At 63.3% G+C, this 54,597-nt stretch carries 58 protein-coding genes (1 of these 58 only partly in view); 23 read left to right on the top strand and 35 right to left on the bottom strand.

The window, feature by feature from the left end; all coding sequences use genetic code 11:
* The 7 genes from J4E58_RS23650 to J4E58_RS23620 form a co-directional block, all read right to left on the bottom strand.
* On the bottom strand, window positions 1-1,225 hold the 5' portion of the coding sequence (locus J4E58_RS23650) for an EAL domain-containing protein (RefSeq protein ID WP_172963050.1). It extends 398 nt beyond the left edge of the window; 1,225 of the gene's 1,623 nt are visible here — the first part of the coding sequence; it begins with the start codon at window positions 1,223-1,225; the stop codon falls past the left edge of the window.
* A 72-nt stretch (window positions 1,226-1,297) separates the two neighbouring features.
* Entirely contained in the window at window positions 1,298-2,077 is a 780-nt protein-coding gene (locus tag J4E58_RS23645) for an N-acetylmuramoyl-L-alanine amidase (protein WP_087092810.1), read from the bottom strand.
* 105 nt (window positions 2,078-2,182) lie between these two features.
* A complete protein-coding gene (locus J4E58_RS23640) occupies window positions 2,183-4,327 on the bottom strand; it encodes a GGDEF domain-containing protein (RefSeq protein WP_087092811.1) in 2,145 nt (714 codons plus the stop codon).
* On the bottom strand, window positions 4,324-5,202 hold the full coding sequence (locus J4E58_RS23635; RefSeq protein ID WP_007924290.1) for an endonuclease/exonuclease/phosphatase family protein: 879 nt from the start codon (window positions 5,200-5,202) through the stop codon (window positions 4,324-4,326). The genes J4E58_RS23640 and J4E58_RS23635 overlap by 4 nt, the downstream gene beginning before the upstream one ends.
* A 13-nt stretch (window positions 5,203-5,215) precedes the next feature.
* Entirely contained in the window at window positions 5,216-5,845 is a 630-nt protein-coding gene (locus J4E58_RS23630) for a thiol:disulfide interchange protein DsbA/DsbL (RefSeq protein ID WP_007924291.1), read from the bottom strand.
* A 195-nt stretch (window positions 5,846-6,040) separates the two neighbouring features.
* Window positions 6,041-6,646, bottom strand: a complete 606-nt coding sequence (locus tag J4E58_RS23625) for a cytochrome c (protein ID WP_087092812.1) — start codon at window positions 6,644-6,646, stop codon at window positions 6,041-6,043.
* A 45-nt stretch (window positions 6,647-6,691) separates the two neighbouring features.
* The gene (locus J4E58_RS23620) at window positions 6,692-6,982 is read right to left on the bottom strand and encodes a cytochrome c5 family protein (protein WP_009041528.1); all 291 of its coding nucleotides are present in this window, start codon (window positions 6,980-6,982) and stop codon (window positions 6,692-6,694) included.
* Between the two features lie 191 nt (window positions 6,983-7,173).
* Here J4E58_RS23620 and yihA point away from each other — a divergent pair, with 191 nt between their 5' ends.
* Window positions 7,174-7,815, top strand: a complete 642-nt coding sequence (gene yihA, locus J4E58_RS23615; RefSeq protein WP_007924293.1) for a ribosome biogenesis GTP-binding protein YihA/YsxC — start codon at window positions 7,174-7,176, stop codon at window positions 7,813-7,815.
* A 413-nt stretch (window positions 7,816-8,228) separates the two neighbouring features.
* Here yihA and polA read toward each other — a convergent pair whose 3' ends face one another.
* The gene (gene polA / locus J4E58_RS23610) at window positions 8,229-11,027 is read right to left on the bottom strand and encodes a DNA polymerase I (RefSeq protein ID WP_087092813.1); all 2,799 of its coding nucleotides are present in this window, start codon (window positions 11,025-11,027) and stop codon (window positions 8,229-8,231) included.
* A 74-nt stretch (window positions 11,028-11,101) separates the two neighbouring features.
* Here polA and J4E58_RS23605 point away from each other — a divergent pair, with 74 nt between their 5' ends.
* A complete protein-coding gene (locus J4E58_RS23605; protein WP_007924295.1) occupies window positions 11,102-11,389 on the top strand; it encodes a DUF2782 domain-containing protein in 288 nt (95 codons plus the stop codon).
* Between the two features lie 62 nt (window positions 11,390-11,451).
* Window positions 11,452-12,402 (top strand): homoserine kinase, encoded by a 951-nt coding sequence (locus J4E58_RS23600; protein WP_087092814.1) that lies wholly within the window; start codon window positions 11,452-11,454, stop codon window positions 12,400-12,402.
* Between the two features lie 73 nt (window positions 12,403-12,475).
* Here the strand turns inward: J4E58_RS23600 and J4E58_RS23595 are convergent, their stop codons facing one another.
* Complete coding sequence (locus tag J4E58_RS23595; RefSeq protein ID WP_087092815.1) at window positions 12,476-13,405, bottom strand: zinc ABC transporter substrate-binding protein; 930 nt, start codon at window positions 13,403-13,405, stop codon at window positions 12,476-12,478.
* A 57-nt stretch (window positions 13,406-13,462) separates the two neighbouring features.
* Between J4E58_RS23595 and zur the strand changes: the two genes are divergently transcribed.
* Genes zur through J4E58_RS23575 form a run of 4 tightly spaced genes read left to right on the top strand, consistent with a single transcriptional unit; the run spans window position 13,463 to window position 16,262 of the window.
* Window positions 13,463-13,945, top strand: a complete 483-nt coding sequence (gene zur / locus J4E58_RS23590) for a zinc uptake transcriptional repressor Zur (RefSeq protein ID WP_007924301.1) — start codon at window positions 13,463-13,465, stop codon at window positions 13,943-13,945.
* On the top strand, window positions 13,945-14,730 hold the full coding sequence (gene znuC / locus J4E58_RS23585; protein ID WP_007924302.1) for a zinc ABC transporter ATP-binding protein ZnuC: 786 nt from the start codon (window positions 13,945-13,947) through the stop codon (window positions 14,728-14,730). Before zur ends, znuC begins: the two co-directional genes overlap by 1 nt.
* Entirely contained in the window at window positions 14,723-15,511 is a 789-nt protein-coding gene (znuB, locus tag J4E58_RS23580) for a zinc ABC transporter permease subunit ZnuB (RefSeq protein WP_007924303.1), read from the top strand. Before znuC ends, znuB begins: the two co-directional genes overlap by 8 nt.
* A 37-nt stretch (window positions 15,512-15,548) precedes the next feature.
* Complete coding sequence (locus J4E58_RS23575) at window positions 15,549-16,262, top strand: PA5502 family lipoprotein (protein WP_087092816.1); 714 nt, start codon at window positions 15,549-15,551, stop codon at window positions 16,260-16,262.
* Between the two features lie 108 nt (window positions 16,263-16,370).
* Here J4E58_RS23575 and katE read toward each other — a convergent pair whose 3' ends face one another.
* The gene (katE, locus tag J4E58_RS23570; RefSeq protein ID WP_256583204.1) at window positions 16,371-18,563 is read right to left on the bottom strand and encodes a catalase HPII; all 2,193 of its coding nucleotides are present in this window, start codon (window positions 18,561-18,563) and stop codon (window positions 16,371-16,373) included.
* A gap of 213 nt (window positions 18,564-18,776) precedes the next feature.
* Between katE and J4E58_RS23565 the strand changes: the two genes are divergently transcribed.
* Genes J4E58_RS23565 through J4E58_RS23555 form a run of 3 tightly spaced genes read left to right on the top strand, consistent with a single transcriptional unit; the run spans window position 18,777 to window position 21,287 of the window.
* The gene (locus J4E58_RS23565) at window positions 18,777-19,784 is read left to right on the top strand and encodes a methionine ABC transporter ATP-binding protein (RefSeq protein ID WP_007924306.1); all 1,008 of its coding nucleotides are present in this window, start codon (window positions 18,777-18,779) and stop codon (window positions 19,782-19,784) included.
* Window positions 19,784-20,458: a methionine ABC transporter permease gene (locus J4E58_RS23560; RefSeq protein WP_007924307.1), complete on the top strand. Its 675-nt coding sequence runs from the start codon at window positions 19,784-19,786 to the stop codon at window positions 20,456-20,458. Before J4E58_RS23565 ends, J4E58_RS23560 begins: the two co-directional genes overlap by 1 nt.
* Before the next feature lie 55 nt (window positions 20,459-20,513).
* Entirely contained in the window at window positions 20,514-21,287 is a 774-nt protein-coding gene (locus tag J4E58_RS23555; protein WP_007924308.1) for a MetQ/NlpA family ABC transporter substrate-binding protein, read from the top strand.
* A 189-nt stretch (window positions 21,288-21,476) separates the two neighbouring features.
* Here J4E58_RS23555 and J4E58_RS23550 read toward each other — a convergent pair whose 3' ends face one another.
* The 5 genes from J4E58_RS23550 to J4E58_RS23530 are packed head-to-tail and all read right to left on the bottom strand — an operon-like array spanning window position 21,477 to window position 25,385.
* The gene (locus J4E58_RS23550) at window positions 21,477-22,112 is read right to left on the bottom strand and encodes an SCO family protein (protein WP_009041520.1); all 636 of its coding nucleotides are present in this window, start codon (window positions 22,110-22,112) and stop codon (window positions 21,477-21,479) included.
* Entirely contained in the window at window positions 22,109-23,008 is a 900-nt protein-coding gene (gene cyoE / locus J4E58_RS23545) for a heme o synthase (protein ID WP_053263249.1), read from the bottom strand. The genes J4E58_RS23550 and cyoE overlap by 4 nt, the downstream gene beginning before the upstream one ends.
* A complete protein-coding gene (locus J4E58_RS23540; RefSeq protein WP_007924313.1) occupies window positions 22,996-24,075 on the bottom strand; it encodes a heme A synthase in 1,080 nt (359 codons plus the stop codon). The genes cyoE and J4E58_RS23540 overlap by 13 nt, the downstream gene beginning before the upstream one ends.
* A gap of 10 nt (window positions 24,076-24,085) precedes the next feature.
* Window positions 24,086-24,679 (bottom strand): hypothetical protein, encoded by a 594-nt coding sequence (locus J4E58_RS23535; RefSeq protein WP_007924315.1) that lies wholly within the window; start codon window positions 24,677-24,679, stop codon window positions 24,086-24,088.
* Window positions 24,645-25,385 (bottom strand): SURF1 family protein, encoded by a 741-nt coding sequence (locus tag J4E58_RS23530; RefSeq protein WP_087092817.1) that lies wholly within the window; start codon window positions 25,383-25,385, stop codon window positions 24,645-24,647. Before J4E58_RS23530 ends, J4E58_RS23535 begins: the two co-directional genes overlap by 35 nt.
* Before the next feature lie 69 nt (window positions 25,386-25,454).
* Between J4E58_RS23530 and J4E58_RS23525 the strand changes: the two genes are divergently transcribed.
* Window positions 25,455-25,658, top strand: a complete 204-nt coding sequence (locus J4E58_RS23525; protein ID WP_016703917.1) for a twin transmembrane helix small protein — start codon at window positions 25,455-25,457, stop codon at window positions 25,656-25,658.
* An 8-nt stretch (window positions 25,659-25,666) separates the two neighbouring features.
* Here J4E58_RS23525 and J4E58_RS23520 read toward each other — a convergent pair whose 3' ends face one another.
* The 4 genes from J4E58_RS23520 to coxB all read right to left on the bottom strand — a co-directional run bounded on the left by J4E58_RS23520 (window position 25,667) and on the right by coxB (window position 29,997).
* Complete coding sequence (locus tag J4E58_RS23520) at window positions 25,667-26,554, bottom strand: cytochrome c oxidase subunit 3 (RefSeq protein ID WP_087092818.1); 888 nt, start codon at window positions 26,552-26,554, stop codon at window positions 25,667-25,669.
* A 27-nt stretch (window positions 26,555-26,581) separates the two neighbouring features.
* Window positions 26,582-27,136 (bottom strand): cytochrome c oxidase assembly protein, encoded by a 555-nt coding sequence (locus J4E58_RS23515; protein WP_007924321.1) that lies wholly within the window; start codon window positions 27,134-27,136, stop codon window positions 26,582-26,584.
* 49 nt (window positions 27,137-27,185) lie between these two features.
* Entirely contained in the window at window positions 27,186-28,787 is a 1,602-nt protein-coding gene (ctaD, locus tag J4E58_RS23510) for a cytochrome c oxidase subunit I (protein WP_009041514.1), read from the bottom strand.
* Window positions 28,788-28,869: 82 nt separating this feature from the next.
* Entirely contained in the window at window positions 28,870-29,997 is a 1,128-nt protein-coding gene (gene coxB, locus J4E58_RS23505) for a cytochrome c oxidase subunit II (RefSeq protein ID WP_053263243.1), read from the bottom strand.
* Window positions 29,998-30,369: 372 nt separating this feature from the next.
* Here coxB and J4E58_RS23500 point away from each other — a divergent pair, with 372 nt between their 5' ends.
* Complete coding sequence (locus J4E58_RS23500; RefSeq protein ID WP_053263242.1) at window positions 30,370-31,020, top strand: hypothetical protein; 651 nt, start codon at window positions 30,370-30,372, stop codon at window positions 31,018-31,020.
* A 132-nt stretch (window positions 31,021-31,152) separates the two neighbouring features.
* On the opposite strand, the gene J4E58_RS23495 is transcribed toward J4E58_RS23500, so the two are convergent.
* The 6 genes from J4E58_RS23495 to J4E58_RS23470 all read right to left on the bottom strand — a co-directional run bounded on the left by J4E58_RS23495 (window position 31,153) and on the right by J4E58_RS23470 (window position 38,961).
* On the bottom strand, window positions 31,153-32,721 hold the full coding sequence (locus J4E58_RS23495) for a SulP family inorganic anion transporter (RefSeq protein WP_087092819.1): 1,569 nt from the start codon (window positions 32,719-32,721) through the stop codon (window positions 31,153-31,155).
* 90 nt (window positions 32,722-32,811) lie between these two features.
* Window positions 32,812-33,546, bottom strand: coding sequence for a carbonic anhydrase (locus tag J4E58_RS23490; RefSeq protein ID WP_053263240.1), 735 nt, complete (start codon window positions 33,544-33,546; stop codon window positions 32,812-32,814).
* Window positions 33,547-33,932: 386 nt separating this feature from the next.
* Window positions 33,933-34,991 carry a PA0069 family radical SAM protein gene (locus tag J4E58_RS23485; RefSeq protein ID WP_053263239.1) on the bottom strand — a complete coding sequence of 353 codons (1,059 nt, stop codon included), beginning with the start codon at window positions 34,989-34,991 and terminating at the stop codon, window positions 33,933-33,935.
* Window positions 34,992-35,092: 101 nt separating this feature from the next.
* A complete protein-coding gene (locus J4E58_RS23480; protein ID WP_087092820.1) occupies window positions 35,093-36,418 on the bottom strand; it encodes a cytochrome c in 1,326 nt (441 codons plus the stop codon).
* 12 nt (window positions 36,419-36,430) lie between these two features.
* Complete coding sequence (locus J4E58_RS23475) at window positions 36,431-38,215, bottom strand: GMC family oxidoreductase (RefSeq protein WP_085532588.1); 1,785 nt, start codon at window positions 38,213-38,215, stop codon at window positions 36,431-36,433.
* Window positions 38,216-38,217: 2 nt separating this feature from the next.
* Window positions 38,218-38,961 (bottom strand): gluconate 2-dehydrogenase subunit 3 family protein, encoded by a 744-nt coding sequence (locus J4E58_RS23470; RefSeq protein ID WP_009041509.1) that lies wholly within the window; start codon window positions 38,959-38,961, stop codon window positions 38,218-38,220.
* 297 nt (window positions 38,962-39,258) lie between these two features.
* Between J4E58_RS23470 and J4E58_RS23465 the strand changes: the two genes are divergently transcribed.
* Window positions 39,259-39,915, top strand: coding sequence for a tyrosine-protein phosphatase (locus J4E58_RS23465; protein WP_087092821.1), 657 nt, complete (start codon window positions 39,259-39,261; stop codon window positions 39,913-39,915).
* A 119-nt stretch (window positions 39,916-40,034) separates the two neighbouring features.
* Here J4E58_RS23465 and J4E58_RS23460 read toward each other — a convergent pair whose 3' ends face one another.
* Both J4E58_RS23460 and prlC read right to left on the bottom strand, forming a co-directional pair.
* Complete coding sequence (locus J4E58_RS23460) at window positions 40,035-40,322, bottom strand: YheV family putative zinc ribbon protein (RefSeq protein ID WP_087092822.1); 288 nt, start codon at window positions 40,320-40,322, stop codon at window positions 40,035-40,037.
* Entirely contained in the window at window positions 40,319-42,397 is a 2,079-nt protein-coding gene (gene prlC, locus J4E58_RS23455) for an oligopeptidase A (protein WP_172963048.1), read from the bottom strand. Before prlC ends, J4E58_RS23460 begins: the two co-directional genes overlap by 4 nt.
* A 75-nt stretch (window positions 42,398-42,472) precedes the next feature.
* Between prlC and J4E58_RS23450 the strand changes: the two genes are divergently transcribed.
* A complete protein-coding gene (locus J4E58_RS23450) occupies window positions 42,473-43,018 on the top strand; it encodes a gamma carbonic anhydrase family protein (protein ID WP_037034753.1) in 546 nt (181 codons plus the stop codon).
* 28 nt (window positions 43,019-43,046) lie between these two features.
* A complete protein-coding gene (locus tag J4E58_RS23445; RefSeq protein ID WP_009041505.1) occupies window positions 43,047-43,697 on the top strand; it encodes an HAD family hydrolase in 651 nt (216 codons plus the stop codon).
* Between the two features lie 65 nt (window positions 43,698-43,762).
* Here J4E58_RS23445 and J4E58_RS23440 read toward each other — a convergent pair whose 3' ends face one another.
* Window positions 43,763-44,221: an REP-associated tyrosine transposase gene (locus J4E58_RS23440; protein WP_087092823.1), complete on the bottom strand. Its 459-nt coding sequence runs from the start codon at window positions 44,219-44,221 to the stop codon at window positions 43,763-43,765.
* Window positions 44,222-44,390: 169 nt separating this feature from the next.
* Window positions 44,391-45,470 carry an aminopeptidase gene (locus J4E58_RS23435; protein WP_087092824.1) on the bottom strand — a complete coding sequence of 360 codons (1,080 nt, stop codon included), beginning with the start codon at window positions 45,468-45,470 and terminating at the stop codon, window positions 44,391-44,393.
* A 59-nt stretch (window positions 45,471-45,529) separates the two neighbouring features.
* Here J4E58_RS23435 and J4E58_RS23430 point away from each other — a divergent pair, with 59 nt between their 5' ends.
* The gene (locus J4E58_RS23430; protein ID WP_007926170.1) at window positions 45,530-45,943 is read left to right on the top strand and encodes a hypothetical protein; all 414 of its coding nucleotides are present in this window, start codon (window positions 45,530-45,532) and stop codon (window positions 45,941-45,943) included.
* Between the two features lie 42 nt (window positions 45,944-45,985).
* Window positions 45,986-46,405 carry a hypothetical protein gene (locus J4E58_RS23425; RefSeq protein ID WP_007926173.1) on the top strand — a complete coding sequence of 140 codons (420 nt, stop codon included), beginning with the start codon at window positions 45,986-45,988 and terminating at the stop codon, window positions 46,403-46,405.
* 4 nt (window positions 46,406-46,409) lie between these two features.
* Here the strand turns inward: J4E58_RS23425 and J4E58_RS23420 are convergent, their stop codons facing one another.
* Together J4E58_RS23420 and J4E58_RS23415 are read right to left on the bottom strand one after the other, a co-directional pair.
* A complete protein-coding gene (locus J4E58_RS23420) occupies window positions 46,410-46,649 on the bottom strand; it encodes a DUF1161 domain-containing protein (protein WP_009041501.1) in 240 nt (79 codons plus the stop codon).
* A 210-nt stretch (window positions 46,650-46,859) separates the two neighbouring features.
* Complete coding sequence (locus tag J4E58_RS23415) at window positions 46,860-47,291, bottom strand: OsmC family protein (protein ID WP_007926175.1); 432 nt, start codon at window positions 47,289-47,291, stop codon at window positions 46,860-46,862.
* A gap of 242 nt (window positions 47,292-47,533) precedes the next feature.
* Here J4E58_RS23415 and J4E58_RS23410 point away from each other — a divergent pair, with 242 nt between their 5' ends.
* A complete protein-coding gene (locus J4E58_RS23410; protein ID WP_009041499.1) occupies window positions 47,534-48,535 on the top strand; it encodes an LLM class flavin-dependent oxidoreductase in 1,002 nt (333 codons plus the stop codon).
* Between the two features lie 164 nt (window positions 48,536-48,699).
* Here J4E58_RS23410 and J4E58_RS23405 read toward each other — a convergent pair whose 3' ends face one another.
* Complete coding sequence (locus tag J4E58_RS23405; protein WP_053263232.1) at window positions 48,700-48,924, bottom strand: DUF1161 domain-containing protein; 225 nt, start codon at window positions 48,922-48,924, stop codon at window positions 48,700-48,702.
* A 128-nt stretch (window positions 48,925-49,052) separates the two neighbouring features.
* Complete coding sequence (locus J4E58_RS23400) at window positions 49,053-49,268, bottom strand: dodecin (protein WP_009041497.1); 216 nt, start codon at window positions 49,266-49,268, stop codon at window positions 49,053-49,055.
* Between the two features lie 156 nt (window positions 49,269-49,424).
* On the opposite strand from J4E58_RS23400, the gene J4E58_RS23395 reads away from it, so the two are divergent.
* On the top strand, window positions 49,425-49,751 hold the full coding sequence (locus J4E58_RS23395) for a YqjD family protein (RefSeq protein WP_007926179.1): 327 nt from the start codon (window positions 49,425-49,427) through the stop codon (window positions 49,749-49,751).
* Here the strand turns inward: J4E58_RS23395 and J4E58_RS23390 are convergent.
* Window positions 49,748-50,641: a LysR family transcriptional regulator gene (locus J4E58_RS23390; RefSeq protein WP_087092825.1), complete on the bottom strand. Its 894-nt coding sequence runs from the start codon at window positions 50,639-50,641 to the stop codon at window positions 49,748-49,750. The two genes, J4E58_RS23395 and J4E58_RS23390, sit on opposite strands and share 4 nt — an antisense overlap.
* A gap of 128 nt (window positions 50,642-50,769) precedes the next feature.
* On the opposite strand from J4E58_RS23390, the gene trpB reads away from it, so the two are divergent.
* The 3 genes from trpB (at window position 50,770) to J4E58_RS23375 (ending at window position 53,393) form a co-directional block, all read left to right on the top strand.
* Window positions 50,770-52,005, top strand: a complete 1,236-nt coding sequence (trpB, locus tag J4E58_RS23385; RefSeq protein ID WP_087092826.1) for a tryptophan synthase subunit beta — start codon at window positions 50,770-50,772, stop codon at window positions 52,003-52,005.
* Window positions 52,005-52,823, top strand: coding sequence for a tryptophan synthase subunit alpha (gene trpA, locus J4E58_RS23380; RefSeq protein WP_087092827.1), 819 nt, complete (start codon window positions 52,005-52,007; stop codon window positions 52,821-52,823). Before trpB ends, trpA begins: the two co-directional genes overlap by 1 nt.
* A gap of 114 nt (window positions 52,824-52,937) precedes the next feature.
* The gene (locus J4E58_RS23375; RefSeq protein WP_087092828.1) at window positions 52,938-53,393 is read left to right on the top strand and encodes an anti-virulence regulator CigR family protein; all 456 of its coding nucleotides are present in this window, start codon (window positions 52,938-52,940) and stop codon (window positions 53,391-53,393) included.
* A gap of 98 nt (window positions 53,394-53,491) precedes the next feature.
* Here J4E58_RS23375 and J4E58_RS23370 read toward each other — a convergent pair whose 3' ends face one another.
* Window positions 53,492-53,818, bottom strand: coding sequence for a DOPA 4,5-dioxygenase family protein (locus J4E58_RS23370; protein WP_009046239.1), 327 nt, complete (start codon window positions 53,816-53,818; stop codon window positions 53,492-53,494).
* Between the two features lie 80 nt (window positions 53,819-53,898).
* Between J4E58_RS23370 and J4E58_RS23365 the strand changes: the two genes are divergently transcribed.
* Window positions 53,899-54,549, top strand: a complete 651-nt coding sequence (locus J4E58_RS23365; protein WP_087092829.1) for an NAD(P)-dependent oxidoreductase — start codon at window positions 53,899-53,901, stop codon at window positions 54,547-54,549.
* Window positions 54,550-54,597 lie beyond the last annotated feature (48 nt).

The raw sequence follows: 54,597 nt of genomic DNA, 5'->3' as shown, positions 1-54,597 counted from the left end.
TCAGCCCGCGCTCGGTGACTTCGAAAGCGATCTGCCGCGCCGCCACCCGATGCAGCGCCAACAGGCGCGCCATCACTTTGCCGATCCGCGGCACCATGACATCGCAGGCCGCCAGGTTGACCGAGATGTACAGCTGCGGGTTGGCCCGCAACAGATGCCCCAACTGTTCGAGCAGGCGTTGCAGGACAAAATCGGTGATCGGGCGGATCTGCCCGGTGTTCTCCGCCATGGGAATGAACAGCTCCGGGCTGGTCAGGGTGCCGTCCGGACGACGCCAGCGCAGCAGGGCCTCGGCGCCGACACACTGGCGCGTTCGCAGATCGAAGATGGGTTGATACAGCACCTGCAGCTCACCGCGGCGCAGCGCCCCCTGCAATTCGGCGCCCAGGGATTGGCGCTGCCCGGCCAGTTGAAAGGCCAGGCCGCCGATGAAGACCGCCAGCACCAGGCTGCTGGGCAGCAGCCACCACCACCCCTCGAAGATTTCTCGGCGCATGTTGGTGCGGGGGGTGACGAGCACCATCTGATACTCCGGATTGCTGGTGGGCATCCGGTAGATCAATTGGTCCTGGGTCACCAGCAACGGGCTGCGTCCCATGGGCGGCCACGGTTCGGTTGGCGGCCAGTCCAGCGCCGGCCCCAGCACCGGAATGGCCCGCGAGCCATGGTCGAGAACCACCATCAGGCTGCTGTTGGCGGGCAGGTCGACCATGTCGGTCAGGTGCCCGCGAGACGTCGCCACGCGAAAGTTACCGCGCCCGAGCATCAGCGCCGCGCGGTTTTCATTGGGTTCGGTAGAAGTGTTCAGCCAGTAGCTGTAGGTCGGGCCGCGGATATCCGGCGGTCGCATCACGGCCAGGTTGTCCTGGAGCGGCCAGTTGGTGCAGGCCTGGGCGGCATCGATATAGGCCGCTTCATAAATGAAGCGGTAACTGAAGCTGATCTGCTGCAGGGTCACGACCATCTCGGGGCTGCATTCGCGCAGGGGCTGCGCCTCGAGTACATCCAGGCCTTCACGCAACTGACCGAACAATTGCTCCAGGCGTTCGAGAAAACGCTGGCCCTGGGCATTCATCTGCTCGCTTTCGCGCAGTTGCGCCTCGTGCATCGCAATGCCCAGGCTCGCCGCCAGCAGCAGGGCCGCACTCAACACAGCCGCACACATCGCCAACAGCCAGGGGCGATAGAACCAACTGCGTAGGGGTTCGCGAGCGGCCGGCATCATTGGATATCCGAGGGTTACCAATGAGTTATAGCTACTGATTGAGAAAAAACCCTGACCGTCGGGCGGGCGTCATTATTTTGTCTGGTTGAGCACCTGCAGGATCGCAGCGCTTTCTGCATCCGGCTGGCCGTCGAAACGCGACGGCCGGTAATGCATCTGGAACGCGGCCAGCACATGACGGGTCGCCACATCCAGTTCGCCGGTCTTCGGCGTCTCATAACCCAGGCGCGCCAGGCCTTGCTGGAACCAGGCGATGCTCGGCAACTGCGCGGCAAAGAACGCCTGCTGGCGCGCCACCGCCTGGGCGTTCGGCCACCGGCCCAACCCGGCTTCGGCCAGACGCTTCCAGGGGAACAACGGACCCGGGTCGAGCTTGCGCAGGGGAGCGATATCACTGTGGCCGATGATGTGCTGTGGCGCGATGTTGTTGCGCTTGCTGATGTCCTTGAGCAGCACGATCAGGCTCTGGACCTGCGCTTCGCTGTAGGGATACCAGACACGCCCGGTGGGCAGGTCGCGAAAGCCCGGGTTGACGATCTCGATCCCGATGGAACTGGAGTTCAGCCAGGTACGGCCTTGCCACTGGCTCTCGCCGGCGTGCCAGGCGCGGTATTGCTCGTCCACCAGTTTGTAGATGGTCGCCGCCTTGTCGTCGCCGATCAGGTAGTGGCTGCTGACCTGGCCATGGGTCAGCAGTTGCAGGGAGCGCTCCATCGAGGCCGAGGTGTAATGCACCACCACGAACTGCACCCGCTCATCGAAGTTGACCGAAGGGTGGCTGGTATCGAAACGCGGACCGCTGGCGCAACCGGCCAGCAACAGAAGGGACAAAGCGAGGACAAGAACTTTCATGGCGGAAGGCAGTACGCTGGAGAAAATAATGCAACAGTGTAACGTACTGCCTTTGCGGAAAACCGGCGAAAACACCGGTTTATACAAAATGGAACAAATTATGCGTCAGCCCAGTTCCACCCGGTTGCGCCCCGCCTCCTTGGCCCGATAGAGCGCCTGATCGGCTCTCTTGAGCACCAGGTCGCTGCGTTCTCCCGGTTTGAAAGCACTCATGCCGATGGACATGGTGATGGTCACCCGCTCGCCCTTGAAGTGAAACGGACAGGCTTCGATGGCTGCCCGCAAGGTTTCCGCCAGGCGCGCCCCGACCAGCCAGGTGGTATCGGGTATCAGCAGGACGAACTCTTCACCGCCGAAACGGGCGATGAAATCGTTGCCGCGCAGGCGCTTGCGCAGCACGCCGGCGATAATCTTCAGCACCTTGTCGCCGGCCAGGTGACCGTAGTTGTCGTTGATCCGCTTGAAGTGGTCGAGGTCGAGCATCGCCAGCAACAAGGTGTTGCCGTGCTGCTGCCACTGCGCCACTTCATGCTCCAGACGCTCGCTCCAGGCTGCCCGATTGGGCAGGCCGGTGAGGGGATCGATCAGCGCTTTCTGCCGCTGTTCTTCCAGGTGCTCGCGGTAGCCCTGGGCTTCCTGCTCCATGCTCGACACCCGCTCGGCCAGGCTTTGCAGGCGCGCAGCCACTTCCTTTTCGCGTTCGTCACGCTGCTTCTGGTGATGGTCCATGGTGCCAAGCAGGCCTTCCAGATGGCTTTCCAGCACCTGCTTGAGATCGTCCAGATCCGCCGCTTCCTGAACGCTGCTTTGCAGGCCATCGACCTGCTCGCGAATCTGCGTGTCCATCTCCCGCGCCGCCGAACTGCTGTCGGCATGGCCCTCGCTAGCGGCCTGCAGGTTGCTCTGGAAGGATTCCAGGCGCTCGTTGAGTCGCTTGAGATACGCCTCGAACTCATGCTGGCCGCTGTCGGTGATCGCCAGCATCAATACCGCCAGATCGTCGAGGATCGGCAGCAATTCGTACCAGTTCAACCCATGTTGCAAGCGATCGCGCATGGACTCGGCTTGCGGCCGATGACGTTCTGGCAAGCTCAGGTCATCCAGAAGGCCGAGCAGGGTATGTTCGATGTGCTTGGCCACCGAACTGTAGGAGGGTTCCGGCGTGTCGGGCAGGGCATACAGCACATCCTGCTCGGCCTGCTGCGGGTCGATCGCCGCCAGCGCCTCGGCCATGGCCGCCGGCAACGGCAAGCGATCGAGCAACACAGGCGCCAGGGCCGCCTCGGCGGGTGCGGCAACGATCAATTCGTCCGGGTTGGAAGGAGCAACCGCAGCTTCGACAGTCGAAGGCTGCACGGCCGGCGGCACTTCAATGGGTTCAGGCGCGGCTGGCGACGGCGATTCCTGTGAATCCAGCATCGGCGGGGCCGACTCGACGGCGATGGGTTTCTCCGACTCCAGCACCGGCGGTACAAAGGCTTCGACCTGGACAGCCGTGGTTACCTCGGGCAGTGCTTGCGGTTGTGGCTCGGGCGGCTGGCTGACAGCAGCGAGCTCCTCGACCACAGGCGCAGGGGCTTCGGACGGCCGTGCGGGCGCGACTTCGACACGAGGCGGGGGCGTTTCAACCGCAGCGCTTTCAGCCGTTGCCAGTGGCTGTACCGCAACCGGGCTCGCCACCACCGCAGGCATTTCGGCCGCGGACAGGACAGGCGCTTCGTCAGCGTCACGACCACCAAACAGGCGCTGCAGCAAACCTGGGCGGGGCGGCTCCGTGGGGTTCTCCAGCTGGCTCAGCGCCTTGCCTTGCAGGCCGCTCAACTCACCCAGCAACAGTGGAATTTCCCGGGCTTGGCCGACACGACCATCCAGTTGCTTGGCGAAGTTTTTCAGCGGACGACTCACCTCGCGAGGCAACGGCAGCTTCTGCAACTGGCTGACCAGCGAGGTCAGGGCCGTGCTCATTTGCTCGATGCGGGTCTCGCGGCGCTGCTCGGAGTCCAGCACGGCTTTTTCCAGGCGCGGCAACAGGGCCGCCAAGGCCGCGTCCATATCGTCGGTGCGTACCACCTCGCGCATTTCCTTCATGCACTGATCGACAGCGCGATCAGTACCTTCGGCCGCCAGCGTGCTGCGCACCAGGCCACGGCGAAGCAGGTCGAGGCGGGCATTCCAGCGTCGCTCGAGTTTTTCCTGTTGTTCGATACTTTTGAGGTACTTCTCTTTCCAGCGCTGGGCGTCGTCGCTCATTCATGGGTTCCGCGAGGGGCAGGACTCAGCGCGGGCAATGCATCGGCCGTGAGCGAACCCGGCAGACGAATCTCTACCGCGACCGGCAGGTGATCGGAAATCGGTTGGGCCAGGACTTCGACCCGCTCCAGCGTCAGGCTGGGGCTGAGCAAAATATGATCAAGACAGCGTTGTGGGCGCCAGCTGGGGAACGTCGCTTCCAGTTGCGGCGCCAGCAGACCGAGGTCGCGCAACGGCGAATGCTCCAGCAGATCGCTGGCGTGGGTATTCATGTCGCCCATCAGCACCTGATGCTTGTAGCCGCCGATCATCTCGCGGATATAGGCCAGTTGCCGGGTACGCGTACGGGCGCCCAGGGCCAGGTGCATCATCACCACCACCAACGCCTCGGGACCATCGCCGAAGCGCACGAGGATCGCACCACGCCCCTTGGGGCCGGGCAGCGGATGATCTTCGATCGCCCAGGGACGCAGGCGGCTGAGCACGCCATTGCTGTGCTGGGCCAGGCGGCCAAGGTTGCGATTGAGCTGTTGGTACCAGTAGGGGAAGGCGCCGAGTTGGGCCAGGTGCTCGACCTGATTGACGTAGCCCGAGCGCAGGCTGCCGCCATCGGCTTCCTGCAGGGCGACCAGATCGAAGTCGCCCAGCAGATCGCCGATCTTTTGCAGGTTGTCGGCGCGCCCGTTGTGCGGCAGCAGGTGCTGCCAGCCACGGGTCAGGTAATGCCGATAACGTTCGGTACTGATACCGACCTGGATATTGAAACTGAGCAGCCGCAGACGGCTGTCTGCCGGCAGGCCGGAGGACGCCACATGGTGCTCGTTGACCCGCGGATCATGCAGGCCAACGATACGTTCCGTACCCCAACGTCGCATGGCAGGGGCTCGCTTACTTGGCCGCCCGCTCTTTGGCGATCAGCTGGTCGGCGACGCTCAGGGCACCTTCAGGACCACCGGCGGTGCCCAGGTCGAAACGGTACTTGCCGTTGACGACCATGGTCGGTACGCCAGAGATCTGATAGGCCTGGGCCTTCTTCTTCGCGTCCTCGACCTTGCCTTTGACGGCGAACGAATTGTAGGTGCTCAGGAATTTGTCCTTGTCGACGCCTTCGCCGGCCAGGAACTCGGCCATCTCTTCAGGAGTGGCGAGTTTCTTGCCGCCATGGATGGCTTCAAATACTGCTTTGTGGACCTTGTGCTCGACACCCATGGCTTCCAGGGTGATGAACAGTTGGCCGTGAACGTTCCAGATACCGCCGAACATGGCAGGGATGCGCACGAAGTTGACATCGGCCGGCAGTTTTTCAGCCCATGGGTTGATGGTCGGCTCGAAGGCGTAGCAGTGTGGGCAGCCATACCAGAACAGCTCGACCACTTCGATCTTGCCAGGCACCGCAACCGGAACGGCGCTGCTCAGCTCTACATATTGTTTACCGGCTTCAAGGGGCTCGGCGGCTTGAGCAGTCATGCCAAACAGGCTGGCGGTGACGAGAGCGGCGCTGAGAATCAGATTACGCATGCTTTACTCCTGAACAAGTAAGGTCGCCTCGCGCGGCCTGTTCGCAGACAGGTCATGGCAGGGCTTGAGTTCGCTAGTGTAGCGGCAGACGCCATAAAAAAGGGCGGCCTGAGCCACCCTTTATGCTTTCATCGACAGATTAATCGATCATTAACGTTGCGCAAGATAGACCCTTTCGCAACATGATCGCCGGCCTCAGTGCAGGCCCTGGATGTAGCTGGATACCGCTTCGATGTCCTTGTTGCTCAGCTTGGCGGCGATGCTGCGCATGATCATGGTGTCGCCGTCGTTGGTGCGGTTGCCTTCGCGGAAGTCGGTCAACTGCTTGGCTACGTACTGAGCATGCTGGCCACCCAGGTGCGGGAAGCCGGCAGCGGCGTTACCCGTGCCATTTGGCGAGTGGCAACCGGTGCAGGAAGGCATGCCTTGATCCAGCTTGCCGCCACGGAACAACTCTTCACCGCGAGCCACGACTTTCGGGTCTGCCGCGCCGACGCTGCCTTTCTGGCTGGCGAAGTAGGCGGAGAGGTCGGCCAGGTCCTGATCGCTCAGGTTGGTCAGCAGGCCGGTCATTTCCAACACCTGGCGCTTGCCGGACTTGATGTCGTGCAACTGCTTGTTCAGGTAACGCTCACCCTGACCCGCCAGCTTTGGAAAGTTAGGCGCCATGCTGTTCCCATCCGGACCATGGCAAGCACCACATACAGCGGCTTTCGCCTGACCGGCAGCAGCGTCGCCTGCAGCATGGGTGACACCTGTGATGCCCAAGGTCAACAGCAGACTCACGAGTAATTTGTTCATCAGCTAATCCAACTACGGCTAAGGGTTAAGAGTTATGGACCGGGATCACTCGCTCATCCAAAGGATGATGGCTCGGTAATCCTCGGCACTGCAGTCCATGCACAAACCACGCGGCGGCATCGCCTTGAAACCCTGGGTCACGTGTTGCACCAGCGTCTCCATACCTTGCGCCAGCCTCGGCGCCCAAGCTCCCTGGTCCCCCTTGCGGGGAGCCGTTGGTAGTTGGCCGGAATGACAAGCCCCACAAACACGGTTGTACACAGCTTCCGGATCCTGTGTAGCCTGAGCGCTGTAAAGCGGTATCAGGACGCCGGCAGCCAGCAGCCATTTCGTCATAAAACGACCTTTTCAGGGTTGAGAGCGTGCTGCGTTCTAATGCGCAATCAAGGTCTATCGCTCTCGTGAACTTCATCCTACGCTGGGACAAAGCGCACACAAAATCTGCGGCATTATATACTGGCGCTACTGAAACGGAAACGACACCGCTCGCCGCGTCCATTCTCGGCACCGCCCCTATCGGAAATCCCATGCAACTCAAAAATCCCATTCTTGGTCTGTGCCAACAGTCCACTTTCATGCTCAGCGCCGCCAAAGTCGATCAATGCCCCGACGACGAAGGCTTCGAAGTGGCCTTCGCCGGGCGTTCCAACGCTGGCAAATCCAGCGCCCTGAATACCCTGACCCATGCCAGCCTGGCACGCACCTCGAAAACTCCGGGCCGCACGCAGCTGTTGAACTTCTTCAAGCTAGACGACGATCGCCGTCTGGTCGACCTGCCGGGTTACGGTTACGCGAAAGTACCGATCCCGCTCAAGCAACACTGGCAGCGTCACCTGGAAGCCTACCTGGGCAGCCGCGAGAGCCTGAAAGGGTTGATTCTGATGATGGACATCCGCCATCCGATGACCGACTTCGACCTGCTGATGCTCGACTGGGCCGTTGCCAGCGGCATGCCGATGCACATCCTGCTGACCAAGGCCGACAAACTGACCTACGGCGCGGCCAAGAACACCCTGCTCAAGGTGCAGTCGCAAATCCGTAAGGGCTGGGGCGATAACGTCACCATCCAACTGTTTTCGGCACCAAAACGCATGGGCCTGGAAGAGGCCTACACTGTACTGGCGGGCTGGATGGAACTGGCGGACAAAGGCGCCGAAACCGAGGCCTGAAAAACATAGATAAAACTGTCTGTGGAGTGATCAGGCAAGGCAAAAGCGCGGCTCGAAAGCGGAGTTTACTGGCTGTAAATGAGCATTTCGAGCCGCGCTTTTAACGCAGCATGATCATTCCACAGGCAGTTTTGGGGCAAAAAAAACCCCGGACTTCGTATGGGGAGGGGAAGTTCGGGGTCCAAGTTCCGGACCGCTAGGGCGGGGTCCAGATATCTGCCAACACTTAACACAACATAGGAGCATCGAAGGGCTTCACCAGCCATTCAGTTACTCTGAGTGGGCTTTCACGGATTAAGTTCCGGGAGGTTTCAAAAACTATTGGCAATAGTCGATGAAATTTTCCGCACTAATAGCTCTTCGCCAGCCTTCGCCGCGGCACTATGCCGCGGCCAAAGCACTGCCTTCTCGCCTCAGTGCGCCTCATCCCAGTTGCTGCCCACCCCGACTTCGACCAGCAGCGGCACATCCAGGGTCGCGGCCTTGCTCATGTAGCCGCGAATCTCCTCGCTCACCTTGTCCACCAGGTCTTCGCGCACTTCCAGCACCAGTTCGTCGTGCACTTGCAGGATGACCTTGGCATCCAGGCCTGAGGCCGTCAGCCAGTTGTCTACCGCCACCATGGCCTTCTTGATGATGTCGGCCGCCGTGCCCTGCATCGGTGCGTTGATCGCCGTACGTTCGGCGCCGGCGCGTTCCTGCGGCTTGTTGGAGTTGATCTCCGGAAGGTACAGGCGGCGGCCGAACAGGGTTTCCACATAACCTTGTTCCGCGGCCTGGGCGCGGGTGCGGTCCATGTATTCGCGCACGCCGGGGTAGCGGGCGAAGTAGGTGTCGATATAGGCCTTGGCGGTCTTGGTATCGACGCCGATGTCCTTGCCGAGCTTCTGCGCGCCCATGCCATAGATCAGGCCGAAGTTGATCGCCTTGGCGCTGCGGCGCTGATCGGAACTGACGTCCTTGAGTTCGACCTTGAACACTTCGGCCGCGGTGGCCGTGTGCACGTCGAGGTTATTGCGGAAGGCATTCATCAGCCCTTCGTCGCGGGACAGGTGCGCCATGATCCGCAGTTCGATCTGCGAATAGTCCGCCGCCAGCAGCTTGTAGCCAGGCGGCGCGATGAAGGCCTGGCGGATGCGCCGGCCTTCGGCGGTACGCACCGGGATGTTCTGCAGGTTCGGATCGCTGGAAGACAAACGCCCGGTAGACGCGACTGCCTGGTGATAGGAGGTGTGGATTCGCCCGGTACGCGGGTTGATCTGCTCCGGCAGACGGTCGGTGTAGGTGCTCTTGAGCTTGCTCATGGAGCGGTACTGCATCAGCACCTTGGGCAGCGGGTAGTCGTCCTCGGCCAGCTTGGCCAGCACTTCTTCAGCAGTGGACGGCTGGCCTTTGGCGGTTTTCTTCAGCACCGGCAGGCCGAGCTTGTCATAGAGAATCACCCCCAGCTGCTTGGGCGAGCCGAGGTTGAATTCTTCGCCGGCGATCTCGAAGGCTTCACGCTCTAGCGCCACCATCTTGTCGCCCAGTTCGATGCTCTGCACGCCCAGCAGGTCGGCGTCCACCAAGGCACCCTGGCGCTCGATCCGCGCCAGCACCGGCACCACGGGCATTTCGATATCGCTGAGCACACTGGCCAGGCTCGGGATCGCGGCCAGTTTTTCATGCAGGACCTGATGCAGACGCAGGGTCACATCGGCGTCTTCCGCCGCATAAGGCCCGGCCTGCTCGAGGGCGATCTGGTCGAACGTCAGCTGCTTGGCGCCCTTGCCGGCGATGTCCTGGAAGCTCACGGTGGTGTGGCCCAGGTATTTCTCCGCCAGGCTGTCCATGTCGTGCCGGGTAGCCGTGGAATTGAGCACATAGGACTCGAGCATGGTGTCGAAGGCGACCCCGCGCACCGTGATGCCGTTGGCCTGATCGCCGCCTATGGCGCAGTTGGCCAGGATATTCATGTCGAACTTGGCATGCTGGCCGACCTTGAGTTTGTTCGGGTCTTCGAGAATCGGCTTCAGGGCGCGCAGGACGGTGTCGCGATCCAGTTGTTCCGGCACGTCGAGGTAGGAGTGAGTCAGCGGAATATAAGCCGCTTCGTTGGCCTGCACGGCGAAGGACAGCCCCACGAGCTGCGCCTGCTGGGCGTCGATACCGGTGGTTTCGGTATCGAAGGCGAACAGTTTGGCGTTCTTCAGTTTTTCCAGCCAGACATCGAAGCGCGCCTGATCGAGGATGGTTTCGTACCGGGCTTCGACAACCACCGGCACTTCAATCTCGGCCTGAGTCAACAAGTCGGCCACCGGTTCAGAGGCGGCGACACTCAACTCCAGGCGCTTGGCATCGCGCTGCAGCTCGTCGAGCCAGCTCTTGAACTCCAGCAGGCTGTACAGCTCGACCAGTTTGTCGCGATCCGGTTCGCCCAGGTGCAGGTCGTCCAGGCCGACATCCAGCGGCACATCGACCTTGATCGTCGCCAGCTGATAGGAGAGGAAAGCCATCTCTTTGTGCTCTTCGAGCTTGGCCGGCAGGGTCTTGGCCCCGCGAATCGGCAGGCTCGGGACGATATCGAGCTGTGCATACAGCTCGTTCAGGCCACCGTTCACCCCCACCAACAGGCCGGAAGCAGTCTTCGGGCCGATGCCCGGCACACCCGGAATGTTGTCGGAGGAGTCGCCCATCAGCGCCAGGTAATCGATGATCTGCTCGGGAGCGACGCCGAATTTCTCCTTCACGCCCTCCACGTCCATGCTGCTACCGGACATGGTGTTGACCAGCGTAATGTGCCCATCCACCAACTGCGCCATGTCCTTGTCGCCGGTGGAGATCACCACCGGCCGGTCGGCCGCCGCGCTGCTGCGGGCCAGGGTGCCGATCACGTCGTCCGCCTCGACGCCCTCGACGCACAGCAGCGGAAAGCCCAGGGCGATCACGCTGGCGTGCAGCGGTTCGATCTGCACCCGCATGTCGTCGGGCATGCTCGGGCGATTGGCCTTGTACTCGGCGTACATGTCATCGCGGAAGGTCCCGCCCTTGGCGTCGAACACCACGGCGAACGGGCTGTCCGGGTACTGCTTGCGCAGACTCTTGAGCATGTTCAGCACGCCCTTGACCGCACCGGTCGGCATGCCTTTGGAAGTGGTCAGCGGGGGCAGCGCGTGGAAGGCGCGGTACAGGTAGGACGAACCGTCCACCAGGACGAGGGGGGCTTGGCTCATGAGCAGGATCAACCTTTTCGGCGGGTCCGGCGCTAGAATAGCGGGACCGTTGACGACAAAGGGACAAGGTTATCATGCGCACACTAAATCGCTTGCTGCTGGCCAGCCTGATTGCAATCGCGCCGATGGCCGTGATTGCGGCGGAGGATGCGCCATCGGCGGATCCGGAAGTAACCATTCGCACGGAAGGCGACAAGACCATCCAGGAGTACCGCCAGAACGGTTTCCTGTACGCCATCAAGGTCACACCGAAGGTCGGCAAACCCTACTTTCTGGTGCGCGCCGACGGTTCCGATGGCAATTTCATTCGTTCTGACCAGCCGGATATGCTGATTCCGGCATGGAAAATTTTCGAGTGGTAAACCACTCCTAACTTCAACCGGCGCTGGCTCGACAGCGGCGCCCGTACTGGCAGTTTTTAACCATGTCTGTGTTTACTCCCCTGGCTCGGCCCGAGCTGGAAACCTTTCTCGCCCCTTACGGGCTCGGCCGCCTGCTTGACTTCCAGGGGATTGCCGCTGGTAGCGAAAACACCAACTTCTTCATCAGCCTGGAACAGGGCGAATTCGTCCTGACCCTGGTCGAGCGCGGCCCGGTCCAGGAAATGCCGTTCTTCATCGAACTGCTGGACGTGCTGCACGACGCCGACCTGCCGGTGCCTTACGCCCTGCGCACCACCGACGGCGTGGCCCTGCGCGAGCTGGCCGGCAAGCCGGCGCTGCTGCAGCCGCGCCTGGCCGGCAAGCACATCAAGCAAGCCAATGCCCAGCATTGCGCGCAGGTCGGCGAGCTGCTGGCTCATCTGCATCTGGCGACCAAGGACAACATGATCAAGCGCAAGACCGATCGTGGCCTGGACTGGATGCAGGAAGAAGGCTCGCAGATGCTGTCCCATCTCGACCCGTATGCGCGGGACCTGCTGCAGCGGGCCCTGGATGAAATCGACGAGCAGAAGGTGAAGATCCTCGCGCTGCCTCGGGCCAACATCCACGCCGACCTGTTCCGCGACAACGCGATGTTCGAAGGCACGCACCTGACCGGGCTGATCGACTTCTACAACGCCTGCTCCGGGCCGATGCTGTATGACGTGGCGATTGCCCTGAACGACTGGTGTTCCGACGCCGACGGCCTGCTCGACGGCTCCCGCGCCCGGGCCCTGCTGGGTGCCTACGCGGCCCTGCGTCCGTTCACCGCCGCCGAGGCCGAGCTGTGGCCAACCATGCTGCGGGTGGCCTGCGTGCGCTTCTGGCTGTCGCGCCTGATCGCCGCCGAGTCCTTTGCCGGACAGGACGTGCTGATTCACGATCCGATGGAGTTCCAGCTGCGCCTGGCCCAGCGTCAGCAGGTCAGTGCGCCATTGCCGTTCGCCCTCTGAAAGCCTCGCGGGCAAGCCCGCCCCTACGTTCTCTTGTAGGAGCGAGGCTTGCCCGCGATAGCGTCAGCCGTCTTTACAACGATTCCAGGCAACCCGCCAGATCGTTGCCCAGCTTCTCCAGCACCTGCTCATAACCCCGCGCGGTGGCCGGGGTGTAGCCGCCCAGCGCATCGAGTTCCGCCAGCTTCACCGGCAAACCCGCCACCAGGGTTTCGGCCAGGCGCGGGCGCAATGGCGGCTCGCTGAACACACAGGTCTTGCCGACCTGCTGCAAGCGCGCGCGCATCGCCGCTACGTGCTGCGCGCCCGGCTGCACTTCGGCCGCCACGCTGAACACGCCCGCATGCTTGAGCCCATAAGCGTCTTCGAAGTAATCGAAGGCTTCATGGAAGACGAAATAAGGCTTGCCGGAGATCGGGGCCAGGCGGGCTTTCAAACGGGCGTCCAGGGCATCCAGGCGCTGGTCGAAGGCCTTGGAGTTGCTCTGGTAACGCGCGGCGTTGGCCGGGTCCGCGGCACTCAGGTCGAGCGCCATGCGGTCGGCGATGACCCGCGCGTTGACCGGCGACAGCCACAGGTGCGCATCGAGGCTGCCTGGACGATGATCGTGGTCATGTTCGTCGGCTTCTTCAGCGTGCGAGTGGTTATCTTCGGCGAAATGGCGGAGTTTCAGGCCTGGCAGGTCCTGCACCGCCAGCGCTGGCAGCGTGCGGCCCTTGAGGACCCGCGGCAGGAAGCTCTCCATATCCGGGCCGATCCAGTACAGCAAATCCACCGACTGCACCTTGCGCACATCGGAAGGACGCAGCGCATAGTTGTGCGGCGAGGCGCCCGGCGGCAGCAGGACCTCGGGCACGGCGATGCCGTCCTGGACGGCGGCGGCGATCAATTGCAGGGGTTTGATGCTGGTCAGGACCCGGACTTCGGCCTGGGCCGAGCTGATCACGAACAAACTGGCGGTAAAAGCGACAAAAAGGGCAAAAAGTCGGGACACGATGACCACTCGAAGAGGCAAGAACGGGTAACATAATAACGTCTCTCACCATTATCGTCGCCGCTCATGCCTAAAACCCCCCTTGCCAGTCGCCCCCACGACCACTCTCACTGCGTACACAGCGCACTGTCCGAGGCCGATGCCCTGTGCGCCCGCCAAGGCCTGCGCCTGACCGCCCTGCGTCGGCGGGTGCTGGAGCTGGTCTGGCAAAGCCACAAGCCGCTGGGTGCCTACGACATCCTCGCCGTGCTCAGCGAACAGGACGGTCGCCGCGCCGCGCCGCCAACCGTGTACCGCGCCCTGGATTTCCTCCTGGAAAACGGCTTGGTACATCGCATCGCCTCGCTCAACGCCTTCGTCGGCTGCAACCACCCGGAACACGCGCACCAGGGTCAGTTCCTGATCTGCCGCGTCTGCCACGCCGCCATCGAGCTTGAACAGAAATCCATCAGCGACGCGATCATCAGCAGCGCGCGCGATGTCGGCTTCGTCGTCGAAGGCCAGACCGTCGAAGTGGTCGGCCTCTGCTCGGGCTGCCAGGGGGCTTGATGAGCAATGCCTTGATCCGCCTCGATCAGGTCGCGGTGACCTTTGCCGGGCAGACCGTGCTGGACAACATCCAGCTCAGTGTCGAGCCTGGGCAGATCGTCACCCTGATCGGTCCCAACGGCGCCGGCAAGACCACCCTGGTGCGCGCCGTGCTCGGCCTGCTCAAGCCCGACAGCGGCAGCGTCTGGCGCAAGCCGAAGCTGCGGGTCGGCTACATGCCGCAGAAGCTGCACGTCGATCCGACATTGCCGCTGTCGGTGCTGCGCTTCCTGCGCCTGGTGCCCGGCGTGGACCGCGCGACAGCCCTGGCCGCGCTGAACGAAGTCGGCGCCGAACAGGTGATCGATAGCCCGGTGCAGAGCATTTCCGGCGGCGAGATGCAGCGCGTGCTGCTGGCCCGCGCCCTGCTGCGCGAGCCGGAATTGCTGGTACTGGACGAGCCGGTACAAGGCGTGGACGTCGCCGGCCAGGCCGAGCTGTACAGCCTGATCACCCGCTTGCGCGACCGTCACGGTTGCGGCGTGCTGATGGTCTCCCACGACCTGCACCTGGTGATGAGCACCACCGACCAGGTGGTCTGCCTCAATCGCCACGTGTGCTGCTCCGGCCACCCGGAACAGGTCAGCGGCGACCCGGCCTTCGTCGAGCTGTTCGGCCAGAACGCGCCGAGCCTGGCGATCTACCACCACCATCACGACCACGCCCACGACCTGCACGGTTCGGTGGTCACCGGAGCCGCGGCCGGCCACGTTCATGTTCACGGAGATAGCTGCAAGCATGGCTGATTTTCTGTTGTACGCCCTGCTCGCAGGCCTGGCGCTGGCGCTGGTGGCAGGTCCCCTCGGATCGTTCGTGGTCTGGCGGCGCATGGCCTATTTCGGCGACACCCTGTCCCATGCCGCCTTGCTCGGCGTGGCCCTGGGCTTTCTGCTGGATGTCAGCCCGGCGGTGGCGGTGACCGTCGGCTGCCTGCTGCTGGCGGTGCTGCTGGTCACCCTGCAACAGCGCCAGCCGCTGGCTTCCGATACGTTGCTGGGGATTCTCGCCCCCAGCACCCTCTCCCTCGGGCTGGTGGTACTAAGCTTCATGCATGACGTGCGGATCGACCTGATGGCCTATCTGTTCGGCGACCTGCTGGCGATCAGCCCCGGCGACCTGGCGTGGATTCTTGGCGGCAGCGCCGCGGTCCTGCTGCTATTGGTGGCCCTGTGGCGGCCGTTGCTGGCGATCACCGTGCACGAGGAGCTGGCCAGGGTCGAAGGTTTGCCGGTGGCGTCGCTGCGCCTGGCGCTGATGCTGTTGATCGCGGTGGTGATCGCGGTGGCGATGAAGATCGTCGGGGTCTTGCTGATCACTTCGCTGCTGATCATCCCGGCGGCTGCGGCCCAACGTCACGCCCGCTCCCCGGAGCAGATGGCGCTGGGCGCGAGCCTGCTGGGCATACTCGCGGTCTGTGGCGGGTTGGCGTTGTCGTGGTTCAAGGACACCCCTGCGGGGCCGTCGATCGTGGTCACGGCGGCCGCATTGTTTCTGCTGAGTTTTGTCCTGCCCCGTCGAGGGGTGTAGACTTGCTCGCTTTTTGCGCAATTAGAGAGTCGCAGGAATGAAGCCGTTCGCCTCCCGTTATCTGCTCCTTGTCGCATTTTCCCTGCTGCTGGGTGCCTGCCAGAGCACGCCGCCGGCTGAAGCGCCCGACGCCCGGGCCACGGCCATCGCACAGCTGCAGCAAAATATCGCCAGCAGCGAACTGGCCACCGCCGAAGACCAGTTGAGCGCCTTGCAGGCCCAGTCGCCCAACGACCCGCAGCTCGAGCAATACCAGCGCCAGCTGGCCGAAGCCTATCTGCAGCGCAGCCAGATCGTGTTGCAAAAGGGTGATGTCAACGCCGCCGCCACAGCCCTGAGCCGCGCCCGCGCGCTGATGCCCAAGGCACCGGCCCTGACCGGCGGCGTCGATGGCGCCATCACCCAGGCCCGTAAAGCCGAGCTGGAAAAAGCCGAAGCCGCACTCAAGGCAGCTGAAGCCCGGCCGCCAGCCAAGCTGATCGACCCGGCCGCCGAGAGCACCACCATTGCGCTGAACCTCAGTGATATCAAGCAACTGCATCGGCAACTCGATGCGATCGCCGCCGATGTGGTGAATTACCAGTGCGACGTGAGCATCCAGGCGCCACGCACCGAAGATTACCCTTGGCTGAAGACCCTGCTGAGCAAGCGGGTGAAAAAGCTCGACGGCGAGTTCGACCTGCAGATCGAGCGGCAGATCCTGCGCCACATCCCGGCACAGATGGTGCTGACGCCACGCAAACCCCAATAACGTCACCTCTGTAGGAGCGAGCGGGCGGCGATCCGACTTGCCCGCGATAAACGCGCGGTGCCAAACCCTTTCGCACGCAAGCTGTGCTCCTACAGAAGCGTCAAAGCATCAGGCCGGGATTGCCTTGGCCTTCGGCTCCCGCTCCCAGACCCGGTGATGGGCAATCGCGTTGAAGAACGCCTTCAACGCCTTGGCATCCCCGCCGACGATCAACCCCGCATCCACTTCCAGCTTGAGCACATCCAGCAATTGCTTGGCTTCGCCCTGCAAGGCAATCGCCTTGAGGTGCTTGTAGGCTTCGAGCAGGTAATGCAGGGCCACGCCATCGCCGCTCAAGGCTTGTATCGACTTGGCGCCACCCGGCACGAACACCGCGTCGAACGCCACTGACGGCAGTCCTTCCATGGAAGCGTCCACCGGCAGGGTCTTGCCGTCCGCGGTGGTCACGGGCGCCGAGGTCGGGCCCAGCAACCTGGCGTGGGCGCCTTCGGCTTGCAGGGCCTTTTTCAAGGCGTCGATCGCCTTGCCGTCGACCCCGTTCGCCGCCAGGATCGCCACTTTGCGGGTCTTGATATCCCCCGACAGCAGGTTGGCCTGGCTCAGGGCCGGCGAGTGATCGGGGGTCAGTTCAGGCACCTCGACAGTGCCCGCCTTGGGCACCGGCAGCCCAAGGTTCTGCGCGACCCGCCTGGCCAGCTCGAGATCGATATTGGCCAGGATCTCGTTGACCTGCCGCGCGCGGATCCACTCGCGCTCGACCTTGCCCAGCTCGAAGCTGTAGGCGGCGATGATGTGTTCCTGTTCATGCGTGCTCATGCTCTTGAAGAACAGTCGCGCCTGGGAGAAGTGGTCGCTGAAGGACGGGCTGCGCTGGCGGATCTTGTGCGCGTCGATGCGTTCGTTGTAGCTCTCGAAACCGCCGTCCTCGGCCGCGGGCGGCGTCTCTTTCGGCCAGCCGCCATCGATGGAATTGGGCTCGTAGGAGGCCCGCCCCTTATCGATGGTGGTGCGGTGCATGGCATCGCGTTGGCCGTTGTGGAAGGGCGCCAGCGGGCGGTTGATCGGCAGCTCATGGAAGTTCGGCCCGCCGAGGCGGCTGATCTGCGTATCGGTGTAGGAGAACAACCGGCCCTGCAGCAGCGGGTCGTTGGAGAAGTCGATGCCCGGCACGATATGCCCCGGGCAGAAGGCAACCTGCTCGGTCTCGGCGAAGAAGTTGTCCGGGTTGCGGTTGAGCACCATCTTGCCCAGGGGCGTGATCGGCACCAGCTCCTCGGGGATCAACTTGGTCGGGTCGAGAATGTCGAAATCGAACTTGTGCTCGTTTTCCTCGACTATCACCTGCACACCCAGTTCCCACTCCGGGTAATCGCCGCTCTCGATCGCCTCCCACAGGTCGCGGCGATGGAAGTCGGTGTCCTTGCCCGCCAGCTTTTGCGCCTCGTCCCAGACCAGGGAACAGGTGCCCACTGTCGGCCGCCAGTGGAATTTGACGAAGCTGGAGGTGCCTTCGGCATTGATGAAACGAAAGGTGTGCACGCCAAAGCCCTGCATGCTGCGCAGGCTTTTCGGAATCGCCCGGTCGGACATGGCCCAGATCACCATATGCGCCGATTCCGGCTGCAGCGACACGAAGTCCCAGAAAGTGTCGTGGGCCGAGCCACCGGTGGGGATCTCGTTGTGCGGCTCGGGTTTGACCGCATGGACGAAGTCGGGAAACTTGATCGCGTCCTGGATGAAGAACACCGGCATGTTGTTACCCACCAGGTCGAAGTTGCCTTCGTCGGTGAAGAACTTCACGGCAAAACCGCGCACGTCGCGCACGGTATCGCCAGAGCCGCGCGGCCCCTGCACCGTGGAGAAACGCACGAACACCGGGGTCTTCTTGCCCGGATCGCGCAGGAAGCCGGCCTTGGTCAGGGCCGAATGATTCTCGTAGGTCTGGAAGTAACCATGGGCGCCGACGCCACGGGCATGGACGATACGCTCCGGGATCCGTTCATGGTCGAAGTGCGTGATCTTCTCCCGCATGATGAAGTCTTCCAGCAGCGAAGGCCCGCGGGCGCCGGCCTTCAGGGTGTTCTGGTTATCGGCGACCTTGACCCCCTGGTTGGTGCGCAACGCCTGTTCGGTGGCGTCGGAGCGGAAGGTCTCCAGGCTGTGCAGCTTGCTGTTGGTGTTGCCGCGATCCAGGGTATCGGTCCCGGCCAGCTGGCTTTTCGGTGCGCTTGGCTTCTTGCTGCTCATCAGGCAAAACTCCTCGTTGGCGAAGCCCCGGCGGGGCGGGGCTTCATCGGTCAAAATCGCCAGGCACGGCACCTGGCTTTTTTCGAGTGGCTTATTGAGTGACTGATGAGGTTTGGCGCCGTTCCTTTTTTATGACCTTTGATCGCGTTATTGCCAAATCGAAGGATGAATACAAAATAAATGCTAAGAACCTCTATACGGACAGGCTAAAATGCGCGCCCGGCTAACCGCTGATCCTTTTCTAACGCGCCCCACAAGGTTCGCTACGTGATCGAGTTTCAAAACGTCCATAAAACCTACCGGGTCGCCGGTAAGGATATTCCCGCCCTGCATCCGACCAGCCTGAAGGTCGAGAACGGCCAGGTATTCGGCCTGATCGGCCATTCCGGCGCGGGCAAAAGTACCCTGCTGCGCCTGATCAACCGTCTGGAAAACCCCAGCGGCGGCAAGATCGTCGTCGACGACGAGGAAGTCACCGCCCTGGACGCCAACGGCCTGCGTCGCTTCCGCCAGCAGGTCGGGATGATCTTCCAGCACTTCAACCTGCTGGCCTCCAAGACCGTGGCCGACAACGTCGCGCTGCCGCTGACCCTGGCCGGCGAGCTGTCGCGCAGCGCGATCGACCAGCGCGTGGCCGAGTTGCTGGCCCGCGTCGGTCTTTCCGATCACGCCAAGAAATACCCAGCCCAGCTGTCCGGCGGGCAGAAGCAGCGCGTCGGCATCGCCCGCGCCCTGGCGACCAAGCCGAAGATCCTGCTGTGCGACGAAGCCACCAGCGCCCTGGACCCGCAGACCACCGCGTCGGTCCTGCAGCTGCTGGCCGAGATCAACCGTGAACTGAAGCTGACCATCGTGCTGATCACCCATGAGATGGACGTGATCCGTCGCGTCTGCGACCAGGTGGCGGTAATGGATGCCGGGGTGATCGTCGAGCAGGGGTCGGTGGCCGAGGTGTTCCTGCATCCCAAGCACCCGACCACCAAGCGTTTCGTCCAGGAAGACGAGCAGATCGACGAAAGCGAACAGCGCGACGACTTCGCCCACGTGCCGGGCCGCATCGTGCGCCTGACCTTCCAGGGCGACGCCACCTACGCGCCGCTGCTGGGCACCGTGGCCCGCGAAACCGGGGTGGACTACAGCATCCTCGCCGGCCGCATCGACCGCATCAAAGACGTCCCTTACGGGCAACTGACCCTGGCTATCACCGGTGGTGACATGGAGGCGGCCTTCGCCCACTTCACCGCGGCGGATGTCCACATGGAGGTGCTGCGCTAATGGAGCTGCTGACAAGTTTCTTCGCCAATATCGACTGGTACGAAATCTGGCTGGCCACCGGCGACACCCTGCTGATGCTCGGTGGCTCGCTGCTGTTCACCGTGCTGCTGGGCCTGCCCCTGGGCGTGCTGCTGTTCCTCTGCAGCCCGCGCCAGCTGCTGGAGCAGAAGAGCCTCTACGCCCTGCTGTCGCTGCTGGTGAACATCCTGCGCTCGCTGCCGTTCATCATCCTGCTGATCGTGATGATCCCGTTCACCGTGCTGATCACCGGTACTTCCCTGGGTGTCGCCGGGGCGATCCCGCCCCTGGTGGTCGGCGCCACGCCGTTCTTCGCTCGCCTGGTGGAGACCGCCCTGCGCGAAGTGGACCGCGGCATCATCGAAGCCACCCAGTCCATGGGCGCGACCACCCGGCAGATCATCACCAACGCCCTGCTGCCGGAAGCCCGTCCGGGTATTTTCGCGGCAATTACCGTGACAGCGATTACCCTTGTTTCCTACACCGCCATGGCGGGCGTGGTAGGCGCGGGCGGTCTCGGCGACCTGGCGATCCGCTTCGGTTACCAGCGCTTCCAGACCGATGTGATGGTGGTCACCGTGGTGCTGTTGCTGGTGCTGGTTCAAGTTCTGCAAACCGTCGGCGACAAGCTGGTGGTGCACTTTTCCCGAAAATAAGTCGGCCCTGGCCGGCAGGCGTCCGGCACCGGGCGCCTCACAAGGAGCTAGCTGGATGAAAAAACTACTCGTCGCTTTCGCCGCCGTTGCCGCGTTCTCCGCGCACGCCGCTGACACCCTGACTGTGGCCGCCACTCCGGTGCCTCATGCCGAGATCCTCGAATTCGTGAAGCCGGCGCTGGCCAAGGAAGGCGTGGACCTGAAGGTCAAGGTCTTCACCGACTACATCCAGCCGAACGTGCAGGTCGCGGAAAAGCGCCTGGACGCCAACTTCTTCCAGCACCAGCCGTACCTGGATGAGTTCAACAAGGCCAAGGGCACCCACCTGGTAAGCGTTGCCGGCGTGCACCTGGAGCCGCTGGGCGCCTACTCCAACAAGTTCAAGAAGCTCGAAGAGCTGCCGGGCGGCGCCAACGTGGTGATCCCCAACGACGCCACCAACGGCGGCCGTGCCTTGCTGCTGCTGGCCAAGGCCGGCCTGATCAAGCTCAAGGATTCCAACAACATCCTGTCCACGGTCAAAGACATCACCGAGAACAGCAAGGACCTGAAATTCCGTGAGCTGGAAGCCGCGACCATCCCGCGCGTGCTGACCCAGGTCGACCTGGCGCTGATCAACACCAACTACGCCCTGGAAGCCAAGCTGGACCCATCCAAGGACGCCCTGGTGATCGAAGGCAAGGACTCGCCTTACGTGAACATCCTGGTGGCCCGTCCTGACGACAAGGACTCGGACGCCATGAAGAAACTGGTTGCCGCCCTGCACAGCCCCGAGGTGAAGCAATTCATTCTCGAGAAATACAAAGGCGCCGTGGTACCGGCGTTCTGATCGGTTGCAGAAACACAAACGGGGCGCCTTGAGGCGCCCCGTTTCGTTTCAGTTGCCTGCCGAGTTCCCTGTAGCCGCTGCCGCAGGCTGCGATCGGCTCCGCAGGAGACGTGTTCTTGAGGCCCTCGGAAGGCGCTACGCGCCTTATCGCAGCCTGCGACAGCGGCTACAGGATTCAGGCGTCCCGGGTTACTTGCGCTGCAACATCACCGGCAGCTGGGCCACCAGTTTCTGGTTGTTCAGCGGCGCGCGGATGAAGCCGCGCTGGGTGCCGTCCGGGCCGATCACCGCCAGGTTGCCGCTGTGGTCGACGGTGTAGTTGGGCTTGCTGGTATCGGCCGGAATGAACGGGATGCTCACCGCGTTGGCGAGTTTCTGCACGTCCGCCACCGAAGTCGCGGTCAGGCCCTTGAAGTCCTTGTCGAAATAACCCAGGTACTGTTTCAGCTGCTGCGGCGTGTCGCGGTTCGGGTCGACGCTGACCAGCACCACCTGCAGGTTATCCACCGCCTCCTTGGGCAGCTCGCTCTTGATCTGGCGCAGCTGGGCCAGGGTAGTCGGGCAGATGTCCGGGCAGAAGGTGTAGCCGAAGAACAGCAGGCTCCACTTGCCCTTGAGCTCATTGAGCACCACCGGCTGGCCTTCCTGGTCGGTCATCTTCACATCCGGCAGGTTGCGGCTCTGGGGCAGCAGGATGATCCCGGCGTCGATCAACGCGGTCGGGTCCCCCTGGTTCTTGCCGGTCAGCACTTTGTTGACGGTGAGCCCCAGCACCAGGGCCACCAGCGCCACGAGAATAAAGACGGTTTTCTGAGTTCGAGTCATAGGTTCAACAATAGGTAGTGGTCTACGAGCAGGGCGATAAACAGCAGGAACAAGTAATAAATAGAGTACTTGAAGGTGTTGATCGCCGCGTGCGGCCGACTGCCACGGTACAGCACCCAGGCCCATTGCAGAAAGCGCGCGCCCAGGCCCAGGGCACAAATCAGGTAAAGCATGCCGCTCATGTGGATCGCATAAGGCAGCAGGCTGACCGCCAGCAAGGCGCAGGTGTAGAGCAGGATATGCACCTTGGTGTAGTGCTCGCCATGGGTCACCGGCAGCATCGGGATATCGGCCTTGGCGTATTCCTCCTTGCGGTGAATGGCCAGCGCCCAGAAGTGCGGCGGGGTCCAGGCGAAGATGATCAGCACCAACAGCAGCGGTTCGGCGGTCACATGGCCGGTGGCCGCGACCCAGCCCAACAGCGGCGGCGCGGCCCCGGCCAGGCCGCCGATCACGATGTTCTGCGGGGTCGCCCGCTTGAGGAAACCGGTGTAGATCACCGCATAACCGAGCAACGACGCCAGGGTCAGCCAGGCGGTCAGCGGGTTGGTGAACGCCAGCAGCAAGGCTTGCCCGGCGATGGCCAGCAGCAGGGCGAAACCCAGCGCCGCCGCCGGCGACACCCGGCCTTCGGCCAGCGGCCGTTTGTGGGTGCGCGCCATGACTGCATCGATCCGCCGGTCCACCACATGGTTCACCGCTGCCGCCGCGCCAGCGCACAGGGCGATGCCCAGGTTGCCGAACACCAGCACCGTCCACGGCACCCCGGCGCGAGTGGCGAGGAACATGCCCACCAGCGAGGTGATAAGCATCAGCACCACCACCTTGGGTTTGGTCAGCTCCAGGTAGTCACGCCAGATCGCCTGGCTGTGACGCTCGCCGATCAGAGTCGCCATGGCATCTCTCCTTTTATGGTTATGGGCCCGGCGGCGTGTTTGCGCGGGCTCAGGCGCCAGCCCAGCGGCAGGTGCGAGCGGGCGCGGACCAAGCTGGTGCGGGCGTGATAATTGACCAGCACCAGGGTCAGCAGCAGCGCAGCGCCGCCGGCGTTATGCGCCACAGCCACCGGCAGCGGCAGGTGGAACAGCACATTGCTGATGCCAAGGCCGATCTGCGCCGCCAGCGCCACCAGCACCAGCCCGGCGAGGCGGGTCATGCCCACATGCTTGAGTTGCCAGGCCAGGCCGAGCAACACCAGGGTCACCAGCAACGCGCCGATGCGATGGGTCAGATGGATGGCCGTGCGCGCGTCGCTGTCGAGCTGCCCGCCCAGGTAGTTGGGGCCGATGTGCTGGGTCAGGTGAAAGCCATTGGCGAAATCCGCCGCCGGCCACCACTGGCCGTGACAGGTCGGCAGGTCGATGCAGGCCACCGCCGCGTAGTTGGAGCTGACCCAGCCGCCCAGGGCGATCTGCCCGATCACCAGCACCAGCCCGGCCGTGGCCCAGTATTGCAGGCGCCGCGGCACGATCAGCGCCGGCAGCACCCCGGACAGCCGTAGCGTCAGCAAGAACAGCAGGCTCAAGGTGGCGAAGCCGCCCAGCAGGTGCGCGGTGACGACTTGCGGCCACAGCTTGAGGGTCACCGTCCACATGCCGAACAAGGCCTGGGCGAACACCACTGAGAGCAGGAACAGCGGCAGTTTCAGCGGTTGCCCGGGATGATGCCGGTGGGTCCAGGAGCGTGCCGCCAGCAGCACGATCAACAGGCCCAGGGTGCCGGCGAAATAGCGGTGGATCATCTCGTTCCAGCCCTTGTGGGCTTCCACCGGGGTGTCGGGAAAATGCAGTTCGGCATGGGCCAGCTGGGCTTCGCTTTTCGGCACGCTGATGAAACCGTAGCAACCCGGCCAGTCCGGGCAGCCGAGGCCAGCGTGAGTCAGCCGGGTATAAGCACCGAGCAGCACCACGATCAGCGCCAGCAAGGTGGCAAACAAGGCGAGGCGAAATCCAGGTTTGGCCATGACGATGCCCTTATCCGATGTTCGACAGTTTCAGCAGATGACGCAGGTCGTTGAGCAGGTCCTTGCCCTTGACCCGGGCGTCGTAGCGCAGGACCAGGTTGCCGTGCGGGTCGACGATCCACAGCAGCGGCGCACCCTGGTCGCTGGCGCCCTTGGTGAAGGTCGGCAGGTCCAGTGGGTAGCGTTGCAGTTGCGGGTATTCGCGTTGCAGCTTGGCCTGGTAGTCGGCGCCCAGCGGCTGGGCGGCGGCCAGGGCGTGGCTGGCCCGGGAGGCGTCGCGGCCGAGGGAGATCTGGATCTGCCGCGCCAGGTACACCAGTTGCTGGCAATCCACGGCGCAGTCCCTGGGCGCGGTGACCAGGATCTGCCAGCGCGTCTCGTCGGCCTGGACCCCGATATCGGCGCGGCTCTGGCCGTTGCCGATCAGCTCGCCGTGGTAGCTGCGGCTTTCCGGCACCCAGAACTGCAACTTGTACATGCCGGTGGCGAGGATCATCGGGCCGATCACCATGGCCACGATCAGCAGCAGCTGCCAGCGTCCGCGGCGCCGGTTATGCGGCGCCTGGGCCTCAGAAATGTTGGGTGGATTCATGGCCGCTCCCATGGTGTTTCTCCCTTGCGTTATGCCATCCGAGATAGAGGTACAAAGCGCACAGGGCCAGCGCCATGGCGAACCACTGCACGGCGTAGCCCAGGTGTTTTTCCGGCCCCATGGCCACCACCGGCCATTCGGTCATGTAGGCGCCCGGACCAGCCTCCTGGCGCAGCTCGTAGGCAAAACCGCTGCGTCCCAGTTCGCTCCAGAGCCTGGCCGGATCGATCGTCGTCACCAGCCGCGGCCACTGGGCATTCAGTGGGTCGGCGTGCAGTTGAAAGGTCGCGCCGGGGGCGACATAGACCCAGGCATCGAGGCTCAGGAACTGTTCCGGGGTGCTGAATGCGGGTGGCGTGCGCCGGTCCGGCCAGGGCAGCCAGCCACGGTTGAGCAGCAGCCATTGGCCGCTGGCCTGGTCGAGAAAGGGTTGCAGCAGCTCGACCCCGACCTTGCCTTCATGCATGCGGTTATCCAGCAACAGGCTGTGGGCCGCATCGAAGCGACCATGCAATTGCACCCGGCGGAAAGTCGGATCAGGGGCAACCTGCAGCTCATCCACGGTCAAAGGCTCGGCCACCCGCCGTTCGGCGTAGCTGGCCAGCAGCTCGCGCTTCTGTTCGCCCCGCCCCAGTTGCCAGAACCCGAGCGTCACCAGCACCGGCAGCAACGCCAACACCACCAGGGTCGGCAGCACGCCCGGACGAAAACCGTTCATGGCAGCGCCCGAAAGTGGCGAGATCGACTGGCTATACTCAAGCGCATCGCGTTTCTCCCGGAGCCCACCATGCTTAAAGCGGCCATCGTCCTGTTGCTGATCGCCACGCTCATCAGCCTGTTCAGCGGCCTGTTCTTTCTGGTCAAGGACGACAGCAGCTCCCATCGCCTGGTCAGGTCGCTGACCGTTCGTGTGTGCCTGGCCGCGCTCACCGTCGGCTTGATCGCCTGGGGTTTCTTCAGCGGCCAGTTGGTATCGCACGCGCCCTGGTAACGCCGCGCTCAGAGCACGTAGACGAAGACAAACAAGCCGATCCACACCACATCGACAAAGTGCCAATACCAACTGGCCGCCTCGAAACCGAACTGATGCTCGGCGTCGAAGTGGCCCTTCATGATGCGCATCAGCATCACGAACAAAATCAGCGTGCCGATGGTCACGTGGGCGCCGTGAAAGCCGGTGAGCATGAAGAAGGTGGCGCCGTAGATGCCCGACCCCAGGGTCAGCCCCAGCTCGTGGTAGGCGTGCAGGTATTCCTCGGCCTGGAAGCCGAGAAACGCACAGCCCAGCAGCACGGTGAGCGCCAGCCAGATTTTCAGCGCGCCGCGGTGGCCGTTCTTCAGGGCGTGGTGGGCAATGGTCACGGTGACGCTGGAACTCACCAGCAGCACGGTGTTGAGCAGCGGCAGGCCCCAGGGGCTGATGACTTCCTTGGGCGGCGGGAACAGCTTGGAATCGGGGTTTTCGAGCAATGGCCAGACGAACTCGAAGTTCGGCCAGAGCATGTGCGCGATGCCCTTGCTGCCTTCGCCGCCCAGGGCCGGGCCGGCGATATGGCGCACGTAGAACAGCGCGCCGAAGAAGGCGATGAAGAACATCACTTCGGAAAAGATGAACCAGCTCATGCCCCAGCGGAACGATCGATCCAGCTGGGCGCTGTACAGGCCGGCGCGACTTTCCTTGATCACCGCGCCGAACCAGCCGAACAGCATGTAGGCCAGCAACAGGCCACCGACGAAGAAAATCAGCGGGCCATGGGATTCCGGGCGCGCGGCCTTGAGGTCGTTGAACCAGGTGGCCAGGCCGAACACCGTAACGAACATGCCCACCGTGGCGATGATCGGCCACTTGCTCTGGGCGGGAACGTAATAATGCTCATGAGTTGCCATTTATTGTTCTCCTTATCGGGCACCGTCTTAACCGCCGGTGTTGGTGCTCACGGCCACCGGTGGATGACGCGCGGTGATATCGAACAGCGTGTAAGCCAGCGTCAGGTGCTTCACATCCTTGGGCATGTCGCGGTCAACGATGAAACGTACCGGCATCTCGATCTGCTGACCGGGCTGCAGCACTTGCTGGGTGAAACAGAAGCATTCGGTCTTGTGGAAATACATCGCGGCGCTGCTCGGCGAAATGCTCGGGATCGCCTGGGCGCTCATCGGGCGGTCGCTGGGATTGCGGGCGATGAAGATCATCTCGTTCACCGCGCCGGGATGAACCACGATGTCGTCGGCCTTGGGATAGAAGTCCCAGACCATGTCGATCGCGTTGGTCGACAGGAACTGCACGCGCACCTGGCGCGAGACATCCACCTGCTGCTCACCGGAATACTGCCCGCCGGTCTTGCCGTTGATGCCCAGCGCCTTGCACATCACGTCGTAGATCGGCACCAGGGCAAAACCGAAGACGAACATCGCCGCCACCACCAGCAACAGGCGGGTGACCAGCTTCTTCATCGAAACCTCGGCCATCAGCAACCTCCTGCTGTTTCAGAGGCGAGCGAGCATCGCACCAGGCTGTTCATTTCACTTCCGGCGGCGTGGTGAAGGTGTGGTACGGCGCCGGCGACGGCACGCTCCACTCCAGCCCTTCGGCACCGTCCCAGGGCTTGGCCGGCGCGGGTTGGCCGCCACGAATGCACTTGATGACGATGAACAGGAAGAAGATCTGCGTCGCGCCGAAGGTGAACGCGCCGATGGACGACACCATGTTGAAATCGGCGAACTGCAGGTTGTAGTCCGGGATCCGCCGCGGCATCCCCGCCAGGCCGACGAAGTGCATCGGGAAGAACGCCATGTTCATGCCGATGAAGGACAGCCAGAAGTGCAGCTTGCCCAGGGTTTCGTCGTACATGTGCCCGGTCCACTTCGGCAGCCAGTAATAGGCCGAGGCGAAGATGCCGAAGATCGCGCCCGGCACCAGCACATAGTGGAAGTGCGCGACCACGAAATAGGTGTCCTGGTACTGGAAGTCCGCCGGGGCGATGGCCAGCATCAGCCCGGAGAAGCCGCCGATGGTGAACAGGATCACGAAGGCCACGGCGAACAGCATCGGCGTCTCGAAGGTCAGCGAGCCCTGCCACATGGTGCTGACCCAGTTGAAGACCTTGACCCCGGTCGGCACCGCGATAAGCATCGTGGCGTACATGAAGAACAGCTCGCCCACCAGCGGAATGCCGACCACGAACATGTGGTGCGCCCAGACGATGAACGACAGGAAGGCGATACTCGCCGTGGCGTAGACCATCGAGGTGTAGCCGAACAGCGGCTTGCGCGAGAAGGCCGGGATGATCGCGCTGACGGCGCCGAAGGCCGGCAGGATCATGATGTACACCTCGGGGTGGCCGAAGAACCAGAACACATGCTGGAACAGCACCGGATCACCGCCGCCGGCGGCGCTGAAGAAGCTGGTGCCAAAGTGGATGTCCATCAGCATCATGGTCACGCAGCCGGCCAGCACCGGCATCACCGCGATCAGCAGGAACGCGGTGATCAGCCAGGTCCAGACGAACAGCGGCATCTTCATCAGGGTCATGCCGGGAGCACGCAGGTTGAGGATGGTGGCGATCACGTTGATCGCGCCCATGATCGAGCTGATGCCCATCAGGTGGATGGCGAAGATGAAGAAGGTCACGCTTTCCGGCGCGTAGGTGGTGGACAGCGGGGCGTAGAAGGTCCAGCCGAAGTTGGGTCCGCCACCGGGCATGAACAGGGTCGAGACCAGCAGCAGGAATGCCGCCGGCAGCAACCAGAAACTGAAGTTGTTCATCCGTGGCAGGGCCATGTCCGGCGCGCCGACCATCAGCGGGATCATCCAGTTGGCCAGGCCGACGAAAGCCGGCATCACCGCGCCGAAGACCATCACCAGGCCATGCATGGTGGTCATCTGGTTGAAGAATTCCGGCTGCACGATCTGCAGGCCGGGCTGGAACAGCTCGGCGCGGATCACCATGGCGAACGAGCCGCCGAGCAGGAACATGGAGAAGGCGAACCACAGGTACAGGGTGCCGATGTCCTTGTGGTTGGTGGTCAGCACCCAGCGCATCAGGCCCTTGGCGGGGCCGTGGGTGTGGTCGTGATCGCCAACGATGGCATGACCCTGTTCATCGCTCACAGCGTTCATGGCCTGTCTCCTGTAAACGGTTGGGCTGGACGATCGAGGGCGGCACGCCCCGAGCGGCTGCGGGAACACGCAATGGACCGGGTCATTTGCTTTGCGCCTGTTTCAGAGCCAGGACATCCTTGGGCGTCACCATGTCGCCCTTGTTGTTGCCCCAGGCGTTACGTTCGTAGGTGATCACCGCTGCCAGGTCGACTTCCGACAACTGCTTGCCGAACGCCGCCATGGCGGTGCCGGGCTTGCCGTGGAAGACGATGTTCAAGTGATCCGCCACCGGCCCGGTGGCGATCTTCGAGCCCTTGAGCGCCGGGAACATCGGCGGCAGGCCCTGGCCTTCGGCCTGGTGACAGGCCACGCAGGTGGTGTGGTAGACCTTGTCGCCACGGGCCACCAGTTCTTCGAGGGTCCATTCCTTGCTGGTCAGTTCCTTGAGCTTGAGGGCTTCGGCCTTGCGTTCGCCCAGCCAGGTGTCGTAGTCGGCCTGGGTCTTCACGTCGACCACGATCGGCATGAAGCCATGGTCCTTGCCGCACAGTTCGGCGCACTGGCCGCGATACAGGCCGGGCTTGTCGACCCGGGTCCAGGCTTCGTTGACGAAACCGGGGATCGCATCGCGCTTGACCGCGAAGGCCGGAACCCACCAGGAATGGATGACGTCGGCGGAGGTCACCAGAAAGCGCACCTTGGCGCCGATCGGCAGCACCAGCGGCTGATCGACTTCCAGCAGATAATGCTCGCCCTTGGCGCTCTGGTTATGAATCTGTTCGGCGGGAGTGGTCAGGTTGCTGAAGAACTCGACGTCCTGGCCCAGGTATTTGTAATGCCACTTCCACTGATAACCGGTGATCTGGATGTCCACATCCGGTTCGCTGGCGTCGTACATCTTGATCAGGGTCGCGGTGGCGGGAACGGCCATGGCCACCAGGATCAGCAGCGGCACCACGGTCCAGAGGATTTCCACTGTCGTGCTTTCGTGGAACTTGGCGGCCACCTGGCCGGTGGAGCGGCGGTGCAGGATCATCGACCAGAACATGGCGCCAAAGACAATGACGCCGATCACCACACAGATCCAGAAGATGGTCATGTGCAGGTCGAATACCGCGTGACTTATATCAGTCGCTCCAGGCGCCATATTCACGGTCCAGGCGCCATGCGCCTGGCTGAATACCGACCACAACAGGAGGCCCATCCAGACTTGTGGATGTCGCATCATTGCGGGTTCCCCTTATCGTTCTTGTTATCCCGCCGGCTTGCACCTGCGGCCAAGGGAGCGGCTGCCTAGACTACGAACTTAAACCGCCGAGCCTTCGCTGCGCATGCAGTCGGGCGTCATCAGCTAACTTCATTCAGACCCGAGTATAGACAGCGACTTCGACCTCGCAACGCGGTGCCGTAAATCCACTGAAACAGTTTGCCGCTGCCTTATAGGCCACGGTTGGAAAGGGATAGGGGATCAATGATGGCGAAGCGATATAACCCAGACGACTAACCATGAAATAATTATGAAAAATACGTCTTAAGCGATTTCGTGAGCAGGCTAACTTATGTCTTCCCTAATTAATTGCCCTTGTTTCCTGGAGTATTCATGAACACCGCCGCATTGCGCGAGCAGATCCAACGAGCCCATCAACATGAGTCCGGCACCGGGCAATTGCGCCGTCAGCTGGAAACCCAATTGCCACACCTGCACCCCGCCATCCAGCTCCCCGAAGTGGACGCCCAGGGGGTGATGACCCGTTTTGTCGCCGCTTATATCGATCAGGTTCCCGACCTGCTGGACGCCGCCAACGAAGTCGCGCGCGAAGCCGGTATCGAGTCGCAGATCAAGCCGGTGCTGAAGATCGCCGAGCAGTTCTTCCTCCAGCCGCCCGCTATCATGGCCGGCCACGAAGGCCTGGACAGCCTGCTGGACGAAGCCTATCTGGCCCATCGCCTGGTGGAAGAGGTCAACGACCTGTACATCACCCATTTCGGCCAGCCGCTGATTCCCCTGGACACCACGGTGGCCAACCTGATCGCCCACCAGTTGATCGGCGAAACCTTCGCCAACCAGCTGGACCAAGCGGTGCACCATGCGGTCGATGCGATGCTCGACGAAGAGAGCTTCGCCCTGGAGTCGGTCGAGGCCTACCGGGAAAAGCTCAACAGCCCCGACACCGATGCCGCCTGGAAACGCTGGCCGTGCCTGTCGCGCCAACTGGGCGTGGAACTGGAGCTCGACCAGCCGGCTGCCTGAGGATTGCAGGTGGCGGCCCTGTAGCCGCTGCCGCAGGCTGCGATCGACCGGCACGGTCTCGGCGATATCACTGGCGCTGAAGGCCCTTCGGACCTTATCGCAGCCTTCGGCAGCGGCTACAGGGCTACAGACTTACGCCCGGCTCAGGCCTTTGGCCCCCAGCTTCGAGGCCGGGCTCACGCCCACATTGGTGTGCAAGCGCCCCTCCAGCCGGCGCTTCAACCCGCGCGACTCGATCACCAGCTTCGAGCCCTTGGCCGCATTGGCTCGTCCCCACTCCTCGAGCAGCTCCAGGCAGGCATGGTCGATGTAGCCCAGGTTATTGAGCGGCACATGCACCGTGGTGCCCGGCGGGATGCTGCCCAGCGCCTGGGTCAGGGCCGGCACCTTGAGGAAGGTCGCGGCGCCCACCAGGCGCAGTTCCATTTCGCCTTCGGCGGGCAGGTCCACCAGGCTGATCTTCAGCCGCGAAGCGCCCCAGGCCAGCTTCACCAGGGTCAGGCCGAAACCGATCAGCACACCGGTCAGCAGGTCGGTGAAGACAATCGCCAGCGCGGTCACGCCGTAGATCAGCATCGGCATCGGCCCATAACGACCCAGCTTGCGGAACGACTTGAGGTCCACCAGCTTGAATCCGGTGTACACCAGCACACCCGCCAGGCTGGCCACCGGAATGCTTTGCAACACGCTGGACAGCAACAGCACGAACGCCAGCAGCCACAAGCCGTGGAAGATCGCCGACAACCGCGTGGTCGCGCCCGCCTGGACGTTGGCCGAGCTGCGCACGATCACCCCGGTCATCGGCAGGGCGCCGAGCAACCCGCAGAGCATGTTGCCGATCCCTTGCGCCGACAGTTCACGGTCGAAATCCGAGCGCGTACCGCTGTGCATGCGATCCACCGCGGCCGCGGACAGCAGGGTTTCGGCGCTGGCGATAAAGGCCACGGCAAAGGCCGCGATCAGCAGCGTCGGGTCCGCCAGGTTGAGCAGGTCGGCCGGGCGCAGCCAGTCGATCGCCTCGGCAAGGTTTTCCGGCACCTCGACCCGCTTGACCTGCAGCGCCAGGGCCAGGCTGGCAAAGGTCGCCAGGCCGACGCCCAGCAGGGCGCCGGGGATGAAGCGCAGCGAATGCGGGCGCAGTTTTTCCCATAGGAACATCACCGCCATGGTCGACAGGCCGAGCAGCCCGGCCTGCCAGCCAAAGCCACCGCCCAGGCTGGGCAAGGCCTGGGCCACCGCCTCGGGGAAGCCCGCGAGGTTATCCAGGCCGGACGCCTGGGGCTGGGCGTCGAGCATCACGTGCACCTGGGAGAGCACGATCAACACCCCGATCCCGGCAAGCATGCCGTAGACCACCGCCGGCGCCGTGACCCGAAACCAGCAACCCAGGCGCAGGCGCCCGGCCACCAGTTGCAGGAAACCCGCCAGCAGCAGGATCGGCCCGAGCATGGCGATACCGTGCTGGCGTACCAGCTCGAACACCAGGACCGCCAGCCCCGCGGCCGGACCGCTGACCTGCAAGGGCGAACCGGCCAGCCAGCCCACCACCAGGCCACCGATGATTCCGGTGATCAACCCCTTGGCCGGCGGCATGCCGGAAGCGATGGCGATACCCATGCACAAGGGCAGGGCCACCAGAAACACCACCACGGAAGCGAGCAGCTCCCGTGGCAAAACAGCTTTCAATTGTGCTGCACGCATGATGATTCTCCCGAAGCTTTCTTCAGGCGTGGCAAAGCCTGACCGCGCAGACGGCAGTCATGGCTGAACCCCACTGGGATTTAGGAGGATTTAGAAGCGCGCTTTAGGCGTCGCAACCGGGATCGGATGGCGTCCGTCCAACGGCAGGAAACACCCTTGATCCGCGTCGTAGGCTTTGATTTCGCTGGTTTCGATGTTGTACACCCAGCCATGGATGAACAACTGGCCGTTGGCTATGCGCGAAGCCACCGAAGGGTGGGTACGCAAATGCTGCAGCTGGGCGATGACGTTCTCTTCGGTCAGCACATGCATGCTGGCGTTCTCGTCGGCGCAGTCGCAGTTCTCCTGGACCATGGTCTTGGCCACTTCGGCGTGGCGCAGCCAGGCTTTGACCGTCGGCATCTTTTCCAGGCTCTGCGGGTTGAGCACCGCGCGCATGGCACCGCAGTCGGAATGGCCGCAAACGATGATGTGGTGCACCCCCAGGGCCATGACCGCGTATTCGATGGCCGTGGACACACCGCCGTTCATCTGCCCGTAAGGCGGTACCACGTTACCGACGTTGCGGGTCACGAACAGGTCGCCCGGGGCGCTCTGGGTAATCAGTTCGGGGACGATGCGCGAATCCGCGCAGGCAATGAACATCGCCCGCGGCCGCTGGGCCGTGGCGAGTTTCTTGAACAGTTCTTCCTGCTGTGGGAAGACCTCGTGATGAAAATGCAAAAAGCCGTCAACGATTATCTGCAGCGCTGCATCGGCGCTTTCGGCGACCTCCGGGGACGCTGAAGCCGACGCAGCCAACGGCTGTTTATCCTTGTCACTCATGATTCATCCTCTTTTGACGGATTAGGTGAATTTTCCAGTTTTATCCGGCACGACGCCAGCGATTGATTAAAAAACAACCAGCCCGCTGACAGCGACCCATCGGTCACTTGGTGAACAAGGTAGCCTTCCAAACTTAACTCAAACTGAACCGGCCGCTCTAAAACGCCACTATTGGCGATGCAAAAAGGTGACCAGCGTATAGACGACGGTGCACCGGCTCTACTCCACCATAGGCCAATACCTCCTAGGCTCTGTACGAAAAGTGGCTGCGCTCGGCCATGCTGCGTTAAAAACAGGCTCGGAATGCTCATTTAGGTCCCTAAACTCCGCTTCCTCGCCTATTTTTGCCTTGCCTGACCTTCGCTCGCCGACTTTTCGTACAGAGCCTAGAGCAACGACATCTGCCCACCCGGCGGACAGAACGCCGTGCAATCGAGGTTGTAGCCTTCGCGCCGATCGAGCCCCAGGCGCTTGCTGGCCTTGGCGAAACGCTGCGCCAGCAGGGCCGCGAAGGGGCCTTCGCCGCGCATCCGTGCACCAAAACGGCTGTCGTACAGCTCGCCGCCGCGACACTGGCGGATCAGGCTCAGGACATGGGCCGCCCGCTGCGGATAGTGGGCATTGAGCCATTCCTCGAACAGCGGCGCCACTTCCAGGGGCAGGCGCAGCATCATGTAGGCGGCGCTTTGCGCGCCCGCGGCATGGGCCTCGGCGAGCAGGCTTTCCAGCTCGCTGTCGTTGATCATCGGAATCATCGGCGAACACAGCACGCCCACGGGAATCCCCGCCTCGCGCATCACCCGGATCGCCCGCAACCGCGCCTTGGGCGCCGCCGCCCGAGGTTCGAGGATGCGCTTGAGCTCGTCGTCCAGGGTGGTCAGGCTGATCATCACCGCCACCAGCCGCTGCTCGGCCAGTTCGACCAACAGGTCGAGGTCGCGCAGGATCAGCGAGCCCTTGGTGACGATGGTCACCGGGTGCCGGTAGCGCAGCAGCACCTCCAGGGTCCGCCGGGTCAGCTGGTGTTCGCGTTCGATGGGCTGGTAGGGGTCGGTGTTGGAACCCAGGTTGATCGGCGCGCATTTATAACCGGGCTTGGACAGCTGCTGTTCGAGCATCGCCGCGGCGTTGGTCTTGGCGATCAGCTTGGTCTCGAAGTCCAGCCCCGGCGACAGGTCCCAATAGGCGTGGCTGGGCCGCGCATAACAGTAGATGCAGCCGTGCTCGCAACCGCGATAGGGGTTGATAGAGCGGTCGAAGGGCAGGTCCGGCGAGCTGTTGCGGGTGATGATGGATTTCGCCGTCTCAAGGCGCACCTCGGTGCCCTGGGTCAGCGGGGCTTCCTGGTACCAGCCATCGTCGAAGGCCACCGAGCGCTGGGGCGCAAAACGGTTGTGCGGGTTGGTCGCGGTGCCACGGCCGCGTGGGGGCAGGGGGCTGGACATGGGGAGGCGCTCCATTACTGTACTTATATACAGTAATGGAGGTTTGAGCTGTTGCAAAGCGCCGTCGGGCGGAGCACGCCGTTGGCGCTGATCGCGGTCGATCAGCCGCCGCTGTGCTTCGTCACCTGCCCCAGGTCGTCGTTCGAGGTGCTTTGCAGGTCGCCCTTGCGCAGTCCCGCCACATCCGCGGCCTTCACCTCGGAGCCCTGGTTGCCCCAGCTGGTGCGGATGAAGTTGACCACATCGGCCACCTCCTGGTCCGACAGGCGCCAGGCGAAGGCCGGCATGGTGAAGGTCGATGGCGCGGTATGGGTCGCCGGCAAGGTACCGCCCTTGAGCACGATGTGGATCAAGGACGTGGCATCGGCGCTTTGCAGCACCGGGTTGCCCGCCAGCGCCGGGAACACCCGGGTATAGCCATGGCCGTCGGTACGGTGGCACGCCGCGCAGTTGTCGATATACACCGCCGCCCCCGGCTTGCTGTCGTCACCTTTCCACAACGCCTCGGCCACCGCCTTGTCGTATTGGTGCGGCTGGTCGTTGGCGTCCACCGCCGGCAGCGACTTGAGGTAACGGGCGATGGCCGTCAGGTCGTCCGCGGACATGTACTGCATGCTGTGCACCACCACGTCGCTCATGCCGCCGAACACCGCGCCGCGGTCGCTGCGACCGGTCTTGAGGAACTGCACCAACTGCTCTTCGCTCCAGCTGCCGAGGCCGTCCTTGTGGTCACCGCGCAGGCTCTTGGCGATCCAGCCTTCCAGCGGCGCGCTGCCGGCCAGGAAGTCGCTGCCTTCGCTGGCGCTCAGGGCTTTCTCCTGCATGGTCAGGGCGCGCGGCGTATGACAGGCGCCACAGTGGCCGAGGCCTTCCACCAGATAAGCACCGCGGCTGACCACCGGGTCTTGCGCAGCCTGCGCCTGGCCACTGCCTTGCGCGCCCGCCACGCTTGGCGCGAACATCCAGCGCCAGCCGGCCAGCGGCCAGCGCATGCTCAGCGGCCAGGGGATGTCGCTGTCGCGGTTCTCCTGGACCACCGGCGCCACGCCTTGCATGAAGTAGGCATACAGCGCCTGCATGTCGGCTTCGCTGACCCGCGCATAGGACGGGTAGGGCATGGCCGGGTACAGGCTGCTGCCACTCTTGGCCACGCCATGGCGCACGGCCTTGTCGAAGTCGTCGAAGCTGTACTCGCCGATGCCGGTCTTGTCCGGGGTGATGTTGGTGGAGTAGATCGTGCCGATCGGGGTTTCCATCGGCAGGCCGCCGGCGAACGGCTTGCCGTCCTTGGCGGTATGGCAGGCCACGCAGTCACCGGCACGGGCCAGGTATTCGCCCTGTTTGATCAAGGCTTGCCGATCGGTTTCGGCGGCGCAGAGGGAAGCGCTGCCGAGCAGCGCCAGGGTCGCGATAACGAGGGTTTTCATGGTCATCGCTCCTTATGCCTGGACCAGCGGGCCGGGGTTCTTCAGGTACTGCTCGCGGATCGCGCGGGCCGACCAGTAGGTCAACGCGGCCACCAGGCCGGTCGGGTTGTAGCCCAGGCCCTGGGGGAAGGCCGAAGCGCCCGGGACGAACACGTTGTGCACGTCCCAGCTCTGCAGGTAACGGTTCAAGGCACTGGTTTTCGGATCGGTGCCCATGATCGCGCCACCGTTGAGGTGGGTGGTCTGGTAGGACGCGGTGTTGAAGTGCTCGCCGACCTTCTTGCCCAGCACCGCGATGGCCTTGGGGTTCATCGCCTCGGCGATCTTGCCCATCTTCTCGACCATGAAGCGGTTCATCTTGATGTCGTTTTCCTGCCAGTCGAAGGTCATGCGCAGCAGCGGCAGGCCGTAGGCGTCGCGGTACACCGGGTCGAGGTCAAGGTAGTTGCCACGATAGGACTGGTGGGCACCGTGGGCGTCCATCGACACCTGGTGGGTGTAATAGTCGGCGGTGGCCTTCTTCCAGGCGCTGCCCCAGGCCGGGGTGCCCGGCGGGTTGGAGGTGCCGGCGATCGGCCGGCTGCCGGCCTGGTTGACCCAGAACGGCGAGCCACCGACGAAACCGTGGGGGCCGTGGTCGAAGTTGTCGGCGTTGAAGTCGTCCACCGCCACGCCATTGCCGCCGGCGCCGATGAAGTTGTTGGTGTGCACGTCCTTGTCGAAGTAGGCCTTGATGGTGGCCATGTTCTGGTAGGCGAAGTTCTTGCCCACCACGCCTTCGCCAGTGATCGGGTCGTAGGGCTTGCCGATGCCGGACAGCAGCATCAGGCGCACGTTATGGAACTGGAAGGCACCGAGGATCACCAGGTCCGCCGGCTGCTCGATCTCCCGGCCCTGGCCGTCGACGTAAGTGACGCCGGTCGCGCGGGTCTTGGTGCTGTCGAGGTTGACCTTGAGCACGTGGGAGTTGGGGCGCAGCTCGAAATTCGGCAGCGGCTTGAGGGCCGGCAGAATATTCACGTTCGGCGAAGCCTTGGAGTACATGTAGCAGACGTAGCCGCTGCAGAACCCGCAGAAGTTGCACGGCCCCATTTGCGCGCCATAGGGGTTGGTGTACGGCCCGGAAGTGTTGGCCGACGGCAGGTTGTAGGGCTTGTAGCCGACTTCGCCGGCGGCTTTCTGGAACAGCTGGGCGGAGTAGGTGTTCTTCTGCGACTCCAGCGGGAAATGCTCCGAACGGTCCGGCGCATAAGGGTTGCCACCCTTGCCTTCACCGACCAGCTGGCCTTTCACGGTCCAGGCCTGGCCCGAGGTGCCGAAGACTTTTTCCGCGTAGTCGAAGAACGGCTCCAGCTCTTCGTAGGTGACGCCGAAGTCCTGGATGGTCATGTCCTTGGGGATGAAGTGCTTGCCGTAGCGTTCTTCATAGTGGCTGCGCATACGCAGCTCGATCGGGTCGGCGCGAAAATGCACGCCGGACCAGTGCAGGCCGGCGCCGCCGACGCCGTTGCCCGGCAGGAACGCGCCCAGCTGGCGGTTCGGCAGGGCCACGTCGTTGACGCTGTGGCGAATGGTCACCGTCTCCCGGGAGATGTCCTGGAAGAGCTTCTTGCGCACGCTGTAGGTGAGTTCGTCGATCACCTGCGGGTAATTGCCGTCCGGGTAGGTGTCCTGCATCGGCCCGCGCTCCAGCGCCAGCACGTTGAGCCCGGCCTCGGTCAGCTCCTTGGCCATGATCGCGCCGGTCCAGCCAAACCCGACGATCACCGCGTCGACCTTCTTCATTACCGTTGCCATGCTCAAGCCCTCTCGCCGCGAATCGACACTGCCGGGAAAGGGTATTGCTCGTTGCGTTCCACCCAGTCCATGAAATCGGCGCGCGCGCCGGGGAAGCCGATCAAGGTCCAGCCGACCATGCCTTTATTGCCCCCGTGGATCGGGTCACAGAAGAACCCTTCCTTGGTGTTTTGCAGCAAAAGGTTGAAGAAAATCTTCGGCGGAACGCTGTCGAATGGGGGTTTCCCCGCTTCGAGTTGCTTGAGCAAATCGTCTCGGGTAGCGCTGTCTTGCGCGGCAAATGTTTTACCGTTGAAGGCTTTCGACCATGCATCCGTCGCGGCAATGCCCAGGCGATAGATCTCCTTGGGTACCAGCTTGCTCTGCCAGCCCATCTCCGGCGCGGCGTCGGCGTTGAACGGGCCTTGCATGTACCACAGGGCGCCGGCGGCGTAAGGGGTATTCATCTGCCGGTCGATGTATTCCGGCACGCCGGCTTCCAGGGCGCCAGGGCCTTGTTCGTCGGCCGGGATCAGGCGCTCTACCGCGGCCTGGACAAAGGCCCACTCTTCGGCGGTGAAATAGGTCGGCTGGTAAGCCTCGGTGCTGACCGGGGTTCGGGCCGGCTCCACCGGCTTGGGCGCTTCGGGGGCGGCCATCAGCATCGAGCTGCCAAGACCGGTACTGGCGACCGTGACCACCGGGATCAAGGTCAGGGATTTGCGCAGAAACTCACGCCGCGGGTTGTCTTGATCGTGATCAGACATGGGGGGTGCACCTCACACTAGGCATTCACGGATTGGGCAGCCGCGTCATGGCGTGGCTTGTCGTTCTGGCGGCGATTGGGAGCGCCGGGGAAACACAGTTCAGCAAACTTTGGTTACAAATGGTAGCAGGCTAAGCATTCGAATAAATCGTTTGCGTGGGAAAAAAGTCGCGATTGCCGAGAAAAAACCTCTATCGCAGCGGCTTCACGTTTCTTTGACGAGCGCCTCACAGGGCGTTGACCGGCCCGGATGGAAGCTAGGCTCCCTCCATCCCCATTTCCGGTCACGGCCTTGCGCATGCACAACTTTCGTAGCCTTCCCGCCCTCTGCCTGTCCCTGCTGACGCTGCTTGCCTGGCCCCAGGCCCAGGCCGCCGAAACCGGCGCGACCCGCCCGGCCCAGTGGGCCCAGCCGGTGGAACCCCACTACAACCTGTACCAGATGTCGCCGACGCTCTACCGCAGCGCCTTGCCGGACGGCGGCGCCGTGCCTTTGCTGGAAAAGCTCAAGGTGGGCACGGTGATCAACTTTCTGCCGGAGTCCGATGCCAGCTGGCTGCAGGCCCCGGCAATCAAGCAGGTGCAATTGCCTTACCGGACCAATCACGTGGATGACGCCGATGTGCTGGCGGCCTTGCGCGCGATCCAGAACGCCGAAAGCGAGGGCCCGGTGCTGATGCACTGCAAGCACGGCTCGGACCGCACCGGGCTGATGTCGGCGATGTATCGGGTGGTGATTCAGGGCTGGAGCAAGGAGGAGGCACTGAATGAAATGACCGGAGGCGGGTTTGGCGACAGTTCCCACTTCAAGGACGGCATTCGCTACATGATGCAGGCCGATGTCGACAAATTGCGCACTGCCCTGGCCAATGGCGATTGCAGCACCAGCGTGTTCGCCACCTGTTCGGTGAAAAGCTGGTTCGAGACGGTGAGCGCCAGCAAGCCGGCGAATTGAGCAAGGGAAAGGGGGTCGATGCGGTCCTGTAGGAGCGAGCTTGCTCGCGATAGCGGTGCAGCAGGTACACCGCGGCGCCCTGATCGCCAGCAAGCTTGGCTCCTACAGAAGCCTGGGGGTTACTTCGCGTCGTCGGTCTTTTTCTTCAACTTGGGGTTGGGGAAAAACTGCACCGACTGGACCTTGGCATCCGGCGCCTTGAGGGCCGTGGTGTTGACCCGCGTGCCCAGTTCCTTGGGCACCGACAGCCCCTGTTCATTCAGGGTGTCGGAATAACCGCAGGCCACGCACTCGCGATGGGGAACGTCGTCTTCGCTCCACATCATCAACTTGTCCTGCTCGCTGCACGCCGGGCAGACCGCCCCGGCGATAAAGCGTTTTTTCGTCTTCACTGGCCCCTCGCTCATGCCGCTGCGTCCTCGGTCAGGCCGCTGTGGCGCAAGAGTGCGTCAATCGACGGTGCGCGTCCGCGGAAGTCGACGAACAGCACCATCGGCTCCTGGGAACCGCCACGGGCCAGGATCGCCTCGCGGAACGCGCGACCGGTCTCGGCATTCAGCACGCCTTCTTCCTCGAACTTCGAGAAGGCATCGGCCGACAGCACTTCGGCCCACTTGTAGCTGTAGTAACCCGCCGCGTAACCGCCGGCGAAGATGTGCGCAAAGCTGTTGGGGAAGCGGTTGTAGGCCGGCGGACGCATCACCGAGACCTCGTCGCGCACGCCTTCGAGCACCTGCAGCACGCTACGGCCGTCGCCATGGGTGGCATGCAGTTCGAAGTCGAACAGCGAGAACTCCAGCTGGCGCACCATCATCAGGCCGGACTGGAAGTTCTTCGCCGCGAGCATTTTTTCCAGCAGGTCCTGGGGCAGCGGCTCGCCGGTCTCATAGTGGCCGGAGATCAGCGCCAGGCCTTCCGGCTCCCAGCACCAGTTCTCCATGAACTGGCTCGGCAGCTCCACCGCGTCCCAGGCCACGCCGTTGATGCCGGAAACACCGGCATGTTCGACGCGGGTCAACAGGTGGTGCAGGCCGTGGCCGAATTCGTGGAACAGGGTGGTGACTTCATCGTGGGTCAGCAGGGCAGGCTTGCCGCTGTCGGCCGGGGTGAAGTTGCACACCAGGTTAGCCACCGGGCTTTGCAGTACACCGTCAATGGTGCGGCGACGGTCGCGGGCGCCGTCCATCCAGGCACCGCCACGCTTGTTGGCGCGGGCATACAGGTCGAAGAAGAAACGGCCCACGTGCTGGCCGTTTTCCTTGATCTCGAACAGGCGCACGTCCGGGTGCCAGCTGTCGAAGCCTTTCAGTTCGGTGATCTCGATGCCGTACAGGCGCTGGACGATGGCGAACAGGCCGCCGAGTACCTTGTCGATCGGGAAGTAGGCGCGCAGGGTTTCCTGGGCCACGCTGTAGCGCTGCTCGCGCAGCTTCTCGCCGTAGAAACCGCTGTCCCAGCTTTGCAGGTCCGGGCAGCCTTGCTCGGCGGCGTAGGCCTTGAGCTGTTGCAGGTCCTGGGCGGCGAACGGTTTGCTGCGCTTGGCCAGGTCCCGCAGGAAGCTCAGCACCTGGTCGCTGGACTCGGCCATCTTGGTGGCCAGGCTCAGCTCGGCGAAGTTGGCGTAGCCCAGCAGCAGGGCCAGTTCCTGGCGCAGGTCGAGGATTTCCTGCATGACCGGGCCGTTGTCATTCTGGCCGGCATTCGGGCCCTGGTCCGAGGCGCGGGTGCAGTAGGCCGCGTAGACTTCTTCGCGCAACGCGCGGTCTTCGGCGTAGGTCATCACCGCGTAGTAGCTGGGGAATTCCAGGGTGATCAGCCAGCCTTGCAGGTCCTTGGCCTGGGCCGCGGCAGCCATCTGCGCCTTGGCCGACGCGGTCAAGCCGGCCAGGGCCGCTTCGTCGGTGACGTGCTTGGTCCAGGCCTGGGTGGCGTCGAGCAGTTGGTTGGAGAAGCGGCTGCCCAGCTCGGAAAGCTTGCTCTGCACTTCGGCGTAACGCTTCTGCTGCTCTGGCGGCAGGTCGATACCCGACAGGCGGAAGTCACGCAGGGAATGTTCCAGAATGGTTTTCTGCGCCACGTCGAAACCGGCGGCTTGCGGGCTGCTCGCCAGGGCCTCGAAGGCCTGGAACAGCTCACGGTTCTGCCCCAGCTCGGTGGAATAGGCGCTCAGGGCCGGCAAGCAGGACTCATAGGCCCCGCGTAGTTCGGCGCTGTTGCACACGGCGTTGAGGTGGCTGACCGGACTCCAGGCCGCGCCCAGGCGGTCGTTGAGTTCGTCCATGGCCAGAACCAGGCCGGCCCAGGTCGGTTGCGCGCCCTGGTTCTTGAGGATTTCAGCGATGGCAGCGCGGTTGTCAGCCAGGATCTGTTCGATGGCCGGCTGTACGTGCTCGGCGCGGATCGCCGAAAACGGCGGCAGGTCGTAGGGCTGCAGAAGAGGGTTGTTCACACTCACGGTTGGCACCTTGGCTGGAAGAAACATTGGGCCATCTTAATTACAATCGACGCCCACCGCAGCTATCGACCCCATTAATAAATGTCAGAGCAGGTATCCAACTTGGCCATTCGCAGCTATCAGCACCACACGCCCATCCTTGGCCCGCGGGCCTTCGTCGACCGTTCGGCGGTGGTGATCGGCGACGTCGAAATCGGCGCCGACAGCTCGGTCTGGCCACTGACGGTGATCCGCGGCGACATGCACCGCATCCGCATCGGCGCCCGCACCAGCGTGCAGGACGGCAGCGTGCTGCACATCACCCACGCCGGCCCCTTCAACCCGGACGGCTTCCCGCTGCTGATCGGCGACGACGTGACCATCGCCCACAAGGTGATGCTGCACGGTTGCAGCGTCGGCAGCCGGGTGCTGATCGGCATGGGCAGCATCGTCATGGACGGCGCGGTGGTGGAAGACGATGTGATCGTCGGCGCCGGCAGCCTGGTGCCGCCGGGCAAACGCCTGGAAAGCGGCTTCCTCTATGTCGGCAGCCCGGTAAAACAGGCCCGCCCGCTGACCGACAAGGAGCGTGCCTTCTTCACCTACAGCGCCGCCAACTACGTGAAGCTCAAGGACCTGCACCTGGCCGAAGGCTACGACCAGGCTTGAGCCCCCGACCCACTGCCCAGGAATCCCCATGCATTACCAAACCGTTCTGTTCGACCTCGATGGCACCCTGACCGACCCGCGTGAAGGCATCACCCGCTCGATCCAGTTCGCCCTCGGCAAGCTGGGCATCGACGAACCCGACCTGAGCAAGCTGGAACACTTCATCGGTCCGCCGCTGCTGCAGGCGTTCATGCAGTTCTACGGCTTCGACGAAGCCAGGGCCTGGGAGGCGGTGAATTTCTACCGCGAGCGTTTCAAGGTCACCGGCCTGTATGAGAACCGCGTGTTCGACGGCGTCACGCCCCTGCTGGAAACCCTCGGCGGGCAAGGCCGCCAGCTGTACATCGCGACCTCCAAGCCATGGGTGTTCGCCCGCGAGATCGCCCGGCACTTCGATTTCGCCCGGCACTTCAAGGTGATCTACGGCAGCGAACTGGACGGCACCCGCACCGACAAGGTCGAGCTGATCCGCCACCTGGTCAGCGAAGAAGGCCTGGACCCGAGCGATACCCTGATGATCGGCGACCGCAAGCACGACCTGATCGGCGCCCGCCGTAACGGGCTGGATGCGGCGGCGGTGGGTTATGGCTTCGGCAGCCACGAAGAACTGAGCGCCGAGGCCCCGGCCTACCACTTCCAGACCCTGGATGAGCTGCATCAGGCGTTCCTGCAGCGCTGAGCCACCGGCCATCGCGGGCTTCTCCTCCCACAGGAGCGAGGCTTGCCCGCGAAGAGGCCAGAACGTCAAACCCAGATCGCATCCCAAAGCGAATAATCGCCCACCCTCCTCACCAACCCCGCGCGTAACGGGTTGGCCACGATATACCGCGCCACGGCCTGCAGATCCTCCGTCTTGCGAATGCCCCGATCATGGTAGCCACGTTGCCACACCGCCCCTTTGCGTTGTCGCTGGCGGTTCACCGATACGCAAATGCGCGAGCGGGTCCTGCCCATTAACACGGGCAACGTCGTGTCACGCAGCTCGACCAACCAGTGAAAATGATCGGGCATGACGACAAAGGCCAGTGAGCAGACGAACTGCTCCCGTTCGGCCTGCTTGAACGCAGCCACGACCAGGCGGCCCGAGTGGAAGTCGCTGAATAGCGGTTCCCGGTTTTGCGTGACGGAGGTGAGGACATAGATTTGACCAGGCTGCGAGTAACGTCCGCTGCGCAGGCGGTGAGCGTGATATTTGCGGGGCATGGGCGATCCTCCTTGATCGTGCTTTCAAGGCTAGATCGAAGAAGGAGGGGACGGTGGTTGGCTGTTGTTCGGGATGTGTCTGGCGAGACGCCTTCGCGGGCAAGCCTCGCTCCTACGCCGATATGCAGAGTTTGGTGTAGGAGCGAGGCTTGCCCGCGAAGGCTTGCTTTCAGGCGCCGCCCATCAAGGCTTGCAACGCCGCCTTGCGCTTTTCAGCCGGCAGCGCGCCAAGCTTCTCCACGGCCCGGTAAAACGCCGGCCAATCCCCGTTCACCTGCTTGAACAAGGCGGCGAATGCCGGTACCCACTGGTCGTACAGGCCAAAAGGCAGCAGCCTGGCATTGTTCAGCGGGGTGTTGATCCAGAAGTCGTAGCGCGAGTCGCCATGCCATTGGCTGTCCTTCAGCTGCCGGTAATCCCGGCGCAGCTGTTCGAATTCGGCGGCCTTGCGCTGGCGCATCTGCTCGGTTGGCAGTGGCAGGGCATACAGGCGTTCCAGGCGCTGGCGGGTATCGAGGATCAGCTGGATGAACTGGTCCTTCTGCTTCACCAGGGCATCGCTGGCCGGCGCCAGGCCGCGGGCCGCGCGCCATTGCCGGGTGCCTTCCTGCTCGACGAAGGTGGCGAAGGATTCGTTGAACTCGGTGTCGTCCTTCACATAAAAGCGCTGATGGGCCAGCTCGTGGAAGATCAGGGTCGCCAGGCGCTCGTCGCCCCAATGCAGCATCGAACTGAGGATCGGGTCATTGAACCAGCCCAGGGTCGAGTAGGCCTCCACCCCACCGATGGCCACATCCATGCCCTGCTGTTTCTGCAAGGCCGCCTCGCCCCGGGCCGCGCCCTGGCTGTAGTAGCCGCGATAGGCCACGCAGCCGGCAATCGGGAAGCAGTGGGTCTTGGGGCTCAGGGAAAACTCGGGGGTGCTGAACACATTCCACACCACGTAGGGCCGGCCGATGTCGGCGTAGAGGCGATAACTCTGGTTGTCCGGCAGGTGCAGGTGCTGGCTGGCAAAAAGCCGGGCCTTCTGCGACTGGGCCAGATGGGCGCGCAATAACGGGTCGCGAGCCGGGTCGGCGATGACCTGTTCGACCGGCGTGCGGGCCTGCAACAGCTGCCATTGGCCACTGGCCAGCTGGCCGTAGTAACCCACGCTGGAACAACCGTTGAGCGACAAAAGCAGCAAGCCCGGAAACAAAAAGCGCAAAAGATGATCAAGTAACCCATGGCTTGAACGCGGCCTAATCAAATCGAATCATCCTTCGAGAGTCTGCCCCCAAGACTATCTCGCCTGCCTGGAGTTTCGCTATGCGCGTGTTGCTGCTGACCACCGGACTCTTGACCTTGAGCGGCTGTGCCGGATTGCCCGCCCCCGATCCGACGCAAGCCTGGATCGACCTCGACACCCACCAGGACACCGCCCTGCAGGCGCTGGAGGTCGACGAAAAGGCCTGGGTGGACCGCCGATATTTCGAGGTCCAGCCCGGCAACCATGAGCTGAAGGTGCGCTACCAGTTCGCCGTGGAGCCCACCAACATTGGCCCGGACAGCGAACCGCTGTGGCGCGACTGCCAGCTGAATGTGAAATACAAGGACTTCAACGCCGGCCAGCGCTATCAGTTGCAGACCGGCAATATCGGCTTCCGGCCCTGGGCCAAGCTCTATGACCAGCAGCGCAATCTGGTGGGTACCGGCCAACCGGCGGGCTGCCAGCGCACCTGATCGGCGCTATGCTTGAGGCCTTTCCCCGGACGGCCCGACCTCATGCGCCAACCCTTGCTGCTGCTTGCCCTGACCGGCCTCGTTGCCTGCTCCAGCCCCCTGCCGGCGGTGGACCCGCAACAGGCCTGGGTCGATTTCGCCACCCCGACGCCGGGCGGCAAGCTGCTGATGGCCGAGCGCCTGGACAACCAGCGCCTGACCGACGGCCGCTATTTCCAGGTCACCCCGGGCAGCCATGAGTTGATGGTGCGTTTCGATTTCGAGGTGTTCAGCGGGCGCCTCGGCATGATGAACGATCCGGCCGAGCGCCTGTGCTACCTGAGCGTGCGCTACGACCATTTCGAAGCCGGCCAGCGTTACCTGCTGGAAGCCCGCTCGCTGGGTTTCACTCCCAGTGCCCGGCTGTACAACGCCAAGCGTGAGCTGCTGGCCGAAGACCATAGGGTCAACTGCGTGATCTGAACGATCAGCTGTCGTTGCGCTGATAGATGATTGCCTTGGTGCCGTTTTCACAGGTACCGACCACCATGGCCACGTCGTGCTTTTCGGCTTCCTCCTTGCTGACAATCTCCAGGGTGTAGGAGGGCACGGCGTTGGCCTGGATCTTGATTTCAATCTCTTTCTTGAGTTCTTCGCAATCCTTCGGAGCCGCCAGGGCCGAGGTGGCCAGCGCGCAACAAACAACTGCCAGGGCAAAACGTTTCATGATGTGGAGCTCCCTTTGATGCAGCGCCCATGGTCATGGGCTGAGCCTGCAGTCGTGCATTCGACCACATTTTCATGAAGCGAGTTCTGACGCCGCGCATATCGGGTGCGGGAGTTTCGGCAGGGGTGCAATCGCGAGCCAGTTCGCGCCTATGGGTTCGAAGGCGTGAGCGAGCTGGCTCGCGAAGCGATAGGGCAGGTTAAAACACCGTCAGCTAAGCAGCGTCGCATCCAGGCTGATCCTGGCATTCAGCACCTTGGACACCGGGCAACCTTCCTTGGCCTTCTTGCTCAGCTCATCGAACTGCTGCTGGCTGGCGCCGGGAATCTTCGCCTTGAGGATCAGGTGCACCGCGGTGATCGCAAAACCGCCATCGACCTGGTCCAGCGTCACTTCGGCATTAGTGTCGATACTGTCAGCCTTGAGCCCGGCCTCGCCGAGAATCATCGAGAAGGCCATGGAAAAACACCCCGCGTGCGCGGCGCCGATCAGTTCTTCCGGGTTGGTGCCCTTGCCGCCCTCGAAACGCGCCTTGAAGCCGTAAGGGGCATCGCGCAGTACCCCGGTTTCCGTGGAAATCGAGCCAATGCCAGTTTTCAGGTCGCCTTCCCAGTGAGCCGATGCTTTCTTGATGATGCTCATGTCTGTCTCCTCGAGAACGGGCGCGAAAGGCCGCGCCCTTGTGGTTTTCTGCTACTCAGGGTTCTAGAGGATAGAAGGACCGGCGAAGTTCATCCTGTCTGAATCCGCCGTTTGTCCGGACAGCAAATTCAGCCTGGCTATTGAAACTCGGGTATATGCCCACATTGCATGAAACAGGCTTACAGCATTCGGCAGGTTTTGGCTCATGACAAAGGCCTGCACACCAAAGGAGAAGCAGGTTCATGAAACCACTGTCCGACGTTAAGTTTTCCACCCTCGACCTGGTCCCCGTGCGCGAGGACGGCAGCCCGGCGCAATCGCTGCGTAATTCCCTGGACCTGGCCCGCCATGTAGAGAAATTCGGCTACACCCGCTTCTGGGTCGCCGAACACCACAACATGGACGGTATCGCCAGCTCCGCGACCTCGGTGCTGCTGGGCTACCTGGCCGGCGGCACCTCGAGCATTCGCGTCGGCTCCGGCGGCGTGATGCTGCCCAACCATGCGCCGCTGGTGATCGCCGAGCAGTTCGGCACCCTGGAAAGCCTGTATCCGGGGCGTATCGACCTGGGCCTGGGCCGCGCGCCGGGGTCGGACCAGATGACCGCCCGCGCCCTGCGCCGCGAACGTTCCGGCAGCGCCGACGACTTCCCTGAAGACGTGGCCGAACTGATGGCCTACCTCGGCCCACGCACCCCGGAACAACGGGTGATCGCGGTGCCAGGAACAGGTACCCAGGTGCCGGTGTGGTTGCTGGGCTCGAGCCTGTTCAGTGCGCAACTGGCCGGCGAGCGCGGCTTGCCTTACGCCTTCGCCTCACATTTCGCACCGCGCTACATGCACGAGGCGATTCGCGTGTACCGCAATCACTTCAAGCCTTCGGCCGTGCTCGACAAGCCTTACGTGATGCTCGGCGTGCCGCTGGTGGCGGCCGATACCGACGAACAGGCCGACTATCTGGCGACCTCGGTGTACCAGCGGATCCTCGCGCTGATGCGCGGCCAGAGCCTGGTGCAGCGCAAACCGGTGAAGAGCATGGACGGCCTGTGGCTGCCCCATGAAAAAGAGGCGGTGGGCAGCTTCCTCGGCCTGGCCATGATCGGCAGCCCGGCGAAGATCCGCGCCAAGCTCGAAGTGCTGATCGAACAGACCGGCGCCGATGAACTGATCTTCACCTGCGACCTGTACGAGCACGCCGACCGCCTGCATTCCTACGAATTGCTGGCGCAAGTGATGAAGGGTTGAGTCTGCAATCGGGCCGAAGGGATTGGGTGATCCAGAGGCCTTGCGCGCCCTTCGGTCGCGATCGCAGCCTGCGGCAGCGGCTACAGGGGCACGCCTGGCCTGGCTAAACGCCGGGCACAAAAAAGCCGACGCAGCGCGTCGGCTTTGTTCATTGCTACAAGGGCTCAGCCACGCTTGTAGACGATTTCCTTGGTACCGCCTTCGCAGGTACCGACCACTTTGCCGTCAGTCGCGCTGCCTTTTTCGACAATTTCCAGCGAATAACCCGACGCGCCTTTGGCGTCGATCTTCGCGGCGATTTCGCTTTTCAGCTCTTCGCATGGCTTGCCGGCAGCAAGGGCTGTTCCCGCGACACTCAACAACACTAAAGCCATTACCTGTTTTTTCATCGGTCACATTCCCTGGTCGAATCAAATAAGCGTCAAGCCCCGGCTTGTTCGGCATCGAGGCAGATATAGCGCTTTGCCATTCCCTATGGCAATCGGCCAGCGCACAAGTTCAACAGCCTAGCCCAGGTTCAGCTGTTGGCAATGCGGAAACCGACTTTGAGCGTGACCTGGAAATGCGCGGCCTTGCCATCCTTGATATGCCCACGGGTTTCCGTGACCTCGAACCACTCCAGGTGCTGGATGCTTTTGCTGGCTTCGGCCAGCGCATTGTTGATGGCGTCTTCGATGCTGCTAGGGGACGAACCGACCAGTTCGACTTTCTTGTAGGTGTGATGATCAGACATGGCGCGCTCTCCTTATGAGGTAGATCAAAGCCTAGCAGCGATTACCAGCAACACTGGAATAAGCCCCGGCCCATCGTCATGCAGATTTAATGCACTTTCGCCAGGCCGCGCAGTCGGACCCTACAGACCCTCAATCAACAATGCAGGAGAGCCACCATGGCCAACACTTCGTTACGCAAAGCCTCATTGGAAAGCATGGAAGCCGAGATCGAAAGTCTGCTCAAGTCCCTGGAGAGCCTCAAGGACGACGCTTCGGACGAATCGCGCAAAACCCTCAAGGCGCTGAAAAGCAACGCCGAGAGCGCGCTGAGACATTCGCGCAGCCTGCTCAGCGATGCCTATGAAGAAGTCAAAGTGAAAACCCGTGAAACCGGGATCGCCACCCGCGACTACGCCCAGCAGCACCCCTGGACCACCGCCGGCGTCGCCGTGGGCGCGCTGGGCCTGCTGGCTGCCTACCTGCTGTGCAAGCGCGGCAATTAAGGCGTCTGGCGCAGCTCGTTGCTGAGCCACTGCGCCAGTTGCCGGGCGCGCCCGTCCGCGGCGCGCTTGGGCAGCCACAATGCCAGTTGCCCCGGGGTTTCACAGAAACCCCACGGGGCAACCAGGCGTCCGGCACGCAGGTCCTCGGCCACCAGCGGCTGCGGTGCGATCGCCACGCCCAGCCCGGCCACCGCGGCCTCCAGCAAATAATACAAATGCTCGAAACCCTGGCCGAACTTCAGCGCCCCGGCGTCGATGCCGTTCTGCCGTGCCCAGCTGGGCCAGGCCTGCGGGCGCGAGGTGGTCTGTAGCAACGTCTCGTTGAGCAGCGCACTGGCCGGCGCCTCGCGCAACTGCTCGTAACGGCCGTAGCGCGGGCTGAGCACCGGGCCGATGCGCTCGCTGGCCAGCTCAAAGACCTGCATGTCCGCCGGCCACGGCGGCTCGGCGAATACCAGCAAGGCGTCCAGCCCCGGACGGCGCGGGTCGAGATCGCCTTCGCCGGCCGACAGGTGCAGGCGCAGGTCCGGCAGGTCGGCATTCAGCCGCCCCAGGCGCGGAATGAACCAGCGCGCCAGCAGGCTGCCGGAACAGCCGAGCACGAAGGGCGCATCGGCGGTGCTCTGGCTCAGCTCGGCGCAGACCGTGCGCAGGCGCTCGAAGGCATCGCTGCTGGCATCGCGCAGGCGCACACCGGCATCTGTGAGTTTAAGGCCGCGCCCTTCCTTGACGAACAGGCTCACCCCAAGATGCTCTTCGAGCACCTTCAACTGGCGGCTGACCGCACCATGGGTGACGTGCAGCTGTTCGGCCGCCAGACTGACGCTGTTCAGGCGGGCGGTGGCTTCGAAGGCCCGGAGGGCGTTCAGCGGGGGCAGGTCGTGGCTCATGGAATATGTGAGTTTTCCTGACAGGTTGTGGCGATCTTATCGGTTTTCAGCCTGGGACGTCAGGGGGTAGAGTGAACGCCATTGTCTTTCCAGCATTCACCCTTTTGACGAATCACCGGGAGCGCCCCATGAACCAGACCAACCTGCGCAACGGTCCTGATGCCAACGGCCTGTTCGGCGCGTTCGGCGGCCGTTACGTCGCCGAAACCCTGATGCCGCTGATCCTCGACCTAGCCCGCGAATACGAAGCGGCCAAGCAAGATCCGGAGTTCCTCAAGGAACTGGCCTACTTCCAGCGCGACTACGTCGGCCGTCCAAGCCCACTGTATTTCGCCGAGCGCCTGACCGAGCACTGCGGCGGCGCCAAGATCTACCTCAAGCGCGAAGAGCTGAACCACACCGGCGCGCATAAGATCAACAACTGCATCGGCCAGATCCTCCTGGCGCGGCGCATGGGCAAGAAACGCATCATCGCCGAGACCGGCGCCGGCATGCACGGCGTGGCCACCGCCACCGTGGCGGCCCGTTTCGGCCTGGACTGCGTGATCTACATGGGCACCACCGACATCGAGCGCCAGCAGGCCAACGTGTTCCGCATGAAGCTGCTGGGCGCCGAAGTGATCCCGGTGGTCGCCGGCACCGGCACCCTGAAGGACGCGATGAACGAAGCCCTGCGTGACTGGGTGACCAACGTCGACAGCACCTTCTACCTGATCGGCACCGTGGCCGGTCCGCACCCTTATCCCGCCATGGTCCGCGACTTCCAGGCCGTGATCGGCAAGGAAACCCGCGAGCAGCTGCAAGCCCAGGAAGGCCGCCTGCCGGACAGCCTGGTGGCGTGCATCGGCGGCGGCTCCAACGCCATGGGCCTGTTCCATCCGTTCCTCGACGACAAGAGCGTGCAGATCATCGGCGTCGAAGCCGCCGGCTACGGCATCGAGACCGGCAAGCACGCGGCCAGCCTGAACGGCGGCCTGCCAGGCGTGCTGCATGGCAACCGCACCTTCCTGCTGCAGGACGAGGATGGCCAGATCATCGACGCTCACTCGATTTCCGCCGGCCTCGACTACCCGGGCATCGGCCCTGAACACGCCTGGTTGCACGATATCGGCCGTGTCGAATACACCTCGGTGACCGACGACGAAGCCCTGGCCGCGTTCCACCAGTGCTGCCGCCTGGAAGGCATCATCCCGGCCCTGGAAAGCGCCCACGCCCTGGCCGAAGTGTTCAAGCGCGCGCCGAACCTGCCCAAGGATCACCTGATGGTGGTCAACCTCTCGGGCCGCGGCGACAAAGACATGCAAACCGTGATGCACCACATGGAACACTCTCAACAAGAGCAATCCCAGCAGGAGAAACACTGATGAGCCGCCTGCAAACGCGCTTTGCCGAGCTTAAGCAACAGAACCGCGCCGCCCTGGTGACCTTCGTCACCGCCGGCGACCCGGGCTACGATGCCTCCCTGGCGATCCTCAAGGGCTTGCCGGCCGCCGGCGCCGACGTGATCGAACTGGGCATGCCCTTCACCGATCCGATGGCCGACGGCCCGGCGATCCAGCTGGCCAACATCCGCGCCCTGGAGGCCAAGCAGAACCTGGCGAAAACCCTGCAAATGGTTCGCGAGTTCCGTGTCGGCAACAACGACACGCCGCTGGTGCTGATGGGGTACTTCAACCCGATCCACCACTACGGCGTACCGCGCTTCATCGCCGAAGCCAAGGAGGCCGGGGTCGACGGCCTGATCGTGGTCGACATGCCGCCCGAGCACAACGCCGAGCTGTGCGACCCGTCCCAGGCCGCCGGCATCGACTTCATCCGCCTGACCACGCCGACCACCGACGACGCGCGCCTGCCGAAGGTGCTGAACGGCAGCTCGGGCTTCGTCTACTACGTCTCCGTGGCCGGTGTGACCGGTGCCGGTTCCGCCACCCTGGAGCACGTGGAAGAGGCGGTGACCCGCCTGCGTCGCCACACCGACCTGCCGATCAGCATCGGTTTCGGCATCCGCACGCCGGAGCAGGCCGCGGCCATCGCCCGCCTGGCTGACGGTGTGGTGGTAGGTTCGGCGCTGATCGACCAGATCGCCAATGCCAGCAGTTCCGAGCAGGCTGTGGATGGTGTGCTGAGCCTCTGCGCCTCCCTCGCCGAAGGGGTGCGTCAAGCCCGTGTCAACCAAGGGTAAAGTTCCTGATACAGAGGAATTAGCCTCGGCATCCACAGACTAACCAGCAAGACCAAGGGGTTCAGAACCAGGTTCTGAGCCCCTTTTTGTTGTTCGTGCTCTGAGGAAGACCCGATGAAAATACCCAAACGCCTGATTGCCGGTCTCGGCGTGCTGATGCTCAGCGCCAGCCCGCTGCTGCACGCGGTCGCGGACCCACGTGACGACCACGACCGCGGCGGCCCGCAACCGGGTCGCTACGACAATCGAGGAGATAATCGGGGCGATGAGCATCGCGGCCCGCAGGCCGATCGTCGCGGCGGCCCGCCCCGGGATTTCGGCCCGGTGCGCGAGACCATTCGCGATAACCACGCCTACTTCGTACGCGGCGCGCCACCGCCCCACGGCATCCATCTGGTGCGCGGCCAGCCGCTGCCCCGCGGCTACTACGGCGAACGCCTGGACAACCGCGCCCTGGCGCACCTGCCGTACTACCCGGGTTATGAATGGCGGCGCATGGGTGCCGATATCGTGCTGATCGCGGTGGGCACGGGGATCGTCTACGAGATCCTCGATGGCGTGTTGTATTGATCGGGGGCTGATGGCGCTTGAGAGGATGCCATCGCGAGCAAGCTCGCTCCTACAGAAAGCGCCTGGCCTTGTAGGAGCGAGCGTGCTCGCGAAAAACCTCAAAAAATCGACAGGTCCAGCGGACGGATCGCCCCCATCCAGACCGCATGCTCCGTGTGATCCTTCAGGTCGTCCCCGGTATCGGGGTGCAGGAATACCACCAGCCCGTTGCGATTGAGCGCCAGCCACGGCAACACCTCGCCCAGGTATTGCGGCTCGAACGCCAGCTGGCAGCTCCAGTCCGGGTGCGGGCCGACCGGCCGTTCATGCACCCGCCCCATCTTCAACGGAAACAATTGCGCCGCCTGCTCGCACAGGGCCCGCGCCTGGTCGATGGTGCTGGCGTCGAAATAGACATGGGCGTGATAGCCCTTGATGCGTTGCATGGAACCTCTCATGACAAAGTCGAACCCTGGCAACAGCCCACAGGTCATAACCTTACCAGTGTAAAGAAACGGGCCGCGCCATGAAAAATGCCGAAACCCCGGTGGTCAAACTGGTGCTCTACGGTGCCATGAGCAGCCTGGGCAGCGCGCTGATGGCGGAATTCCTGCGACGCCAGCATGAAGTCATCGCCATTCTCGACGACCTGACGGCCCTCGCCCCCCTTCCCGGTTTGCGCACCAAATGCGGGGACCTGTTCGATGCCGAGCGGGTCAGGCAAAGCGTGGCCGGAGGCGACGTGGTGGCCTGCCTGCTGGATGCTCCGGGGCTGCCCATGGGCCTTGAACAGCAGGAAAACCTGCTGCTCGAACCCCGGGAGCAACTTCGCGCGGTCGAAGCGCTGATCGCTGGCATGCAGGTCGCGGGCGTCCGGCGCCTGTTCCTGGTGGGGCATTTCGAGGTGCTGGACCAGCCGGAGATGGAAGGCTACCCACACCGCCAGACGGCCGAAGCCATCCTCGACGCGCTGCAAGGCAGCACCTTGCGCTGGACCCTGGTGAATGAACCGCAAAGCCCGCCCGGGCTGACCTTGGAACACTTCAGCCACTCCACCGACAGCCTTGCACCAGAGCGGGTCGAACCGGTGCAGCGACTGGCGCGGGTGGCTGCCGGCATTGCCGATGAACAGCAGCTGAACCTGCACGTGGGCGAACATGTGAACTTCGTATGTTGAATCCTTATCGCGAGCAAGCTCGCTCCTACAGAAGGTTATGCGATCCCA

The sequence above is a fragment of the Pseudomonas sp. FW305-25 genome, from assembly GCF_017351415.1.
GTDB classification, from domain to species: Bacteria; Pseudomonadota; Gammaproteobacteria; order Pseudomonadales; family Pseudomonadaceae; genus Aquipseudomonas; species Aquipseudomonas chlororaphis.
This window is presented reverse-complemented; position numbering and strand designations above follow the sequence as displayed.

Excerpts from the sequence above, each read along its gene's own strand:
- J4E58_RS23645 (WP_087092810.1), bottom strand. The coding sequence starts at position 2,077 with ATGAAAGTTCTTGTCCTCGCTTTGTCCCTTCTGTTGCTGGCCGGTTGC.
- J4E58_RS23640 (WP_087092811.1), bottom strand. The coding sequence starts at position 4,327 with ATGAGCGACGACGCCCAGCGCTGGAAAGAGAAGTACCTCAAAAGTATC.
- J4E58_RS23635 (WP_007924290.1), bottom strand. The coding sequence starts at position 5,202 with ATGCGACGTTGGGGTACGGAACGTATCGTTGGCCTGCATGATCCGCGG.
- J4E58_RS23630 (WP_007924291.1), bottom strand. The coding sequence starts at position 5,845 with ATGCGTAATCTGATTCTCAGCGCCGCTCTCGTCACCGCCAGCCTGTTT.
- J4E58_RS23625 (WP_087092812.1), bottom strand. The coding sequence starts at position 6,646 with ATGAACAAATTACTCGTGAGTCTGCTGTTGACCTTGGGCATCACAGGT.
- J4E58_RS23620 (WP_009041528.1), bottom strand. The coding sequence starts at position 6,982 with ATGACGAAATGGCTGCTGGCTGCCGGCGTCCTGATACCGCTTTACAGC.
- yihA (WP_007924293.1), top strand. The coding sequence starts at position 7,174 with ATGCAACTCAAAAATCCCATTCTTGGTCTGTGCCAACAGTCCACTTTC.
- polA (WP_087092813.1), bottom strand. The coding sequence starts at position 11,027 with ATGAGCCAAGCCCCCCTCGTCCTGGTGGACGGTTCGTCCTACCTGTAC.
- J4E58_RS23605 (WP_007924295.1), top strand. The coding sequence starts at position 11,102 with ATGCGCACACTAAATCGCTTGCTGCTGGCCAGCCTGATTGCAATCGCG.
- J4E58_RS23600 (WP_087092814.1), top strand. The coding sequence starts at position 11,452 with ATGTCTGTGTTTACTCCCCTGGCTCGGCCCGAGCTGGAAACCTTTCTC.
- zur (WP_007924301.1), top strand. The coding sequence starts at position 13,463 with ATGCCTAAAACCCCCCTTGCCAGTCGCCCCCACGACCACTCTCACTGC.
- znuC (WP_007924302.1), top strand. The coding sequence starts at position 13,945 with ATGAGCAATGCCTTGATCCGCCTCGATCAGGTCGCGGTGACCTTTGCC.
- znuB (WP_007924303.1), top strand. The coding sequence starts at position 14,723 with ATGGCTGATTTTCTGTTGTACGCCCTGCTCGCAGGCCTGGCGCTGGCG.
- J4E58_RS23575 (WP_087092816.1), top strand. The coding sequence starts at position 15,549 with ATGAAGCCGTTCGCCTCCCGTTATCTGCTCCTTGTCGCATTTTCCCTG.
- J4E58_RS23560 (WP_007924307.1), top strand. The coding sequence starts at position 19,784 with ATGGAGCTGCTGACAAGTTTCTTCGCCAATATCGACTGGTACGAAATC.
- J4E58_RS23555 (WP_007924308.1), top strand. The coding sequence starts at position 20,514 with ATGAAAAAACTACTCGTCGCTTTCGCCGCCGTTGCCGCGTTCTCCGCG.
- J4E58_RS23550 (WP_009041520.1), bottom strand. The coding sequence starts at position 22,112 with ATGACTCGAACTCAGAAAACCGTCTTTATTCTCGTGGCGCTGGTGGCC.
- cyoE (WP_053263249.1), bottom strand. The coding sequence starts at position 23,008 with ATGGCGACTCTGATCGGCGAGCGTCACAGCCAGGCGATCTGGCGTGAC.
- J4E58_RS23540 (WP_007924313.1), bottom strand. The coding sequence starts at position 24,075 with ATGGCCAAACCTGGATTTCGCCTCGCCTTGTTTGCCACCTTGCTGGCG.
- J4E58_RS23535 (WP_007924315.1), bottom strand. The coding sequence starts at position 24,679 with ATGGGAGCGGCCATGAATCCACCCAACATTTCTGAGGCCCAGGCGCCG.
- J4E58_RS23530 (WP_087092817.1), bottom strand. The coding sequence starts at position 25,385 with ATGAACGGTTTTCGTCCGGGCGTGCTGCCGACCCTGGTGGTGTTGGCG.
- J4E58_RS23525 (WP_016703917.1), top strand. The coding sequence starts at position 25,455 with ATGCTTAAAGCGGCCATCGTCCTGTTGCTGATCGCCACGCTCATCAGC.
- J4E58_RS23520 (WP_087092818.1), bottom strand. The coding sequence starts at position 26,554 with ATGGCAACTCATGAGCATTATTACGTTCCCGCCCAGAGCAAGTGGCCG.
- J4E58_RS23515 (WP_007924321.1), bottom strand. The coding sequence starts at position 27,136 with ATGGCCGAGGTTTCGATGAAGAAGCTGGTCACCCGCCTGTTGCTGGTG.
- ctaD (WP_009041514.1), bottom strand. The coding sequence starts at position 28,787 with ATGAACGCTGTGAGCGATGAACAGGGTCATGCCATCGTTGGCGATCAC.
- coxB (WP_053263243.1), bottom strand. The coding sequence starts at position 29,997 with ATGATGCGACATCCACAAGTCTGGATGGGCCTCCTGTTGTGGTCGGTA.
- J4E58_RS23500 (WP_053263242.1), top strand. The coding sequence starts at position 30,370 with ATGAACACCGCCGCATTGCGCGAGCAGATCCAACGAGCCCATCAACAT.
- J4E58_RS23495 (WP_087092819.1), bottom strand. The coding sequence starts at position 32,721 with ATGCGTGCAGCACAATTGAAAGCTGTTTTGCCACGGGAGCTGCTCGCT.
- J4E58_RS23490 (WP_053263240.1), bottom strand. The coding sequence starts at position 33,546 with ATGAGTGACAAGGATAAACAGCCGTTGGCTGCGTCGGCTTCAGCGTCC.
- J4E58_RS23485 (WP_053263239.1), bottom strand. The coding sequence starts at position 34,991 with ATGTCCAGCCCCCTGCCCCCACGCGGCCGTGGCACCGCGACCAACCCG.
- J4E58_RS23480 (WP_087092820.1), bottom strand. The coding sequence starts at position 36,418 with ATGAAAACCCTCGTTATCGCGACCCTGGCGCTGCTCGGCAGCGCTTCC.
- J4E58_RS23475 (WP_085532588.1), bottom strand. The coding sequence starts at position 38,215 with ATGGCAACGGTAATGAAGAAGGTCGACGCGGTGATCGTCGGGTTTGGC.
- J4E58_RS23470 (WP_009041509.1), bottom strand. The coding sequence starts at position 38,961 with ATGTCTGATCACGATCAAGACAACCCGCGGCGTGAGTTTCTGCGCAAA.
- J4E58_RS23465 (WP_087092821.1), top strand. The coding sequence starts at position 39,259 with ATGCACAACTTTCGTAGCCTTCCCGCCCTCTGCCTGTCCCTGCTGACG.
- J4E58_RS23460 (WP_087092822.1), bottom strand. The coding sequence starts at position 40,322 with ATGAGCGAGGGGCCAGTGAAGACGAAAAAACGCTTTATCGCCGGGGCG.
- prlC (WP_172963048.1), bottom strand. The coding sequence starts at position 42,397 with ATGTTTCTTCCAGCCAAGGTGCCAACCGTGAGTGTGAACAACCCTCTT.
- J4E58_RS23445 (WP_009041505.1), top strand. The coding sequence starts at position 43,047 with ATGCATTACCAAACCGTTCTGTTCGACCTCGATGGCACCCTGACCGAC.
- J4E58_RS23440 (WP_087092823.1), bottom strand. The coding sequence starts at position 44,221 with ATGCCCCGCAAATATCACGCTCACCGCCTGCGCAGCGGACGTTACTCG.
- J4E58_RS23430 (WP_007926170.1), top strand. The coding sequence starts at position 45,530 with ATGCGCGTGTTGCTGCTGACCACCGGACTCTTGACCTTGAGCGGCTGT.
- J4E58_RS23425 (WP_007926173.1), top strand. The coding sequence starts at position 45,986 with ATGCGCCAACCCTTGCTGCTGCTTGCCCTGACCGGCCTCGTTGCCTGC.
- J4E58_RS23420 (WP_009041501.1), bottom strand. The coding sequence starts at position 46,649 with ATGAAACGTTTTGCCCTGGCAGTTGTTTGTTGCGCGCTGGCCACCTCG.
- J4E58_RS23415 (WP_007926175.1), bottom strand. The coding sequence starts at position 47,291 with ATGAGCATCATCAAGAAAGCATCGGCTCACTGGGAAGGCGACCTGAAA.
- J4E58_RS23410 (WP_009041499.1), top strand. The coding sequence starts at position 47,534 with ATGAAACCACTGTCCGACGTTAAGTTTTCCACCCTCGACCTGGTCCCC.
- J4E58_RS23405 (WP_053263232.1), bottom strand. The coding sequence starts at position 48,924 with ATGAAAAAACAGGTAATGGCTTTAGTGTTGTTGAGTGTCGCGGGAACA.
- J4E58_RS23400 (WP_009041497.1), bottom strand. The coding sequence starts at position 49,268 with ATGTCTGATCATCACACCTACAAGAAAGTCGAACTGGTCGGTTCGTCC.
- J4E58_RS23395 (WP_007926179.1), top strand. The coding sequence starts at position 49,425 with ATGGCCAACACTTCGTTACGCAAAGCCTCATTGGAAAGCATGGAAGCC.
- J4E58_RS23390 (WP_087092825.1), bottom strand. The coding sequence starts at position 50,641 with ATGAGCCACGACCTGCCCCCGCTGAACGCCCTCCGGGCCTTCGAAGCC.
- trpB (WP_087092826.1), top strand. The coding sequence starts at position 50,770 with ATGAACCAGACCAACCTGCGCAACGGTCCTGATGCCAACGGCCTGTTC.
- trpA (WP_087092827.1), top strand. The coding sequence starts at position 52,005 with ATGAGCCGCCTGCAAACGCGCTTTGCCGAGCTTAAGCAACAGAACCGC.
- J4E58_RS23375 (WP_087092828.1), top strand. The coding sequence starts at position 52,938 with ATGAAAATACCCAAACGCCTGATTGCCGGTCTCGGCGTGCTGATGCTC.
- J4E58_RS23370 (WP_009046239.1), bottom strand. The coding sequence starts at position 53,818 with ATGCAACGCATCAAGGGCTATCACGCCCATGTCTATTTCGACGCCAGC.
- J4E58_RS23365 (WP_087092829.1), top strand. The coding sequence starts at position 53,899 with ATGAAAAATGCCGAAACCCCGGTGGTCAAACTGGTGCTCTACGGTGCC.